Source organism: Microbispora triticiradicis (genome assembly GCF_005864065.1).
GTDB lineage: Bacteria > Actinomycetota > Actinomycetes > Streptosporangiales > Streptosporangiaceae > Microbispora > Microbispora triticiradicis.
Map to the genome: position 1 here is coordinate 1 of NZ_VANP01000018.1, position 57,671 is coordinate 57,671.

Below are 57,671 nucleotides of genomic sequence, written 5' to 3' on the forward strand. Positions count from 1 at the left end.
CTCCGGACAGGAAGCCCCCGTCCTCGCCCTGGCCGAACGGCTGGCCGAGCAGGGGCGGAAGACGCGCCGGTTGCGGGTCTCCCACGCCTTCCACTCCCACCTGATGGAGCCGATGCTCGCCGACTTCCACACCGTGGCGGAGTCCCTGACCTACGAGCGGCCCTCGATCCCGATCGTGTCCACCGTCACCGGCTCGCCGGCCGACACCGAGTTCGGCACCGCCGAGTACTGGGTGGACCAGGTGCGGGGCGCGGTGCGGTTCGCCGACGCCGTCAGCACCCTGGCTGCCCAGGGGGTGACCCGGTTCGTGGAGTTGGGCCCGGACGCGGTGCTGACCGCGATGGCCCAGCAGACCCTCGACGAGGCCGACACCACCGTCTTCACCGCCACCATGCGGGGCGGACGGCCCGAGCCCGGCACGGTCGTCGCCGCGCTCGGTCAGCTGCACACCGCCGGCGTCCCGGTCGACTGGCAGGCCTTCTACGCCGAGACCGGCGCCACCCGCGTTGACCTGCCCACCTACGCCTTCCAGCGCGAGTTCTACTGGCTCGAACACGAGCAGGAGGGCGTGGACGCGGCGGCCATGGGCCTGGAGCGCGTCGAGCACCCGCTGCTCGGCGCCGCGATCCCGGCCCCCGACTCGGACGGGATGTCGTTCACCGGCCGGCTGTCGGTCCGTACGCATCCCTGGCTGGCCGACCACCAGGTGCTGGACAACGTGCTCTTCCCCGGCACGGGCTTCGTGGAGCTGGCGGTCGCGGCGGGAGGCCAGGTCGGCTGCGCCGTCCTGGAGGAGCTCACCCTCGCGGCGCCGCTGCTGCTGCCCGAGGGTGATCCCGGCTCACGTGATCGCGGGATGCAGGTGCAGGTCGTGGTCGGCGCCGCCGACGACACCGACCGCCGTACGGTCGCGGTCTACTCCCGCAGGGAGAACGCCCCGGCGGACGAGCCCTGGACGCTGCACGCCGAAGGCACCCTCACCGCTTCCGCGCCCACCGCGTCCACGGGCCACCTGCAGTGGCCCCCGGCCGACGCCACCCCGGTGGATGTGAGCGACGCGTACGACATCCTGCACGAACGCGGTTACGGCTACGGCCCGACGTTCCAGGGCCTGAAGACGGCGTGGCGGCGCGGCGCGGAGATCTTCACCGAGGTGGAGCTTCCGGCTCAGGCGAGGGAGGACGCCGCCGCGTTCGGCGTGCACCCGGCGCTGCTGGACGCCGCGCTGCACGGGCTGGGTCTCGTGCCTCCGGACGGCGCGGCCGATCGGGAGCAGGCGCTGCTGCCCTTCGCCTGGCGCGGGGTCGCGCTGCACGCGGCCGGAGCCGACGCGCTGCGCGTGCGGCTGACCTGGCTGAGCGACACCTCGCTGTCCATGGAGATCACCGACCGGTACGGCGTGCCCGTGGCGTCGGTCGAGTCCCTGACCCTGCGCGCGACCTCGACCGAGCAGCTTCGGGCGGCGGAACCGGGCCCGGGCGACTCGCTCTTCCAGCTGTCCTGGACGCCGATCGCCGGCGCCCCGGCGGCGCTGCCCGTGTCGTGGGCGGCCTGGGCCGATCTGGCCGACGACGCCGTGCCTCCGGAGGTGGTCGTGCTGGACGCCGGCCACGGCCGCGACGCGGCGGCGGTGCGGGCCGCGACGCACCGGGCGCTCGCCGTACTTCAGGCCTGGGCGGCCGACTCCCGGTTCGCCGGTTCCACGCTGGCCGTGACCACGCGGGGCGCCGTACCGCTGCCGGGAGAGGACTCCGTCGATCTCGCGGGCGCCGCGGTCTGGGGACTGGTGCGGTCCGCGCAGTCGGAGAACCTGGGCCGGATCCTGCTGCTGGACACCGACGACTCGGTGGACCTCGCGACGGTTCTGGCGACGGACGAGCCGCAGGTCGTCGTGCGCGACGGCGCGATGCACGCGGCGAGGCTCGCCCGGTTGCCGGCCGCCGCCGAGGACGACACGCCCGCCGGGTCCTTCGGGCCGGACGACACCGTCCTGGTCACCGGCGCGACCGGCACACTGGGGCGGCTCGTCTCCCGGCACCTGGTCACCCGGTACGGCGTGCCGCGGCTGCTGCTGACCAGCCGCCGAGGGCTCGCCGCCCCGGGGGCCGCCGAGCTACGCGACGAACTGGCCGCGCTGGGCGCCGACGTGACGGTCGCCGCCTGCGACACCGCTGACCGCGCCGCGCTCGCCGAGCTCCTGTCGGCGGTGGACGTCACCGGCGTCGTGCACATCGCCGGTGTGCTCGACGACGGCGTGATCTCCTCGCTCACCCCCGAGCGCGTGGACCACGTGCTGCGCGCCAAGGTCGACGCCGCGCTGAACCTGCACGAACTCACCGCGGGCCGGAACCTGTCGGCGTTCGTGCTGTTCTCCTCGGCCGCCGGCGTGTTCGGCAACCCCGGTCAGGGCAGCTACGCCGCCGCGAACGCCTTCCTGGACGCGCTGGCGCTCAACCGCCGGGCCGCCGGTCTGACCGCGCAGTCACAGGCCTGGGGCCTGTGGGACGACGAGGGCGGCATCGGCGGGGGGCTGACCGACGCCGACCGGCAGCGGCTCAGCCGTACCGGTGTGGAACCGCTGACGGAGGAGCAGGGCCTCGCGCTGTTCGACCTGGCCTGCGCCGGGGACGCGGCCACGGTGGTGCCGATCCGGCTCGACCTGGCCGCGGTCGCGGCCGGCAACGAGCCGCCGGCCCTGCTGCGCGGCCTCGTACGCCGACCGGCCCGGCGCGGCACGGGGAACGCGTCGGCCGCCGCCGCCCTGCGGAGCAGCCTGGCCGGTCTGTCCGAGACCGAACGCCAGGCGGCGCTGCTGGACATCGTGCGCACCCAGGCCGCTCTGGTGCTGGGGCACAGCGGCTCGCAGGCCATCGAGCCGGACCGCGCGTTCGGCGAGCTGGGCTTCGACTCGCTGTCGGCCGTCGAGTTCCGCAACGGACTGAACACGGTCACCGGGCTGCGCCTGCCGGCGACGCTGGTCTTCGACTACCCGAACGCGCTCGTGCTCGCCGCCCACCTCGACCGAGAGCTGGCGACCGATGCGGACGGTCAGAACGGCTCGGCGGACACAGAGGAACGGGTCCGCCGGATCCTGAGTGCGATTCCCCTGAGCAGGCTGCGCGACGCGGGCCTGCTGGACACCCTGCTGGAACTCGGCGGAGCCCGCGCCGAGTCCGCCGAATCGGCCGCCGATTCGGCACCCGCGGCGTCCATTGACGAAATGGACGCCGAGAGTCTGATCAATATGGCGTTCCAGGGCCTGGAATTCGACGATATGACGCAGGAATTGTGAGGTTGGCGATGAGTGACTCCGACGTCAAGCTGGTCGAGGCGCTACGGGCCTCGCTGAAGGAGACGGAACGGCTCCGCGGCGAGCACCGCAAAATCATCGCCGCCCAGCATGAGCCGATCGCCATCATCGGAATGGCGTGCCGGTATCCGGGTGGGGTGTCCTCGCCGGAGGATTTGTGGCGGCTGGTGTCCGATGGTGTGGACGCGATTTCGGATTGGCCGGCTGATCGTGGCTGGGATGTTGAGGGGTTGTTCGATCCGAGTGGGGAGCGGCCGAACACCAGTTATGTGAAGTCGGGTGGGTTCCTGCACGAGGCGGCGGAGTTCGACGCCGGGTTCTTCGGGATCTCGCCGAACGAGGCTCTGGTGATGGATCCGCAGCAGCGGTTGCTGCTGGAGACCTCCTGGGAGGCGATGGAGCGGGCCGGGATCGACCCTGGCTCGCTGCGGGGCTCGGCGACCGGGGTGTTCGCCGGGATGATGTACCACGACTACGCCGCCAATGCGAACACCGGGTCGATCGCCTCGGGCCGGGTGTCGTACGTCTTCGGGTTCGAGGGCCCGTCGGTCACGGTCGACACCGCCTGCTCCTCCTCCCTGGTAGCCCTGCACCTGGCCGGGCAGGCGCTCCGGTCCGGTGAGTGCTCGCTGGCGCTGGTCGGTGGTGTGGCGGTGATGGCCACGCCGGAGGCGATCATCGAGTTCTCCCGCCAGCGCGGACTGTCGCCCGATGGGCGGTGCCGGTCGTTCGCGGCCGGTGCCAACGGTACGGCGTGGGCTGAGGGCTGTGGTGTGCTGCTGGTGGAGCGGTTGTCGGACGCCCGGCGGCTCGGGCACCGGGTGCTCGCGGTGGTGCGGGGTACGGCGGTGAACCAGGACGGCGCGTCCAACGGTCTGACGGCGCCGAACGGTCCGTCGCAGGAGCGGGTGATCCGCCAGGCGCTGGCCAACGCGCGGTTGTCGGTGCAGGACGTCGACGTGGTCGAGGGTCACGGCACCGGTACCACTCTCGGCGACCCGATCGAGGCGCAGGCGGTGCTGGCCACCTACGGCCAGGACCGCCCGGAGGACCGGCCCCTGTGGCTCGGATCCTTCAAGTCCAACATCGGTCACGCCCAGGCGGCGGCCGGTGTCGGCGGCATCATCAAGATGGTGCAGGCGATCCGGCACGGGGTGCTGCCCAAGACCCTGCACGTGGACGAGCCGTCCCCGCACATCGAGTGGTCGGCCGGCCAGGTCCAGCTGCTGACCGAGGCGATGCCGTGGCCGGAGGTGGACCGTCCGCGTCGTGCGGGTGTGTCGTCGTTCGGGATCAGCGGCACCAACGCCCACGTCATCATCGAGCAGGCCCCCGCCGACCTCACCCCCACCGAGGCCCCCGCTCCCGCCGGCGTGGTCCCGGGTGAGGGGGAGGACCAGACCGGTGCCCCGGTGGCGTGGGTGCTGTCGGGCAAGACGCCGGACGCGCTGGCCGGGCAGGCGGCCCGGGTGCTGTCCTTCGTGCAGGAGCACCCCGGCCTGAACGTGGCCGACATCGGCTACTCGCTGGCGACGACGCGGACCTCCTTCGAGCGGCGGGCGGTGGTGACCGGTGGCGACCGCGCCACCCTGCTGGCGAGGCTCGCCGCGGTGGCCGAGACCCGCACCGCACCCGGGGTGGTGCAGGGCATCGCCCGCTCCGGTGGCAAGGTCGGCATGCTGTTCACCGGTCAGGGCGCCCAGCGGCTCGGCATGGGCCGCGAACTGCACGCGACGTTCCCGGTGTTCGCGCAGGCCTTCGACGCCGTGGTGGACGAGCTGGACGCGCATCTGGACCGGCCGCTGCGTGAGGTGATCTGGGGCGAGGACCCCGGCCTCGCCGACCAGACCGCGTACGCGCAGGCCGGGCTCTTCGCCGTCGAGGTGGCGCTGTTCCGCCTCCTGGAGTCGTGGGGGGTGCGGCCGGACTACCTGGCCGGTCACTCCGTCGGCGAGCTGGCCGCCGCGCACGTCGCCGGGATGCTGTCGCTCGCCGACGCGTGCCGCCTGGTCGCGGCGCGGGGCCGGTTGATGCAGGCCCTTCCGGCCGGTGGGGCGATGGTCGCCATCCAGGCCACCGAGGACGAGGTGACCCCCCTCCTGACCGACGGGGTGGACATCGCCGCCGTCAACGGCCCGAGCGCGCTGGTGATTTCCGGGCAGGAAGGCCCTGTGCTGGCCCTGGCCGCCCAGTTCGCCGGCCGGGGACGCAAGACCCGCCCGCTGCGGGTCTCCCACGCCTTCCACTCCCACATGATGGACCCGATGCTGGCCGACTTCGCCGAGGTGGCCGGCACGGTGTCGTTCGACGCGCCGCGGATCCCGATCGTGTCCACCGTCACGGGCGGTCTCGCCGCCGAGGAGCTGGGCACCGCGCGGTACTGGGTGGACCAGGTGCGGGGTGCGGTGCGGTTCGCCGACGCGGTGACCACCCTGGCCGGCCAGGGCGTGACCCGGTTCGTCGAGCTGGGCCCGGACGCGGTGCTGACCGCGATGGCCCAGCAGACCCTCGACGAGGCCGACACCGCCGTCTTCACCGCCACCATGCGGGCAGAGCGTCCCGAGCCCGGCACGGTCGTCGCCGCGCTCGGTCAGCTGCACACCGCCGGCGTCCCGGTCGACTGGCAGGCCTTCTACGCCGAGACCGGCGCCACCCGCGTCGACCTGCCCACCTACGCCTTCCAGCGCGAGCGCTACTGGCTCGACACCTACGACTACCTGTCGGAGTCCTGGGCGGCCGACTACGTCGGCAACCTGTCCTCCGCCGGGCTGGAGGCCGTCGAGCACCCCCTGCTGGGCGCCGTCATCCCCCTGCCCGACTCCGGGGGCCTGGTCCTCACCGGCAGGCTGTCCGTCCACACCCACCCCTGGCTGGCCGACCACCAGGTGTACGGGAACATCCTGCTGCCGGGCACCGGCTTCGTGGAGATGGCCGTCCACGCCGGGGACAAGGCCGGGTGCCCGATCCTGGAGGAGCTCACTCTCCAGGCGCCGCTGGTGCTGCCGGAGGGCGCGTACCGTGACGGCCTGGCGGTGCAGGTCGTCGTCGGGGCCGCGGACGACGCCGGCCGCCGGCCGCTGCTGGTGCGGTCCCGCCCCGACCACGACGCGGAGAACTGGACCGTACACGCCCAGGGCGTGCTGGCCGAGGGACCGGACGTCCGCGGGGAGTCGCTCGAACAGTGGCCGCCGCCGGGCGCGACGCCGATCGACGTGCAGGGCGCGTACGAGGAGCTTCTCGCCGCGGGCTACGGCTACGGCCCGACCTTCCAGGGCCTGCGGGCGGCCTGGCGGCGCGGCGAGGACCTGTTCGCCGAAGTCGCCCTGCCCGACCAGGCGCACCAGGACGCCGCCCTCTTCGGGCTCCACCCCGCGCTGCTCGACGCGTCGATGCACGCGATCCTGGTGGACGGCGACGGGCGGGGCGAGGGCGAGACGGTCCTCCCGTTCGTCTGGGGCGGCGTGTCGCTGCACGCCACCGGCGCGCCCGCGGCGCGGGTGCGCCTGGCGCCGTCCGCCACCCGGGGCCTGGCGCTGAACGTCGCCGACGCGACCGGCAGGCCCGTGCTCACGGTCGCGTCGCTGGTGTCCCGGCCGGTGTCGGTCGACCAGCTCAGCGCGACGCGGGACGTCGCCGACGAGGCGCTGTTCGGCATCGAGTGGAGCCCTCTGGCGGCGGCATCGGACGACACGAACTGGGTGGTTCTGGGCTCCGGCCCGTTCCCCGAAGGCGTACCGGTCGTCGAGAGTCTCCGGGCGCTGGCGGACGCGGCCGTCGTGCCCGGCGCCGTCGTCTGGCAGGCGCCGGACGCGCCCGCCGCGGACGTTCCGTCCGGCGTCCGGTCCGTGACCACCGCCGTGCTGGAGATCGTGCAGGAGTGGCTGGCCGAGGACCGGTTCGCCGATTCGAGGCTGGTCGTGGTCACCCGGGGCGCGGTCGCGACCGGAGAGGCCGACGACGTGGCGCTGACCCAGGCGCCCGTGTGGGGCCTGGTGCGGGCCGCGATCGCGGAGAACCCCGGCCGCTTCGCCCTGCTGGACGTCGACGACCACCCCGGCTCGCCTGACGCGGTCGCCGCGGTGGTGGCGTCGGCCGAGCCGGAGGCCGCGATCCGGGCCGGTGAGGTCCTCGTCCCCAGGTTCGTGCGGCCCACGCCGCCGGCCGAGGCGGCCGCGCCGGCGCTGGACCCCGACGGGACCGCGCTCATCACCGGCGGCACCGGCGGGCTCGGCGGCCTGCTCGCCCGCCACCTGGTCACCGCGTACGGCGTCCGCTCGCTGGTGCTCACCAGCCGGCGAGGCCCGGACGCGCCGGGCGCGGCGGAACTGCGTGACGAGCTCACCGCGCTCGGCGCCGAAGTGACCATCGCCGCGTGCGACGCCGCCGACCGCGACGCGCTGGCCGGGGTGCTGGCGGCCATCCCGGCGGAGCGTCCGCTGACCGCCGTCGTGCACGCCGCCGGCGTCGCCGACAACGGCCTCGTCGGCGCGCTCACCCCGGAGCGGCTGGCCGCCGTGCTCGCGCCGAAGGCCGACGCCGCGTGGCACCTGCACGAGCTGACCAAGGACCTGGACCTGGCCGCGTTCGTGCTGCTCTCCTCCGCGGGCGGCATGGTCCTGGCCGCCGGTCAGGGCAACTACGCCGCCGCGAACGTCTTCCTCGACGCGCTGGCCACCCACCGGCACGCCCACGGCCTGCCCGCTACGTCCATGGCGTACGGCCTGTGGGGCGTGGACGCGGGTCTCGGCGCGCTGCTGAGCGACGCCGACCTCACCCGCATGCGGCGCATGGGTTATCCCGCGCTCACCGCGGAGGACGGCCTGGCCCTCTTCGACGCGGCCCTCGCCGCGCCCGGCGCCGTACGCGTGCCGCTGCGCATCGACCCGGTTGCCCTGCGCGCCAAGCCGGAGCAGCTTCCGCACCTGCTGCGCGGTCTCGTACGGGTGCCGATCCGGCAGGCGGCCCGTTCGGGCGGCGGCGAGGCGCTGCGGCAGCGACTGGCCGGGCTGGGCGAGGCCGAGCGTTCGGCCGCGCTGCTCGACCTGGTGAGGTCCACCGTCGCGGCGGTGCTCGGCCACGCGTCGGCCGACGCGATCGAGCCGGACCGCGCGTTCCAGGAGCTCGGCTTCGACTCGCTGTCCGCGGTCGAACTGCGCAACGTGCTGGGCGAGGCCACCGGGCTGCGGTTGCCCGCGACCCTCGTCTTCGACTACCCCAGCGCGCTCGCGGTGGCCGAGCACATCGGCGAGACGCTCAGCGGCACGCGGGAGGAGACCGGCGTCGCCGTGCAGGCGCCGCTCGACGACGAGCCGATCGCGATCATCGGGATGGCCTGCCGGTACCCGGGCGGGGTGGCCTCGCCCGAGGACCTGTGGCGGCTGGTCACCGACGGCGTGGACGCGGTGGGCGAGTTCCCCGCCGACCGCGGCTGGGACGTCGAGGGCATCTACGACCCGGAGCCGGGCGTCCCCGGCAAGACGTACGCCCGCAACGGCGGGTTCCTGTACGACGCGGCGGAGTTCGACCCGGGCTTCTTCGGCATCAGCCCGAACGAAGCGGTGATGATGGATCCGCAGCAGCGGCTGCTGCTGGAGACCTCCTGGGAGGCGTTCGAGCGGGCCGGGATCGACCCGGGAGCGCTGCGGGGCAGCAAGACCGGGGTCTTCGCCGGGGTGATGTACCACGACTACGGGCAGGGCGTCGGCGTCGCCAGCAGCAGCGGCGGCAGCCTCGTCTCCGGCCGGGTGGCCTACACCCTCGGCCTGGAGGGACCGGCCCTCACCGTGGACACCGCCTGCTCGTCGTCGCTGGTGGCGCTGCACCTGGCCGGGCAGGCGCTCAAGTCGGGCGAGTGCTCCCTGGCGCTGGCCGGCGGGGTCACCGTGATGTCCGAACCGGCCATGTTCATCGAGTTCTCCCGCCAGCGGGGGCTGTCGCCGGACGGGCGGTGCCGGTCGTTCGCGGCCGGCGCCAACGGCGCCGCCTGGGCGGAAGGCGCCGGCCTGCTGCTCATGGAGCGGCTGTCGGACGCGCGGCGGCTCGGCCACCGGGTCCTCGCCGTGATCCGGGGCTCCGCGGTGAACCAGGACGGCGCGTCCAACGGGTTCACGGCGCCGAACGGCCCCTCCCAGCAGCGGGTGATCCGCCAGGCGCTGGCCAACGCCAGGCTGTCGGTGCGGGACGTGGACGTGGTCGAGGGCCACGGCACCGGGACGACGCTGGGTGACCCGATCGAGGCGCAGGCGGTGCTTGCGACCTATGGTCAGGACCGGCCGGAGGAGCGGCCGCTGTGGCTGGGGTCGCTGAAGTCCAACATCGGCCACGCCCAGGCCGCCGCCGGTGTCGGCGGGGTCATCAAGATGGTGCAGGCGATCCGGCACGCGGAGTTGCCCAAGACGCTGCACGTGGACGAGCCGTCCCCGCACGTGGAGTGGTCGGCCGGTCAGGTCCGGCTGCTGACCGAGGCCATGCCGTGGCCGGAGGTGGACCGCCCCCGCCGCGCGGCGGTGTCGTCGTTCGGGATCAGCGGCACCAACGCCCACGTCATCATCGAGCAGGCCCCCGCCGACCTGGCAGGACCGGAAGAGTTCTCCCTCGTCCCGTCCGCCGGCGCCGCCCTGCTGCAGGCCGAGGCCGGCAGCGCCTCCCCGGCGATCGCCGTGGAGGCCGATGCCCCGGTCTCGGGCGTCCCTGCTGAGATCGGGCAACCCACTGGCGCTGCCGCCGACGCGCAGCCGGGCGAGGGCGAGGTCCAGGCCGGTGCTCTGGTGGCTCCGGTGGCGTGGGTGGTGTCGGGGAAGACGGCGGATGCGCTGGCCGGTCAGGCGGCGCGGGTGCTTGCCTTCGTGCGGGACCGTCCCTCCCTCAGCGTGGCGGATGTCGGGTTGTCGCTGGCGACGACGCGGGCGTCGTTCGAGCGGCGGGCGGTGGTCACCGGTGGTGATCGGGCCGGGCTGCTGGCGGGGCTGGCCGCACTGGCGGAGGGCCGCACCGCGCCTCAGGTGGTGCAGGGTGTCGCCCGTTCCGGTGGGAAGGTCGGTGTGCTGTTCACCGGTCAGGGCGCCCAGCGCCTGGGCATGGGCTGGGAACTCCACGCGGCGTTCCCGGTGTTCGCGCAGGCCTTCGACGCGGTTGTCGCTGAGCTGGACGGGCATCTGGATCGGCCGTTGCGTGAGGTGATCTGGGGCGCCGACGCCGATCTGGTGGACCAGACGGCGTATGCGCAGGCGGGGTTGTTCGCGGTGGAGGTGGCGCTGTTCCGCCTGGTCTCCTCGTGGGGGGTGCGGCCGGACTACCTGGCCGGGCACTCGGTCGGTGAGCTGGCCGCCGCGCATGTGGCGGGGATGCTGTCGCTCGCCGACGCGTGCCGCCTGGTCGCGGCGCGGGGCCGGTTGATGCAGGCACTGCCGGCCGGTGGGGCGATGGTCGCCATCCAGGCCACCGAGGAGGAGGTGACCCCCCTCCTGACCGAGGGGGTGGACATCGCGGCCGTCAACGGCCCCCGCGCGGTGGTGATCTCCGGGCAGGAGGGTCCGGTTCTGGCCCTGGCCGAACGGCTGGCCGAGCAGGGGCGGAAGACGCGCCGGTTGCGGGTCTCCCACGCCTTCCACTCCCACCTGATGGAGCCGATGCTCGCCGACTTCGCCGAAGTGGCCGAGTCCCTGACCTACGCTCCGGCGTCGATCCCGATCGTGTCCACCGTCACCGGCGGTCTCGCCGACGACGGGTTCGGCACCGCGCAGTACTGGGTGGACCAGGTGCGGGGTGCGGTGCGGTTCGCCGACGCGGTGACCACCCTGGCCGCCCAGGGGGTGACCCGGTTCGTGGAGTTGGGCCCGGACGCGGTGCTGACCGCGATGGCCCAGCAGACCCTCGACGAGGCCGACACCGCCGTCTTCACCGCCACCATGCGGGCAGAGCGTCCCGAGCCCGGCACGGTCGTCGCCGCGCTCGGTCAGCTGCACACCGCCGGCGTCCCGGTCGACTGGCAGGCCTTCTACGCCGAGACCGGCGCCACCCGCGTCGACCTGCCCACCTACGCCTTCCAGCGTCAGCACTACTGGGTGCCGCCGAACCGCGACGGCGTGAACGCGGAGTCGGCGGGGCTCGCGACGGTCGAGCACCCGCTGCTCGGCGCCGCGATCCCCGCCCCCGACTCGGACGCGGTGGTCTTCACCGGCCGGCTGTCGGTTCGCACGCATCCCTGGCTGGCCGATCACCAGGTGTTCGGCAGTGTGCTGTTGCCGGGGACCGGTCTGGTGGAGCTGGCGCTGCACGCGGCCGAGCACACCGGGTGCACGCACGTGGAGGAGCTGACGCTGGCCGCGCCGCTGGTGCTGCCGGGCGGAGCCGCCGGGTCCGGTGAGGGCGCGGTGCAGGTGCAGGTCGTGGTCGGCGCCGCCGACGAGGACGGCCGCCGTACGGTGGCGATCTACTCACGAGGCGCACAAGCCCCGGCCGACCTGCCCTGGACACTGCACGCCGAAGGCACCCTGTCCACCAACCCGGCAGATACGAACCCGGCCGGTGCGGACCTGAGCCAGTGGCCTCCGGCCGAGGCCGGCGCGGTGGACCTCACCGACGCCTACCAGATCCTCCACGAACGCGGCTACGGCTACGGCCCGGCCTTCCAAGGACTACGCGCGGCCTGGCGACGCGGCGAGGAACTGTTCGCCGAAGTCGCCCTCCCCGACCACGAACACCAGGACGCCGCACTCTTCGGACTCCACCCCGCACTGCTCGACGCCGCCATGCACGGGCTGAGCTTCGCCGTACCCGACGAGGCGGACGACGCGGAACGCACGCTGCTGCCGTTCGCCTGGCACGGGGTCGCGCTGCACGCGGTGGGCGCGCGGGCCCTGCGGGTGCGGCTGACCTGGCTCAGCGAGAACACGCTGGCGCTGGACATCGCCGATCCGGCCGGTACGCCGGTCGCCTCGGTCGAGCGCCTGGCGCTGCGGGCGATCTCGCCCGAGCAACTGGCCGCGAGCCGCCCGGGCGGACTGGAGACGCTGCTGCGCCCGGAATGGACCGAGCTGCCCGGCACGCAGGCCGAACCGGCCACCCACGCCTGGGTGGCGCTCGGTGGCGACGGTCTCGGCCTGGGCATCCCTGTCGTGGACGACGTCGCCGCGCTGGCCGGCCTGCCGGAGGCGCCGGAGGTGGCGATCTTCCGCTGCCCCGCCCAGGACACCGGCGACGTCCTGGCCGACGTCCGCGGCGCGGCGAACGCCGTGCTGGCCGTGGTGCGGGACTGGCTCGCCGACGAGCGGCTCGTCGACTCCCGGCTGGTCGTGGTGACCTCCGACGCCGCCCCCGCCTCACCTGCCGCGCTGACCGTCGACCCGCGACCGGCACCGGTCTGGGGCGTGCTGCGGGCCGCGCAGGCGGAGAACCCGGGCCGGTTCACCATCCTCGACCTGGACGGCAGTGAGACTCCCGCGGTGGTGGCGCAGGCGGTCGCGTCGCGGGAGCCCGAGGTGATCGTGCGGAACGGCGTGGCCGGCGTGCCCCGGCTGGTGCCCGTCCCGCGGGCGGCCGAAGCGCCGGAGTCGCCGTGGCGTCCGGACCGCACCGTGCTCGTCACGGGAGGCACGGGCGGGCTCGGCAGCCTCGTCGCGCGGCATCTCGTGGTCCGGCACGGCGTACGGCACCTGCTGCTCACCAGCCGCAGCGGCCTGGCCGCCGCGGGCGCCCCCGAGCTGGTGGCCGAGCTGTCCGGGCACGGCGCGACGGTCACCGTCGCGGCCTGCGACGTCTCCGACCGCGACCAGCTGGCCGGGCTGCTCGCGGCCGTGCCCGCCGAGCACCCGCTCGGCGGCGTGGTGCACGTGGCCGGGATCGGCGACAACGGCCTGGTCGCCACGATGACGCCGGAGCGGCTGGACGGCGTGCTGCGGCCCAAGGCCGACGCCGCCTGGCACCTGCACGAGCTGACCCGCGACCTGGACCTGACGGCGTTCGCGCTGTTCTCCTCGGCCGGTGGCCAGGTTCTCGCCGCCGGTCAGGCCAGCTACGCGGCGGCCAACGTGTTCCTGGACGCCCTCGCGGTCCACCGGCACGCGAGCGGCCTGCCGGCCACCGCGATGGCGTTCGGCCTCTGGGACGTGGACACGGGGCTGAGCCAGTGGCTCAGCGACACCGACCTGCACCGGCTGCGCCGCCAGGGTCTGCCGCCGCTGACCGCCGAGGAGGGCCTGGCGCTGTTCGACGCGGCGCTGGCGTCGCCGTACCCGGCGCTCACGCCGCTGAGCCTCGACCGCGCCGCGCTCCGCTCCCGTCCCGGCGAGCCGCCGGCGCTGCTGCGCGGCCTCGCCGGTACGGGGCGGCGCCGGGCGAGCGTCGGCCAGGCCGACCCGGGCGCGTTCCGCGACCGGCTGGCCGGTCTCGGCGAGCCGGAGCGGAAGGCCGCGCTGGAGGAACTGGTGCGGGGCGTCGCCGCCGTGCTGCTCGGTCACGCCGGGGCGGCCGACGTCGACCTCGACAAGGACTTCCTGGAGTCCGGGTTCGACTCGCTGTCGGCCATGGAACTGCGCAACGGCCTCAACGCGGCCACCGGCCTGCGGCTGCCGCCGATGGTGGTGTTCGACAGCAAGACGCCGCGGGAGCTGGCGGCGTACCTGCACGACGAGATGGCGGTCACGCCGGCCGGCGCCCCCGCGGCGGGGGCGGCCGCCACGCCGACGGCGGGGGAGCGGGCGCCCGACACGCTGAGCGCCCTGTTCCGCGCCGCGATCAACGACAACCAGGTGGCGGGGGCGTTCGACCTGCTGCGCGCGGTGTCAAACCTGCGGCCGAAGTTCACCACCCCGGCGGACCTCGGCGGGCCGATCCCGGCGGTGCAACTCGCCGACGGCCCGGCGCGGCCGCGGCTGATCTGCCTGTCGACGCCGATGGTCACCGGCGGCGTGCACCAGCACGCCCGGCTCGTACGGCACCTCACCCCGCGGCACGTCTCGGCCATCCCGACGCCGGGATTCGCGGCCGGTGACAGCCTGCCCGCGACGCCGGAGGCGGGCGTGCTCGCGCTGGCCGAGGCGGTCATCGCGGCGGCGGAGGGCGAGCCGTTCGTGCTGCTCGGCTACTCCTCCGGCGGCACCCTCGCCCACGCGGCCGCCGCGTGCCTGGAGGAGCGGTACGGGATCTCGCCCAGTGGCCTGGTCCTTCTCGACACCTTCAAGCTGCACGAGGGCGCCGGGCAGGCGATCCCGATGCAGCAGCTCGCGGCCGGCCTGTTCGAAGTCGAGGAGATGTTCGGCGGCTTCGACAGCGCCCGGCTCTCCGGCATGGGCTGCTGGTTCGACATGCTGCCCGACCTCGACATCGGCACGGTGTCCGCGCCGGTGCTGTTCGCGCAGTGCACCGAGTCGTTCCTCGGCACCGAGCCCGCGGACGGGTGGCAGGCCACGTCGTGGGACGCGGCGCACACCGTGCGGCAGGTGCAGGCGAACCACTTCACCATGATCGACGAGCGCGCGCACGTCACGGCGCGGGTCGTCGACGAATGGCTGCAGTCCATTTCCAGCTGATTCGAGTCCTGATCGATTTCGAGTTCTAGCCGATTTCCAGATTTCGGGTTCCGGCTGGTCCAAGCTCTGGCTGATTCGAGGAATAACCATGGCTCTCGCGCCGAACGCGAAGGGCACCGTGCCCTTCGGTGAATACCGGACGTGGTACCGGGTGACCGGCGATCTGCGGGCGGGCGTGCCGCCGCTGGTGGTCGCGCACGGCGGCCCCGGCAGCACCCACGACTACCTGCGCAACATCGCGGAACTCGCCGGGCACGGCCGGCCGGTCGTCCACTACGACCAGCTGGGAAACGGCGGCTCGACCCGCCTGCCCGGCCGGGGCGCCGATTTCTGGACCCCCCAGCTGTTCCTGGACGAACTGGAGAATCTGCTGGGCGCGCTCGGCATCGCCGGCGACTACACGCTGCTCGGCCATTCCTGGGGCGGCGTGCTGGCCGCGCGGCACGCGGCGACGCGGCCCGCCGGCCTGCGCGGCCTGATCATCGCGAACTCCCCGGCGTCGTACCCCCTGTGGCTGGGCGAACTGGCCGTGCTGCGCCGCGCGCTCCCCCCGGAGGTCGCGGAGACGCTCACCCGGCACGAGGAGGCCGGCACCACCGACAGCGCGGAGTACGTGCGGGCCGTCAAGGTCTTCAACGACCGGCACGTCTGCCGTCTCGACCCGCTGCCCAGGGACTTCATCGCCTCCCTGATGGAGATCCACAACGACCCCGCCGTCTACTACACGATGAACGGGCCGAGTGAGTTCCACGTCAACGGCACGCTGCGCGACTACTCCGTGGTCGACTGCTGCCCCGACATCGCCGTGCCCACGCTGCTCATCTCCGGCAGGCACGACGAGGTGACTCCGGCCGCCGTCCAGCCGTTCGCCGATCTCATTCCCGACGTCCGCTGGCAGATTTTCGAGGATTCCAGCCACCTGCCGCATCTGGAGGAGCCGGAGCGTTTCCTGCGGGTCGTCCGGGAGTTCCTGGAGAACATCCCGGACCGCGGTGCGACGCCCGTGCGGGTGGGCGATTTCTAAGGGCCTGCACGAGTATTTAGGGGTATACCGGGTGACCGAATTCAATTTATCGTCAATTGCTCGCAACAAGCAGACTCAGAAGATCGGAGGAACTTCGGCATGACGCTGCTTGCTGGCAGTTCCTTGGAGGTCGGGCGATTCCGCGCCTACGGCCCTCGTCATATTGATGAGATCGGTGACCGGTACGGGCTGTCCGAGGACGCCCGCGAGGCGATCCGGCTGATCTCGCTCGTGCTGCCGTTCCGGGTCAACGACTACGTCCTGTCCCAGTTGATCGACTGGTCCCGCGTCCCCGACGACCCGATCTACCGGCTGGTGTTCCCGCAGCACGGGATGCTGTCGGACGAGCAGGAGCGGATCCTGTCCGTGCTGAGCGCCACCGGCGACCGGAGCCGCCTCCAGGAGGCCGTCCGGACCATCCGCGCGGACCTCAACCCGCATCCGTCCGGGCAGAAAGAGCTGAACGTGCCCACCCTGGGCGACGAGCCGGTCCCCGGCCTTCAGCACAAGTACCGCGAGACGGTCCTCTACTTCCCAAGCCAGGGCCAGACCTGCCACGCGTACTGCACCTACTGCTTCCGCTGGGCGCAGTTCGTCGGCGACGCCGATCTCCGCTTCGCCGCGCCGAACCCCGACCAGCTGATCACCTACCTCGGCCGGCACCCCGACGTCTCGGACGTGCTGATCACCGGCGGTGATCCGATGATCATGACGACGGAGCGGCTGCGCGGCCACATCGAGCCGCTGCTGGCCGTGGACACCGTGCGTACGATCCGTATCGGCAGCAAGTCGCCGGCCTACTGGCCCTACCGGTACACCACCGATCCCGACGCCGACGACCTGCTGCGGCTGTTCGAGCGGGTGGTGGCCTCCGGCCGGACGCTCGCGCTGATGGCGCACTACAGCCACCCCCGCGAGCTGGAGACCGACGAGGCGCGCGCCGCGCTGGCCAGGGTTCGCAGCACCGGCGCCGTGGTGTACTGCCAGGCCCCGCTCATCAAGTACGTCAACGACGACGTGGACACCTGGGCCCGGCTGTGGCGGCTGCAGTTCGCCGCCGGGGCGGTGCCGTACTACCAGTTCGTCGAGCGGGACACCGGGCCGCACGCCTACTTCCGGGTGCCGCTCGCCCGCTCGGTGGAGATCTTCCACGGGGCGTTCCGCACCCTGCCCGGCCTCGCGCGGACGGTGCGCGGACCGGTCATGTCCGCGACCCCCGGCAAGGTGATCGTGGACGGGGTCGAGGAGACCCCGCAGGGCCGCTACTTCCGGCTGCGGTTCATGCAGGCCCGCCAGCCGTCGCTGGTCGGCCGTCCGTTCCGGGCCCACTACTCGCCGACGGCCGCCTGGCTCACCGAGCTCGAACTCGACCCGGACACCCCCGACGACATCATGACCGCCATCGACGGCGGGGCGGCCCGGATCGGGCGGTGGACGAGGGAGGCGGCCCATGTCCAGTCGTGACGTCTCCCCGAACCTCGCGCTCGACCAGCTCGTCGCCCGGCGCAGAGCCGAGGGCGCCGCCATCGTGCACCTGGGCTTCGGCGAGTCCCGGCTGCCGGTCTTCCGGCCGCTGGTCTCCCGCCTGCTGGAGGGCGCGTCGCGCAACGCGTACGGACCGGTGGCCGGCTCCGCCGACGCCCGCGCGGCGGTGGCCGGCTACTTCACCCGCCGCCGCATGCCGACCGACGCCGACCAGACGGTGCTCGCGCCGGGCAGCAAACCACTGCTGATGGCGCTGCAACTGGTGCTCCCCGGGGACGTCCTGCTGGCCAGGCCGTCCTGGGTCACCTACGCGCCGCAGGCGCGGCTGGCCGGCAAGCAGGTGTTCGGGGTGCCGATCCCGGACGAGTGCGGCGGCGTGCCGGAGCCGGAGGCGCTGCGCGAGACCATCCGGTCCGCGCGCGCGTCGGGGCACAACCCCCGCATCCTGATCCTCACCACGCCGGACAACCCGACCGGCACGGTCGCCTCGCCGGCCCTCGTCCGGGAGTTGTGCGAGATCGCGGAGAGCGAGGACCTGCTGATCCTCTCCGACGAGATCTACCGCGACATCGTGCACGACCCCTGGCGCCCGGTGCTGAGCCCGGCGGAGGTCGTGCCGGACCGGACGATCGTGCTGACCGGCCTGAGCAAGAGCATCGCGCTCGGCGGCTGGCGGATCGGCGCCGCCCGGTTCCCGTCCGGCCCGTGGGGCGAGCGGATCCGCGACGAGGTGCTCGCGGTCGCCAGCGAGATCTGGTCGACCCTGGCCGGCCCGATGCAGGCCGTGGCGGAGTACGTGTTCGCGGAACCGCCCGAGGTGGTGCGCCGCATCGCCGCGGACACCCGCCTGCACGGCATCGTGGCGAACGCCGTCCACGAGATCATGGTCGGCGCGGGCGCGCTGTGCCGACCGCCGACCGGCGGTTTCTACGTCTACCCCGACTTCGAACCGCTGCGAGAGAGGCTCGACTGGCACGGCGTCACCGACTCGGCGTCCCTCCAGCGGGTGCTGCTCGACGACTTCGGGGTGGCGGTGCTCGGCGGCCACCACCTCGGCGACGACCCCGGCGCGCTGCGCTTCCGCGCGGCGACCAGCATGCTCTACGGCCAGACCGCCGAACAGCGCGAGGCCGCGCTCTACGCCGAACGGCCCCTTTCCCTGCCGCATATCCGCGACGAACTCGACCTGCTCGAGGAGAAATTGTCGGTGTTCGTATCGTCTGGGGTTACTAAGGGTGCCGCCGTGTTCCCCGCCGGTGTACGTTGAAATTCGAATCAGCCGCTAATCGATTGTGAGGAATGCCATGCCTGTCGACGGCAAGTGGGCGGTCGAAATGCAGAGCCCCATGGGCAAGCAGACCCTTTTCTTCGACCTGAAGTCGAACGGGGAGGAACTGGTCGGCGCGCTTACCGGAACCGACGAGCCCAACCCCGAGCTGCTGGAGGGCAAGGTCACCGGCAACGCCGTCACCTGGAAGCTCAAGGTGACCAAGCCCATGCCGATCAAGCTGAAGTTCACCGCCACGATCAACGACAGCGTCCTGCACGGTCAGGTCAAGCCGGGCATGTTCCCCGGTTTCCCGATCACGGGCCGCCGCCTCTGAGCATGGACAGCGCCATCGTTTTTCCCGGCATGGGGCCGTGCGACTTCGCGACCGTGGCCAGGTTCATGCTGGTCAACCCGGTCGCGAGGCGGCTGGTGGCGGTCGCCGGCGACGTGCTGGGATATGACCTCTTCGAGCGCTACCGCGAGACGAGCGGCGACTACTCCGAATACGCGCAGGTCGCCTTCTTCGTCAACTGCGTGGCGCTCGCGACGTGGGCGCGGGAGGAGTTCGGCGTCGAGCCGGGCCTGTGCGCCGGAGCGAGTTTCGGCGGCAAGGCCGCCGCCGTCCACTCCGGCGCGCTCGGCTTCGCCGACGGAGTGCGGCTCACCGCCGAACTGGTGCGGTACGAGACCGAGTACTTCGCGGCCGAGCACCCCGACGTGGTGACGCAGTCGTTCGTCCGGGTGCCCGGGGAGCGGCTGGCCGAACTGCTCGCCGAGATGGACGAACGCGGCGAGTGGTACGAGATCTCCTGCCATGTCGACGACGACTTCCACATGCTGTCCGTGCACCGTGACGTGCTCGACGGCCTGCGGAGCCGGCTGCGGGCGCACGGCGGGCTCCCGCTGTATGTCATGGACCCGCCCCTGCACTGCCGCGCCTTCGGCGGCCTGCGGGACAGGGTGGAGGCCGAACTGTTCCCCACGCTCACGTTCACGGACCCGGCGATTCCGGTCGTCGCGGACCAGGACGGCTCGCCGCGGGACACCGCGGCCGGCGTCCGGGACATCCTGCTGGACGGGATCGTCCGCCCGGTCCGCTGGCCGGCCGTCGTCGGGACACTGCGGGAGCGGGGCGTCAGGAAGCTGTACGTCTCCGGACCCGACCAGCTCTGGGGCCGGGTGGGCGTCACCACCCGCAACTTCGAGGTCGTCGCGCTCGACCCGCGCTGGGCCACGCGCCCGCGCCGGCGGGACCGCGCCGCCCAGGAGCACCGCACGGCCCAGCTGCACCGCGCCGCCCAGGAGCGCGGCGCCGCGCAAGAGAACCTCGCCCGAGCCGGGGCGAGCCTTTCCTAGAAGACCACCCCGTGGAGAGAGTCATCATGTGGGACGAGCGATTCGAGACCATACTCCGCAAACACCTGCCGTTCCTGCCGGACGGGGCCCAGCTCACGGAGGGCAGCGACCTGCGTGACCTCGGCCTCGACTCGCTGAGCATGGTCGACCTGCTCGCGTCGCTGGAGAGCACCTACCAGGTCCGCTTCCGCGACGACATGCTCAGCCTCGGCAACTTCGCCACTCCGGGCGCGCTCTGGGCGACGCTCAGCAGCGTGACATGACCGGCGTGACCGACGACCACGCGCTGTACGCCCGGTTCCTGCGCGGGCTCGCGCTGGCACCCGATCGCCCGGCCGTCAGGGACGGCGATCGGGTGCTCACCTACGCGGAGCTCCACGAGCACGCGCTCCGCCTGGCGGGTGCGCTGCTCGACGTCGTGGGCGCGCGGCCGAAGGCGGTCGGCGTGCTGGCCGGCAAGTCCGTGGAGAGCTACGCCGGCATCCTCGCCGGTCTCTACTCCGGTGCGGCGGTCGCGCCGCTGCACCCGGACTTCCCGGTCGAGCGGACCCGGCGCATGCTGACCGCCGCGGACGTCTCCGTGGTGCTCGGCGACGCCCACGGGCGGCGGATGCTCGACGAGATCGCCGCGTCGGGCACGGACATCCCGGTGATCGGCCTCGACCGGCCGGCCGCCGGGACGGCGCTCGACGCCCCCCTTCCGGTGGCGCCGACCGACATCGCGTACCTGCTGTTCACCTCCGGATCGACGGGCCGGCCGAAGGGTGTGCCGATCACGCACGCCAGCACCGCCCACTACTTCCGGCTGATGGACGAGCGCTACGACTTCGGTCCGGACGACGTGTTCTCGCAGACGTTCGACCTGAACTTCGACTGCGCGATGTTCGACATGTTCTGCGCGTGGGGCGCGGGCGCGAGCGTGCACCCGGTGCCGGCCACCGCGTACCTCGACCTGCCGGCCTTCCTGGCGGAACGGCGGATGACCGTCTGGTTCTCCACGCCGAGCGGCATCGTCCTGGTCCGCAAGCGAGGCGGCCTCACGCCCGGCTCGATGCCGACGCTCCGCTGGAGCCTGTTCGCGGGCGAGGCGCTGCGCGGGGACGACGCCGCGGACTGGCAGGCCGCCGCCCCCGGGTCGACTCTGGAGAACATCTACGGTCCCACCGAGCTGACCATCACCGTCACCGGGCACCGCTGGTCGCCGGAGACCTCGCCGGGGCTGTGCGTCAACGGCCTGGCGCCGATCGGCACGGTGCACGAGGGCCACGACTGGCTGCTGCGCACCGCGGACGGCGAGCACAGCGACACCGAGGGCGAGCTGTGCATCACCGGCCCGCAGCTGACCTCCGGTTATCTGGACCCGGACGACAACGAGGGCCGGTTCCTGCACCACGACGGCCGCGGCTGGTACCGCACCGGAGACCGCGTGCGGGTCCTGCCGAACGGCGAACTGGTCTATCTGGGACGGCTGGACTCGCAGGTGCAGGTCCAGGGCTGGCGGGTGGAGCTCGCCGAGATCGAGCACGCCCTGCGCTCCTGCCCCGGCGTCCAGGACGCCGTCGCGGTGACCCGTACGGTCGAGGGCACCACCGAGCTGGTGACCTTCTACACCGGCGTGCCCACCCAGCAGGCCGAACTGGCCGGCCGGCTGCGCCGGGTGCTGCCGTCCGGTCTGCTGCCGCGGGAGTACCGGCACGTCGAGGACTTCCCGCTGAACTCCAACCGGAAGGTCGACCGGGCCCGGCTCGCCCGGGAGGCCGCCGGGATCGACTGAAGCGCCACTCGTCCGAAGCACCCTCCCGAGGGCACGGCCCTCCCCGGTGGTCCCACCCCCCACCCCCAGCCACCGGGGAGGGCCGTGGCATGCCCGCACCCATGTGTCCGTGCTCGTACCTCCGCGCCGCCTGGCCGGCCGTGAAGGTTCCGTACGGCGAACCCGTACGACGAAAAGGCGACCGGTCCTCGCGTCAGGCGCCTGACGCGAGGACCGGTCGCGGCTCGTGGCCCGGGCGGCTCACCCGTGCTGGGCGGCCAGCGCCAGGCGGTCCACCTTCCCGTTGGGCGTGAGGGGCAGCTCGCGCAGCTGCACGATGCGCTGCGGAGCCATGTAGTCGGGCAGCGTGGCCAGGCAGAACGCCTCCAGGTCGCGGTGTTCCAGCGCGGGCGCGCCGGGCTCCAGCACGACGAAGGCCGCGAGCACCGGATCTCCCTCCGGCCGCGGCAGCATCGTCGCCGCGGCCCCGGCGATGCCGGGGAACTCGAGGATCCGCCGCTCCACCTCGCCGAGCTCGACCCGGTTGCCCCGGATCTTCACCTGCGAGTCGGCCCGGCCGCAGAAGTACAGCTCGCCGGACTCGCCGAGATAGGCGAGGTCGCCCGTACGGAACACCGGCTGGCCGGAGCGCGGGTTGAGGGGGTCGGGCACGAGCGCCCTCGCGGTCGCCTCGGGGTCGTCCCAGTAGCCGCTGAACAGGGCGGCGCTGCGCAGGTAGAGCTCGCCGACGACGCCGGGCGTGTTGATCGGGTTGCCCGACTCGCCGATCAGCATCAGGTCGGCGCCCTGGTGCGCGCGGCCGATGGAGAGGCGCTTCTGGTCGGGCGGGAGGGGGTTGGGCACGTCGGTCAGGGAGGCGGCGATCGACTCCGTGCTGCCGAAGCAGTTCACGATCCGTACGCCGGGCAGCAGCTCCTGGATCCGCCGCAGCTCGGGAAGCGGGAAGTTCTCCCCGGAGTAGAGGATGCCGGTGATCCGGTTGAGCTCCGCCAGGGCGCCGGCCTCGTGCCGCAGCACCGGCCGCCAGATCGACGGCACCCCGTTGACCTGCGTGACCTGCGCGTCGCGCAGGAACCCGACGAACCGCCTGGGCCAGCGGAGCAGGTCGCGCGGCACCGGCACGACGGCGGCGCCGCTGCCGAGGGCGAGCGCGATGTCGAGCAGCGAGAAGTCGAACTGGAACGGCGACGTGGACGCCACCCGCCCGCCGGGGCCGACGATCTCGTGGGCCAGCATGCCGCGGAAGAAGGCGAGCGCCGCCCGGTGGCTCATCACCACCCCCTTCGGCCGGCCGGTGCTGCCCGACGTGAAGATCATGTACGCCGGGTCCGACGGGATCGGCGTGCGCCACTCGGCCCGGCGGCCCCGGGGGGCGGTGTCGATCCACACCCCGTCGGGGCCGAACACCCCGGTCCCGACCTCCGGCGGCACCTCGACCTCCGGCCGTCCGGCGGCGCGCAGGTAGAGCGCGGGCTCGGCCGACTGGACGATGGACAGCCGCCGCGCCTGCGGGGTCTCGCTGCTCACCGGGATGTAGGTGACGCCCCGCGCCGAACAGGCCAGGAACATCGCGATTCCGGCCGCGGTGGTGTCCGACTCCAGCACGACCCGGTCGCCGACGTCGAGGCCGGCCGCGTCGAGTCCGGCGGCGTACTCCTCCACCCGGCGCAGCAGGCCCTCGTACGTGATGACGTCGAATTCGCCGTCGCCGCGCGACTGTATGACGGCTGGACTGTCCGGCGTCCATTCCGCCCATTGCAATAAGAATTCGTGCAGCAGATCGTTACCCAGACGGATCCGGTGCAGAGACATATGGCCATGGATCACTATTTTTTGATAACACTCCACCGCGACTTCCGGCAACGGCGGGCGGCGCCGCCGCGGGCGAAGTCAGGGGGCGATAGGGGTTATTGGGCGGGTGATTCCCTGTCTTAGGGTTTGCGTAGATCGTGGGTGAGATGTGTCTGCCTTTTCAGGCACCTATATTTCGGCAGAGGTACGCCATGTCTGAGTCTGGGTTCGACGGGTCGTGGGCAGCGCGCATACCGGACGGAGGAGCGGCGCTGGCCGCCCGCCTGACCGGTCTGCCGCTCGCCGAGCAAAACCGCGTGCTGCTCGATCTGGTGTGCACGCAGACGGCCGCCGTGCTGCGGAAGTTCCGGCCGGACGACCCGGCCGAGGTCTCGCCCCGCCGGGCGTTCCGGGATCTCGGTCTCGACTCGATCGCCCTGGTCGAACTGCAGAGCCTGCTCAACGCCGTGACCGGGCTCGCGCTGGGGGTGAGCGCCGCCTTCGACCACCCGACACCGGCGTCCCTCGCCGCCTTCCTCCGTACGGAACTGCTCGGGGACACCGGCCCTGAGACCGGCCCGGAGCCGGTCGCCGGCGAGAGGCAGGCCGTCGACGAGCCGATCGCCATCGTCGGCATCGGCTGCCGCCTGCCCGGCGGGGTCGACTCGCCCGAAGGACTGTGGCGCCTGGTCGACGACGGCCGGCACGTTCTCACCGACTTCCCCGACGACCGCGGCTGGGACCTGGAGCGATTGTTCGACCCCGACCCGGACCAGCCCGGCACCACCTATCTGCGGCGCGGCGGCTTCCTGCCGGAGGCGACGCTCTTCGACGCGGACTTCTTCGGCATCAGCCCGCGCGAGGCGCAGACAATGGACCCGCAGCAGCGGCTCGTGCTGGAGACCGCCTGGGAGGCGATCGAGCGCGCCGGCATCGACCCGGCCTCGCTCGCGGGCAGCCGGTCCGGCGTCTACATCGGGGTCGAGCCCCAGGAGTACGGCCCCCGCATCGCCGACGCGCCCGACGGGCTCGACGGCTACCTGATCACCGGCAACGCGACCAGCGTGGTGGCCGGCCGGGTGGCGTACACGCTCGGGCTGCTCGGACCGGCGCTCGCGATCGACACCGCCTGCTCGGGCTCGCTCGTCGCGGTGCACGTCGCGGCGCAGGCCCTGCGCAACGGCGAGTGCGGTCTCGCGCTGGTGGGCGGAGTGGCCGTGCTGAGCAGCCCCGGGGTGTTCACGGCGTTCAGCAGGCTGCGCGGTCTCGCGCCGGACGGGATCTGCAAGCCGTTCGCCGAGGCCGCCGACGGCACCGGCTTCTCCGAGGGCGCGGCGGTGCTGGTCCTGGAGCGGCTGTCGGACGCGCGCCGCAACGGCCACACCGTGCACGCGGTCCTGCGCGGGTCGGCGATCAACCAGGACGGCGCGTCCAACGGCCTGACCGCGCCGAGCGGCCGCGCCCAGCGCCTGGTGATCCGGCAGGCGCTCGCCGACGCGGGGCTCGCGGCGTCCGACGTGGACGTGGTCGAGGCGCACGGCACCGGCACCACGCTCGGTGACCCCATCGAGGCGCAGGCGATCATCGACACGTACGGCCAGGGCCGCGAGCCGGACGACCCGCTGTGGCTGGGCTCGGTGAAGTCGAACATCGGCCACACCCAGGCGGCGGCCGGCGTCGTCGGCCTGATCAAGATGGTGCTGGCCATGCGGCACGGGGTGCTGCCGAAGACCCTGCACGTCGACCAGCCGTCGTCGGCCGTGAACTGGTCGGCGGGCCGGGTGTCGCTGCTGACCGAGCCCGTGCCCTGGCAGGAGAACGGACGGCCGCGACGGGCGGGCATATCGGCGTTCGGCGTCAGCGGCACCAACGCCCACGTGATCATCGAGGAGCCGCCGTCGGACGCCGCCGCCGCCTCCACGCCGCCGGCGGACGACGCTTCCGGTGCCGGCACGCGGCCGGTGGACGCCGCCGCGGCGGCCTCGGCACCGGCCGCGGACACGGCGTCGGCGCCTGAAGCGACGGCGCCCGACGAGACGGTGCCGGACCTGACGGCGGCGCCGTGCCTGGTTCCGGTGTCGGCCCGGGGAGACGACGCGCTGCGGGCCCAGGCGGCCCGGCTGCACGACCTGCTCGCGGCCGACGACACCGTGACGCCCGCGGACGCCGGATACTCCCTGGTGACCACCCGTACGGCGTTCCCGGACCGGGCGGTCGTCCTGGCTACCGGCCGGGACGAGTGCCTGCGCGGGCTGCGCGCCCTGTCCCAGGGCGAGAGCGGCCCGGACGTGGTCAGGGGGAGCGTCACCGGCGGCGCGCTGGCGTACCTGTTCACCGGGCAGGGCAGCCAGCGCCTGGACATGGGCCGCGAACTGTGCGGGACGTACCCCGTCTTCGCCGCCGCCCTCGACGACGCCGCCGGATATCTGGACCTCCAGCTCGACCGCCCGCTCCTGGACGTGCTGTTCGCCGAGCCCGGCACCCCCGAGGCCGATCTCCTCCACCAGACGGCGTACGCGCAGCCGGCCTTGTTCGCTCTGCAGGTCGCCGCCTACCGGCTGCTGGAGTCGTGGGGGGTGCGGCCGGACTACGTCGCCGGGCACTCGATCGGGGAGCTGGCCGCCGCGCACGTGGCCGGGGTGCTGTCGCTCGAGGACGCGGCCACGCTGGTCGCCGCGCGCGGCCGTCTGATGCAGGCCCTCCCGGCCGACGGCGCGATGGTCGCCATCCAGGCCGCCGAGGACGAGGTGACGCCGCTGCTCACCGGCCGCGCCGGAATCGCGGCGGTCAACGGCCCCCGGTCGGTCGTCGTGTCGGGCGACGAGGCGGAGGTGCTGGCCGTCGCGGCCCGGTTCGAGGCCGACGGCCGCAAGACCAGGCGGCTGCGGGTGAGCCACGCCTTCCACTCGCCGCTGATGGAGCCGATGCTCGCCGAGTTCGGGCGGGTGGCCGGGATCCTGACGTACTCGCCGCCGAGCGTGCCGGTCGTCTCCACGGTGACCGGCGAACTCGCCACCGCCGAGGAGCTGTGCTCGCCGGACTACTGGGTGCGGCACGTCCGTGAGGCCGTGCGGTTCCGCGACGGCGTCGCCGCGCTGCACGCCAGAGGCGTGGACACGTTCGTGGAGATCGGGCCGGACGGCGTGCTCAGCGCGATGGCCCAGGACTGCCTCGCCGACGTTTCCGGCGACCTCGCCTTCGTGCCCGTGCTGCGGCGGGACCGCGGCGAGGTGCGTCAGCTGCTGACCGCGGTCGCCGTCGCCCACACGCGCGGCGCCGCGCTGGAGGGATCGGCGTACGGCCCGGGGGCCCGCCGCGTCGACCTGCCCACGTACGCCTTTCAGGGCAGGCGTTTCTGGATGTCTCCGCAGGAGCCGAACGACGCGCTGGGCCTCGGCCAGGCGCCCGCGGACCACCCGCTCCTCGGCGCCGTGCTGCGCGCCGCCGGAGAGGACCGCGTCGTGCTGACCGGCCGCCTCTCCCTGCGGACGCATCCGTGGCTGGCCGACCACGTGATCTCGGGCCGGGTCCTGCTCCCGGGCACCGCCCTGCTCGAACTGGCCGTGTACGCCGGTGACCAGGCCGGCTGCCCGCAGGTCGAGGACCTGACCCTGCACGCCCCGCTGGTCGTGCCCGACCGGGGCGGAGTGTCGGTCCAGGTCGTTGTGGCCGAACCCGACGACGCCGGTCGGCGGGTGGTCGACGTCTTCTCCCGTCCGGATGGTGATGGGGACGGGGTGTGGGTGCGGCACGCGTCGGGTGTGGTGGGTCCGGTCGTGGGGGTGGCGGGGTTCGATCTGGCGGAGTGGCCGCCTCGGGGTGCCGAGGTGGTGGATGTGTCGTCGTGGTATCCGGAGTTGGCCGGTCGGGGGTATGGGTACGGGCCGGCGTTCCGGGGGTTGCGGAAGGTGTGGCGGGGTTCGGGGGAGGTGTTCGCGGAGGTCGCGTTGCCTGAGGGGGTGCAGGCGGGTGGGTTCGCGGTGCATCCGGCGTTGCTGGACGCGGTGTTGCAGGCGACCGACGTGGCCACCGATCCCGCGAGTGGTTCTGAGGGGGTGGATGCGGGGGCGGTGCGGTTGCCGTTCGCGTTCGGCGGGGTGAGTGTGTTCGCGGCGGGGGCGTCGCTGGTGCGGGTGCGGATCACTCCGGTGGCGGACGTGGCGGGGGATGCGGTGGCGTTGGAGATCGCCGACGCTTCTGGTGCGCCGGTGGCGTCGGTGGAGTCGTATGTGTGCCGGGCGATGTCGGCGCAGTCGGTCGGGGAGCGGGTCTACCGGATCGACTGGGTCCCCGCCCCGGTCACCGCTTCGGTCACTGCCCCGGCCCAGTCGGCCGCGGGGAAGCAGGAGTTCACCCGCCTGGACGTCACGGGTGCCGCCGAGGACGCGGGGGCGGAGGGCCTTTCGGGTGTGCCGTCGGCCGGTGTGCTCTCGGGGATGCGGTCGGTGGTGGCCGGGGTGTTGGAGCGGGTGCAGGAGTGGGTGACGGTTCCGGAGCCTGGTGGGCCGTTGGTGGTGGTCACGCGGGGTGCGGTGGGGCTGCCGGGTGAGGATGTGGATGTGTCGGTGGCGCCGGTGTGGGGGCTGGTGCGGTCGGCGATGGCCGAGTGGCCGGGCCGGTTCGTGCTGGCCGACATCGACGGGACCGCGGAGTCGGAGGCGGTGCTGGCCGCGGCGGTGGCCGCCGGTGAGCCCGAACTGCTGATCCGCGCGGGCCAGGTGCGAGTCCCGCGCCTGGCGGTAGTGACCCCCGGTTCCGAGCAGGCGGCTTCTGGCTCGGTGCCGGTGGGTTTCGGTGCTGGGGCGGTGGTGGTGACCGGGGGTGTCGGTGGGGTCGGGGCGCGGGTGGCGCGGCATCTGGTGACGGCCCATGGGGTGCGGTCGCTGGTGCTGGCCGGGCGTCGCGGTCCGGACACGCCCGGAGCCGATCTGCTGGCGGCGGAGCTGACCGAGTTGGGCGCTCAGGTGCGGGTGGTGGCCTGTGACGTGGCCGATCGGGAGGCGGTGGCGCGGCTGCTGGAGGAGGTGCCGGATCTGACGGCGGTGGTCCACGCGGCCGGGGTGCTGGACGACGGGCTGATCGAGTCGCTGACCCCGGACCGCCTGGACACCGTCTTCGCGCCCAAGGCCGACGCGGCCTGGCACCTGCACGAACTGACCCGCGACCGGAACCTCAGCGCCTTCGTCCTGTTCTCCTCCACGGCGACCCTGTTCGACGCGCCCGGTCAGGGCAACTACGCCGCGGCCAACGCCTTCCTCGACGCCCTGGCCGCCCACCGGCACGCTCACGGCCTGCCCGCCACCTCGCTGGCCTGGGGCCTGTGGGCCGGCGCCGGAATGGGCGCCGGACTGGACGAGGCCGCACTGGCGCGCATCGCGCGCTCGGGGCTGGTGCCGCTGTCGTCCGAGGAGAACCTCGCGCTGCTGGACGCCGGAATACGCAGCGGACTGCCCGCTGTGGTCCCGGTCCGGGTGGACCACCGGGTGGTCCGCGAACGCGCCGACGGGATCCCGACGCTGCTGCGCGGCCTGGTGCGCCCGGCGACGAAGCGCGCCGGCGCCCGCAACGCCCCCGCCGGCGGTGCCGGCGGCCTCGCCGAGCGGGTGGCCGGCCTGTCCGGCGCCGCGCGTGTCGACGCCCTGGTCGAGGTGGTCCGCGCCGAGGCAGCCGCCGTTCTCGGGCACGAGAGCGGCGCCGCCGTCGCGCCCGCGCGCGCGTTCAACGAACTCGGCTTCGACTCGCTCGCGGCGGTGGAACTGCGCAACCGGCTCAACGCGATCAGCGGCCTGAAGCTGAGCGCGACCCTGGTCTTCGACTACCCCACGCCCCTCGCGCTCGCCACCCACCTGGCCGAGACGATCGACGCGAAGCCGGTGCGGGCCCGTCAGGAGACCACCCTCGCCATCGCTCCCACCGAGGACATCGCGATCGTCGGCATGGCCTGCCGTTACCCCGGCGGTGTACGGTCGCCCGAGGACCTGTGGCGGCTGGTCGCCGACGGCGTCGACGCGATCGGCGAGTTCCCCACCGACCGGGGCTGGCCGCACGACGTGTACGACCCCGAGCTGAGCCGCCCCGCCACCAGCTACACCCGCGAAGGCGGTTTCCTGTACGACGCGGCGGACTTCGACGCCGACTTCTTCGGCATCAGCCCGCGCGAGGCACAGGCCATGGACCCGCAGCAGCGGCTGCTGCTGGAGGTCTCCTGGGAGGCGTTCGAGCGGGCGGGCATCGACCCGAGGTCCGTGCGCGGCAGCCGTACCGGCGTCTACGCGGGAGTCATGTACCACGACTGGGGCCTGCGGCTCGGCCCGCTGCCCGAGGAGATCGCCGCCTACCACGGCAACGGCAGCCTGGCCGGTGTCGCGTCCGGGCGGGTCGCGTACGTCTTCGGGCTGGAGGGCCCGGCGATGACCGTGGACACCGCCTGCTCGTCGTCGCTGGTCACCATCCACCTGGCCGCCGCCGGGCTGCGCGGGGGAGAGTGCGACCTGGCCCTCGCGGGCGGCGTCACCGTCATGTCCACCCCCGACACCTTCGTGGACATGAGCCGTCAGCGCGGATTGGCCGCCGACGGCCGGTGCAAGTCGTTCGGCGCCGGCGCGGACGGCGTCGGCTGGAGCGAGGGCATCGGTCTGCTGGTGCTGGAGCGGTTGTCGGACGCGCGGCGGCGTGGGCATCGGGTGCTGGGGGTGATCCGTGGTTCTGCGGTGAACCAGGATGGTGCGTCGAATGGGTTGACGGCGCCGAACGGTCCGTCGCAGCAGCGGGTGATCGGGCAGGCGCTGGCGGCGGCCGGGCTGAGTCCGGCTGACGTGGACGTGGTCGAGGGCCATGGCACGGGGACGACGCTGGGTGACCCGATCGAGGCGCAGGCGATCATCGCGACGTATGGGCAGGGCCGGGAGCGGCCGTTGTGGCTGGGGTCGGTGAAGTCGAACATCGGCCACACCCAGGCGGCGGCCGGCGTGGCCGGTGTGATCAAGATGGTGATGGCCATGCGCCATGGCGAGCTGCCCAGGTCGCTGCACGCCGCGGAGCCCTCACCCCAGGTGGACTGGGACGCCGGTCAGGTGCGGCTGCTGACCGAGCCGGTGGCCTGGCCCGAGGAGGGCAGGCCGCGCCGGGCTGCGGTGTCGTCGTTCGGGATCAGCGGCACCAACGCCCACGTGATCGTCGAGTCGGCGCCGGGCGAACCCGTACGGGAACCACGGCCCGCCCCCGCGACCGTGCCGCTGGTCGTGTCGGGCCGCACCCCGCAGGCGCTGCGCGCCCAGGCCGGACGGCTGCTGCCGTACCTGGAGACACTGCCGGACGCGGAGATCGGCGAGCTCGGCCGCGCCCTCGCCACCACACGCGCCGCGCTCGAATGCCGGGCCGTCGTGACCGGCACGGACCGGGCCGAGCTCGCGGCCGGCCTCGCCGCGCTGGCGGACGGCTCCACGCCCGCCGGAGCTGCCCGCGAGGGCAGGGTGGCGTTCCTGTTCACCGGGCAGGGCAGCCAGCGCCTCGGCATGGGCCGCGAGCTGTACGGCGCCTTCCCGGTCTTCGCCGAGGCGTTCGACGCCGTGCTCGCCGAGCTGGACCGCCATCTGGACCGGCCGCTGCGCGAGGTGCTGTGGGGCGAGGACGCCGATCTGGTCAACCAGACCGGCTACGCCCAGGCCGCGCTGTTCGCGCTGGAGGTCTCCCTCTACCGGCTGCTGGAGTCGTGGGGGACGCGGCCTGACTACGTCGCCGGGCACTCAATCGGCGAGCTGGCCGCCGCGCACGTGGCCGGGGTGCTGTCCCTGGCGGACGCGGCCCGCCTGGTCGCCGCGCGGGGCAGCCTGATGCAGGCCCTGCCGGCCGGAGGGGCGATGGTCGCCGTACGCGCGGCCGAGGAGCGGGTGCGCCCGCTGCTCGGCGACGGTGTGGACATCGCGGCGGTCAACGGGCCGGAGTCGGTCGTCATCTCCGGTGACGAGGCGGCCGTGTCGCGGGCCGCCGCCGCTCTCGCGGCCGACGGCCACCGGACGACCCCCCTGCGGGTGAGCCACGCCTTCCACTCGGCGCTGATGGAGCCGATGCTCGCCGGCTTCCGCGGGGTCGCGGAGGAGCTGTCGTTCGCGGCCCCGGCCATCCCCGTGGTGTCCACGCTCACGGGCACACTGGCCACGGCCGAGGAGCTGGGCTCGCCGGAGCACTGGGTGCGGCACGTGCGGGAGCCGGTCCGGTTCGCCGCCGCCGTGGGCGACCTCGCCGCCCGGAACGTCACCACCTTCGTCGAGCTCGGGCCGGACGCGGTGCTCGCCGCGATGGGGCAGGCCTGCGTCGCGGAGGACGCGGCCGCGTTCGTCGCCGTCGCCCGCAAGGGCCGCGACGAGGTGCGCGAACTCGTCGCCGGCCTCGGCCGCGCGTACGCGCACGGAGTGGCGGTCGACTGGGCCGCGTACTTCGGCGGCGACGCCCCGGCCGGGCTGGACCTGCCCACGTACGCCTTCCAGCGCAGGCGGTTCTGGCTCGACGGGTACACGTACGGCGCGGGTGACGTCGGCGCCGCCGGGCTGGACCACGTCACGCACCCGATCCTGTCGGCCGCCGTGGAGTCGCCGGAGTCCGGCGAAGCGGTGCTGACCGGCCGTGTCTCGCCGCGGACGCATCCGTGGCTGGCCGACCACGTGATCTCGGGCCGGGTCCTGTTCCCCGGCACCGGGTTCATCGAGCTGGCGACGCAGGCGGGCGACTGGGCGGGCTGCCCCAGCCTCGACGAGCTCGTCCTCGAAGCGCCGCTCGTGCTGCCCGCCGAGGGCGGGGTCGCCCTGCGGGTGGTCCTCGGCCCCGCCGGCGACGGCCTGACGCGCTCGGTGCAGATCTTCTCCCGTCCGGATGGTGATGGGGACGGGGTGTGGGTGCGGCACGCGTCGGGTGTGGTGGGTCCGGTCGTGGGGGTGGCGGGGTTCGATCTGGCGGAGTGGCCGCCTCGGGGTGCCGAGGTGGTGGATGTGTCGTCGTGGTATCCGGAGTTGGCCGGTCGGGGGTATGGGTACGGGCCGGCGTTCCGGGGGTTGCGGAAGGTGTGGCGGGGTTCGGGGGAGGTGTTCGCGGAGGTCGCGTTGCCTGAGGGGGTGCAGGCGGGTGGGTTCGCGGTGCATCCGGCGTTGCTGGACGCGGTGTTGCAGGCGACCGACGTGGCCACCGATCCGGCGTCCGACGCGGCGAGCGGGAACGCGGATGCGGGGGCGGTGCGGTTGCCGTTCGCGTTCGGCGGGGTGAGTGTGTTCGCGGCGGGGGCGTCGCTGGTGCGGGTGCGGATCACGCCGGTGGCGGACGTGGCGGGGGATGCGGTGGCGTTGGAGATCGCCGATGCCTTTGGTGCGCCGGTGGCGTCGGTGGAGTCGTATGTGTGCCGGGCGATGTCGGCGCAGTCGGTGGGGGAGCGGGTCTACCGGGTCGACTGGGTCCCCGCTCCGGTCACCGCTTCGGTCACTGCCCCGGCCCAGTCGGCCGCCGGGAGGCAGGAGTTCACCCGCCTGGACGTCACCGGCACCCCGGAGACGCTTCCGGGGATGCGGTCGGTGGTGGCCGGGGTGCTGGAGCGGGTGCAGGAGCAGGTAGCCGTTCCGGAGCCTGGTGGGCCGCTGGTGGTGGTCACGCGGGGTGCGGTGGGGCTGCCGGGTGAGGATGTGGATGTGTCGGTGGCGCCGGTGTGGGGGCTGGTGCGGTCGGCGATGGCCGAGTGGCCGGGCCGGTTCGTGCTGGCCGACATCGACGGGACCGAGGAGTCGGAGGCGGTGCTGGCCGCGGCGGTGGCCGCCGGTGAGCCCGAACTGCTGATCCGGGCGGGCCAGGTGCGAGTCCCGCGCCTGGCGGTGGTGACTCCCGGCTCCGAGCAGGCGACCTCGGGCAGCGCTCAGGTGCTTTCAGGCTCCGCGCCGGCGACCTCCGATGCCGACCAGGCGGCTTCCGGCTCCGTGCCAGTGGGCCTCGGCTCGGCCTCGGTGGCCTCCGGTTCCGACCAGGCGGCTTCCGGCTCGGGCTCGACGGCTTCCGGCTCCGCGTCGGTGGGTTTCGGTGCTGGGGCGGTGGTGGTGACCGGGGGTGTCGGTGGGGTCGGGGCGCGGGTGGCGCGGCATCTGGTGACGGCGCACGGGGTGCGGTCGCTGGTGCTGGCCGGGCGTCGCGGTCCGGACACGCCCGGAGCCGATCTGCTGGCGGCGGAGCTGACCGAGTTGGGCGCTCAGGTGCGGGTGGTGGCCTGTGACGTGGCCGATCGGGAGGCGGTGGCGCGGCTGCTGGAGGAGGTGCCGGATCTGACGGCGGTGGTCCACGCGGCCGGGGTGCTGGACGACGGGCTGATCGAGTCGCTGACCCCGGACCGGCTGGACACCGTCTTCGCGCCCAAGGCCGACGCGGCCTGGCACCTGCACGAGTTGACCCGCGACCGGAACCTCAGCGCCTTCGTCCTGTTCTCCAGCACCGCGAGCACGCTGGCCGGTGCGGGCCAGGGCAACTACGCCGCGGCCAACGCCTTCCTCGACGGCCTGGCCGCCCACCGGCACGCGCACGGACTGCCCGCCCTCTCGTTGCCGTGGCACCTGTGGACCGGCGCCGGAATGGCGGAGGGGCTCAGCGAGAGCGACGTCGCCCGCATCGAACGGCAGGGCATCACGCCGCTGTCGGCCGACGAGAGCCTCGCGCTGCTGGACGTCGCGCTGCGCGGCACGGATCCGGTGCAACTGCCGATCAAGCTGGACCGGGCCGCCCTGCGCGCCCGCACCGACGAACTGCCCGCACCGCTGCGCGCCTTCGCCGCCCGCGCAAAGGCGCAGGCGGTCACGAAGCCGGCGGCCGGCAACGCCCTCGCCGAGCGCCTGGCCGGCCGACCGGCAGCCGACCGCGACCGGATCCTGCTCGATCTCGTACGCGTGGACGTGGCGGCGGTGCTCGGTCACGCCGGGTCCGGCGAGATCGACCCGGACCGCCCGTTCACCGATCTCGGTTTCGACTCGCTGGCCGCGATGGAGTTCCGCAACCGGCTGGGCGCGTCGAGCGGCCTCACGCTGCCCGCGACGCTGGTCTTCGACCACCCGACCGCCCGCGCGGTCGCCGTACACCTCGCCGACCGCCTGGCCGGCCTGATGGGCGACAGCGTGGCGGACCGGGCCGGTGGAGCCACCGCGGACGTCCCGGCCACCCGCGCCGCGGAGCCGGTCGCGGACGAGCCGATCGCGATCGTGGGAATGGCCTGCCGTTACCCCGGCGGCGTACGGTCGCCCGAGGACCTGTGGCGGCTGGTCGCCGACGGCGTCGACGCGATCGGCGAGTTCCCCGCCGACCGCGGCTGGGACGACGGCGTCTACGACCCGGAACCGGGTGTGCCCGGCAAGACCTACACCCGCCGGGGCGGGTTCCTGTACGACGCCGCCGAGTTCGACCCCGAGTTCTTCGGCATCATGCCGCGCGAGGCGCTGGCCATGGACCCGCAGCAGCGGCTGCTGCTGCAGACGGCCTGGGAGGCGTTCGAGCGGGCGGGCATCGACCCGAGGGCCGCGCGCGGCAGCCGCACCGGCGTCTACGCCGGTGTGATGTACCACGAGTACGCCAGCAGGCTGCGCGAGGTCCCCGAGGAACTGGCCGGATACCTCGGCAACGGCAGCGCCGCCAGCGTCGCCTCCGGGCGCGTCGCGTACGCCTTCGGCCTGGAGGGCCCGGCCATCACCGTGGACACGGCGTGCTCGTCGTCGCTGGTGGCGGTGCACATGGCCCACCAGGCGCTGCAACGCGGCGAGATCGACCTGGCGCTGGCCGGAGGTGTCACGGTCATGCCGACCCCGGAGGTGTTCGTCGACTTCAGCCGCCAGCGGGGGCTGGCCGCCGACGGCCGGTGCAAGTCGTACGCCGGAGGGGCCGACGGCACCGCGTGGGGCGAGGGCGCCGGTCTGCTGGTGCTGGAGCGGTTGTCGGACGCGCGGCGGCGTGGGCATCGGGTGCTGGGGGTGATCCGTGGTTCGGCGGTGAACCAGGATGGTGCGTCGAATGGGTTGACGGCGCCGAACGGTCCGTCGCAGCAGCGGGTGATCGGTCAGGCGCTGGCGGCGGCCGGGCTGAGTCCGGCTGACGTGGACGTGGTCGAGGGCCATGGCACGGGGACGACGCTGGGTGACCCGATCGAGGCGCAGGCGATCATCGCGACGTATGGGCAGGGCCGGGAGCGGCCGTTGTGGCTGGGGTCGGTGAAGTCGAACATCGGCCACACCCAGGCGGCGGCCGGCGTGGCCGGTGTGATCAAGATGGTGATGGCGATGCGGGCGGGGACGGCGCCGCGCACCCTGCACGTGGACCAGCCGTCGCCACAGGTGGACTGGGACTCCGGCCAGGTGCGGCTGCTGACCGAGCCGGTGGCCTGGCCCGAGGAGGGCAGGCCGCGCCGGGCGGCGGTGTCGTCGTTCGGGCTCAGCGGCACCAACGCGCACCTGATCCTGGAGCAGGCGCCGGCCGAGGAGTCCTCGGCTGAGGAGACGCCGTCGTCCGGTCCCGCCGGCCTGCCGATCGTGCCTCTGGTGGTCTCCGGCCGGACAGCGCGGGCGCTGCGCGCCCAGGCGGGCCAGCTCCTGAATCATCTGGAGCTCCAGCCGGAGCTGGACCTTCGCGACGTCGGCTTCTCACTGGCCACCGGCCGGGCCGCGCACGCCCACCGCGCGGTGGTGCTCGCCGACGGGCGCGCCGCGGCGGAGCGCGGCCTGGCCGCGCTGGCCGCCGCCGACACCGTCGACCCCGGCGTGGCCGATCTCGTCACCGGAGTGACCGGCACCGGCGGGCAGACCGCGTTCCTGTTCACCGGGCAGGGCAGCCAGCGTCCCGGCATGGGCCGCGAGCTGTACGAGGCGTTCCCGGTCTTCGCGGAGGCGTTCGACGCCGTGCTCGCCGAGCTGGACCGGCACCTCAACCGGCACCTGGACCGGCAGCCCGATCACCACGGTGACCGGCCGCTGCGCGAGGTGCTGTGGGGCGAGGACGGCGATCTGGTCAACCAGACGGTGTACGCCCAGAGCGGCCTGTTCGCGCTGGAGGTGGCGCTCTACCGGCTGCTCGAATCCTGGGGGGTGCGGCCCGACTACCTCGCCGGGCACTCGATCGGCGAGCTCGCCGCGGCCCACGTCGCCGGGGTGCTCTCCCTACCCGACGCCGCCGCGCTGGTGGCGGCCCGCGGCGCGCTGATGCAGGCGCTGCCGCCCGGCGGCGCGATGGTCGCGGTCGCGGCCACCGAGGACGAGGTGACACCACTGCTGACCGGCCGGGCCGGCATCGCGGCGGTCAACGCGCCCGACTCGGTCGTGCTCTCCGGCGACGAGGCCGAGGTGCTCGCCGTCGCGGCCGAGCTGGCGGCGGCGGGACGCAAGACCACCCGGCTGCGGGTCTCGCACGCCTTCCACTCGCCGCTCATGGAGCCGATGCTGGACGGCCTGCGCGCGGTCGCCGCGTCGCTCACGTACACGGCCCCAGCGATTCCGGTCGTCTCGACGGTCACCGGCGAGGTCGTCGGCGCGGAGCTGTGCACCCCGGACTACTGGGTCGACCAGGTCCGGCGCCCGGTCCGCTTCGCCGCGGCCGTCTCGGCCCTGGCGGCGGCGGGCGTCACCCGCTTCACCGAACTCGGCCCGGACGGCGTGCTCACCGCCCTGGCCCAGCGGAGCGCGCCGGACACCGCGCTGTTCACGGCCACCGCCCGGCGCGACCGGCCCGAGCCGGCCGCCGTCCTGACCGCGCTCGCCCGCCTGCACTCCGGCGGCGTCCCCGTCGACTGGCGGGCGTTCTTCGCCGGAACCGGCGCACGGCAGGTGGACCTGCCGACCTATCCCTTCGAGAACAGCCGGTTCTGGCTCGACGCGCCGCAGGTCGCCGCCGACGCGACCGGGCTCGGCCAGCAGGCGTCCACGCATCCGCTGCTGTCGGCCGTCGTGGCCATGCCCGACGACCGGGTGGTGCTGACCGGGCGGCTGTCCACGGCCACCCAGCCCTGGCTGGCCGACCACCGGGTGCGGGGCCGGATCCTGCTGCCCGGCAGCGGCCTGGTCGAGCTCGCCCTACGCGCCGGTCAGGAGGTGGGCTGCGGCACCGTCGCCGAGCTGATCATGGAGGCGCCGCTCGTCGTGCCCGGCCGCGGCGCACTGGCGCTGCAGGTCACCGTGGAACCGCCGGACTCCGCCGGGGCGCGGGCGATCCACATCCACACCCGGCCGGAGGACGGCGGCGGGTGGACGCGGCACGCGGCCGGCACGCTCATGGCCGAGGACGATCCCGCCCTCGCCGAGGCCGCCGCCGATCTCACCCAGTGGCCGCCGCCCGGCGCCGCCGAGACGGCGATCACCGGCGGCTACGACCTGCTGGCCGCCCGCGGTTACGAGTACGGCCCGGCGTTCCAGGGGCTGCGGGCGGCCTGGCGCGACGGCGACGACGTCTACGCCGAGGTCGCCCTGCCCGAGCGGGCCGCGGCCGACGCGCGGAGGTTCGGCCTGCACCCGGCGCTGCTCGACGCGACCTTCCACGCCGACCTGCTGGACGAGCAGGGCCTGCGGGAAGGCCGCACGGTCATCCCGTTCGCCTGGACCGGCACGACCCTGCACACGGGTGGCGCCACCGCGCTGCGGGTGCACATCCGCAGGCTGCGCGGCGACGAACTGTCCACCATGACACTGGCCGACGACAGGGGCCGTACGGTCGCCACGGTGCGGCGGCTCGCCGCGCGGGAGGTGACCGGGACGGCCGGCGGCGACCCCCGGGGCGGGTCGGTCCTGCGGCTCGAATGGCGCGACCTGCCGCTGGAGGGGGCGACGGCCGGGACCGCACCGGTGCTGGCCGGGGCCGACCACTTCGGTCTCGCGCGGCGCGCCGGTGGCGCGCACGACGGCCTCGCCGCCCTGGTGTCGGCGATCGACGCCGGAGCCCCCGTGCCCGACCTGGTGATCCACCAGTGCCTCGCCGAGCCCGCCGAGGTCCCCGTGCGGACGCGGGCGGCCGTCCACGAGGTGCTGGACGTGCTGCGCTCCTGGCTGGCCGACGAGCGCCTCGCCGCCTCCCGGCTGGTGATCCTCACCAGGCACGCCGTCGGCGACGCGGACGGGACCGAGGGGCTGGCCCACGCGCCGGTCTGGGGCCTGGTCCGCGCGGCCCAGCAGGAGAACCCGGGCCGGTTCGTGCTCGTCGACACCGACGGCACCCCGGCGTCGACGGCCGTGCTGCTGCCCGCGATCCGGTCCGGGGAGGCGGAGATCATGCTGCGGCAGGGCGTCGCCCGCGTTCCCCGGCTGGCCCCGGCGACCGCGGACCGCGAGACGCCGCCGTGGGACCCGGACGGCACCGTGCTCGTCACCGGCGGCGCCGGCGGCCTCGGCGCACACCTCGCCCGGCACCTCGTCACCGCGCACGGCGTGCGGCACCTGCTGCTGACCAGCCGCCGCGGCCGGGACACCGAGGAGGCGCGGCGCCTGGAGCGCGAGCTGACCGGCCTCGGCGCGGAGGTGACGATCGCGGCGTGCGACGTGGCCGACCGGGCCGCGCTGGCCGGCGTGCTCGCCGCGATCCCGCCGGACCGGCCGCTCCGCGCGGTGGTCCACGCGGCCGGCGTGATGGACAACGCGCTGATCGGGTCGCTGACGCCCGCGCAGGTCGAGGCGGTGCTGCGGCCCAAGGTCGACGGCGCCTGGCACCTGCACGAGCTCACCGCCGATGCCGATCTGACCGCCTTCGTGCTGTTCTCCTCGTTCGCCGGACTGCTGATCGGCGCCGGGCAGGGCAACTACGCCGCGGCCAACCGCTTCCTCGACGCCCTCGCCGCCCATCGGGCGGCCTCCGGACGGCCCGCGACGTCACTGGCCTTCCCGCTCTGGGCGACGCGGACCGGGCTCGGCGGCGAGGCCGTCGACGGGGAGTCGGAGGAGCGCCGGATGGCCGCGCTCGGCATGCCCGCCCTGTCGACCGAGGACGGGTTGGCGCTGATCGACGCCGCGCTGACCCGGCCGGACGCGGTGCTGGTGCCGCTCCGGCTCGACCGGGCCGCGCTCGCCGCCGCGGAGTCCGTCCCGCCCATGCTGGCCGGTTTCGTCCCCGCGAAGGCGCGGTCGGAGGCGGCGCGGCCGGCGGAGCGGACCCTCGCCGAGCGGCTGGCGGACGCCGGACCGGCCGACCGGGACCGGATCCTGCTCGACCTGGTGCGGGCGGAGGTGGCGGCCGTGCGGCACGCCGACCCGGACGCGATCGACGTCGCCAGGGGCTTCACCGAGCTGGGCCTGGACTCGCTGGCCGCGATCGAACTGCGCAACCGGCTGTCGGCGGCCACCGGGCTGCGGCTGCCGGCGACGCTGATGTTCGACTATCCGAACCCACGGGAGCTGTCCGGCTACCTGCGGGAGGAGCTGCTGCCCGGCCTGCCCGACGAGGCGTCTCCGGAGGAGGGGCAGGCGGAGCCGAGCCTGCCGACGATGCAGGAAATCAACGATATGACGGTCAGCGACCTTGTGCGCGCGGCGTTGTCCGGGTCGAACTGAGCAGGAGGGGTACATGGACGTCCCGGTTGAGGAGATTGTCGCGGCGCTGCGGAAATCTCTGCTGGACAACGAGGCGTTGCGGCAGCGCAACGCGGAACTCGCGGCGGCGGCGACCGAGCCGATCGCGATCATCGGTATGGCGTGCCGGTATCCGGGCGGGGTCACCACGCCCGAGGAGCTGTTCCAGCTCGCCGTGGACGGCAGGGACGGGGTGTCCGCCTTCCCGGCCGACCGGGGCTGGGACCTGGAGGGCCTGTACGACCCGGAGCCCGGCAAACCCGGCCACAGCATCGCCCGGGAGGGCGGGTTCCTCTACGACGCGGCGGACTTCGACGCCGACTTCTTCGGCATCTCGCCGCGCGAGGCGCTGACGCTGGACCCGCAGCAACGGCTCCTGCTGGAGGTGAGCTGGGAGGCCTTCGAACGGGCCGGCATCGACCCGGCCTCGCTGAACGGCAGCACCACCGGCGTGTTCGGCGGCGTTATGTACCACGACTACGGGTTCGGCACCAGCGGCGGCAGCGACGTCACCGGCCGGGTGGCGTTCACCCTCGGCCTGCAGGGCCCGGCGGTCACGATCGACACGGCCTGCTCGTCGTCGCTGGTCGCCGTCCACCTGGCCGCCCAGGCGCTGCGTACGGGGGAGTGCTCGCTCGCGCTGGCCGGCGGCGTGACCGTGATGGCCAACCCGGACATGTTCGTCTTCTTCAACACCCAGCGCGGCCTGGCCAGGGACGGCCGGTGCAAGTCGTTCTCCGCCGACGCGGACGGCACGGGCTGCTCCGAGGGCGCCGGCGTGGTGCTGCTGGAGACCCTCTCGAACGCGCGCCGCAACGGGCATCCGGTGCTCGCCGTGCTGCGCGGGTCGGCGATCAACTCCGACGGCGCGTCCAGCGGGATGACCACCCCGAACGGGCCGTCCCAGCAGCGGGTGATCCGCCAGGCGCTGCGCAACGCCGGGCTCTCCCCGGCCGACGTGGACGTGGTCGAGGCCCACGGCACCGGCACCACCCTCGGCGACCCGATCGAGGCGCAGGCCCTGCTCGCCACCTACGGCAGGCAGCGACCCGAGGACGGCTCACCCCTGCTGATCGGCTCGATCAAGTCGAACCTCGGTCACACCCAGGCCGCGGCGGGCGTCGCCGGGGTCATCAAGATGGTGCAGGCGCTGCGCAACGGGGTGCTCCCGAAGATCCTCCACCTCGACGAGCCGACCCCGCACGTGGACTGGTCGGCCGGCCGGGCGGAGCCGCTGCGGGAGGTGCGGCAGTGGCCGGCCGGCGAGCGGCCGCGCTACGCGGGGGTGTCGTCGTTCGGGATGAGCGGGACCAACGCGCACGTCATCATCGGCGAGGCCCCGGAGGAGCCGCCCGCGCCCGCCCGCCTGCCCCTGCCGGTCGTCCCCCTGCTCGTGTCCGCCCGTACGGAGGAGAGCCTGCGCGCGCAGGCCGGTTCGCTGCGGACCCGCCTGGTCGCCGGGCCGGCCGCCGTGTCGGCGCCGGACCTGCTCGACATCGCCGCCACCCTGGCCACCGGCCGGGCCGTCCACGAACACCGCGCCGTCGTGATCGCCGCGGACCGGGACGAGGCGGTGGCCGGGCTGTCCGCGCTCGCCGACGGCGGCGCCCGGCCGAACCTGTGGCGCGGCGAGGCCGCCGCGCACCGCACCGCCTTCCTGTTCGCCGGGCAGGGGACGCAGCGGCTCGGCATGGGCCGGGAGCTCCACGGCACGTTCGGGGTCTTCGCGTCGGCGTTCGACGAGGCGGTCGCCGCGCTGGAGGGCTGGCTGGCCCGCCCGCTGCGGGAGGTCGTCTGGGGCGGCGACGCGGAGGCGCTGGCCCGGACCGGGTCCGCCCAGCCGGCGCTGTTCGCGCTGGAGGTCGCGCTCTACCGGCTGCTGGAGTCGTTCGGCGTGACGCCGGACTACCTCGCCGGCCACTCGATCGGCGAACTGGCCGCGGCCCACGTCGCCGGTGTGCTGTCCCTGTCCGACGCGGCGCGGCTCGTCGCGGCGCGCGGGACGCTCATGCAGGCGCTCCCCCCGGGCGGCGCGATGATCGCCGTCGCGGCGGCCGAGGAGGAGGTGCTGCCCCTGCTCACCGGCCGGGTCGGCGTCGCCGCCGTCAACGGCCCGGGCTCCGTCGTCGTCTCCGGCGACGCGGAAGAGGCGGAGGCGATCGCCGCCCACTTCGCCGCCCTCGGCCGCAAGACCAGCAGGCTCCGCGTGTCGCACGCGTTCCACTCGCCGCTGATGGAGCCGATGCTCGCCGAGTACGCGGCGGTCGCGGCCGAGATCGCGTACGCCGAGCCGCGCGTCCCCGTCGTGTCCACGGTGACCGGCGAACCGGCGCCCGCCGGCACCTGGTCGGCGGACTACTGGGTGCGGCACGCGCGGGACGCGGTCCGCTTCGCCGACGCCGTCCGCTTCCTGGCCGGCGCCGGAGCCGACCGGTTCGTCGAGATCGGCCCGGACGGCGCGCTCGCCGGCCTGGCGGGGGAGATGCTCGAACCCGGCCGGGCCGAGACCGTCGCCCTGCTCGCCCGCACCGTGCCGGAGACCCGGGCACTGCTCACCGCCCTCGGCCGTCTGCACACCGGCGGCGTGCCCGTCTCCTGGCCCGCGTTGTTCGAGGGCCGCGGCGCGCGCGTGGCGGACCTGCCGACCACCGCCTTCACCCGCCGCCGCTACTGGTCCGACGAGGAGTGCGGCACGACCGCGAACGCGACGGGCCTCGGGCAGCGGGCCGTCGACCATCCGCTGCTCACCGCGGTGGTCGCCGTGCCGGACACCGGCGGGCTGCTGCTGACCGGGCGGCTGTCCGCGCAGGCCCAGCCGTGGGTGCCCGACCACGCCATCTCCGGCACCGTGCTGTTCCCCGGGACCGGCCTCGTCGAGCTCGCGATCGCCGCGGGCGACCACGTCGGCTGCCCCACCCTGGACGAGTTCACCCTGCACGCGCCGCTGGTGCTCGGTGATGCGCCGGTCGAGGTGCAGGTGAGTCTCGGCGCGGCGGACGACACCGGCCGCCGGGCGGTGACCGTCTACTCCAGGACCGCGGGCGGGCCGCTCGACGCTCCCTGGACCCGGCACGCGCAGGGCGTGCTCTCGGCGGCGGTCGCGCCGGCGCCCGAGCCGGAGCTCGCCGAGTGGCCGCCGCCCGGCGCGGCTCCGGTGGACCTGGACCGCGCGTACGAGCGTCTCGCCGACCGGGGGTACGACTACGGCCCGGCGTTCCAGGGCCTGCGGGCCGCCTGGCGAAACGGCGACGACTGGTTCGCCGAGGTCGTGCTGCCCGAGCACGTGGCACCGGGCCGGTTCGGCATCCACCCGGCGCTGCTCGACGCCGCGATGCACGCCGACCTGCTGGACGAGGACAGCGCGGGGCAGACCCTCCTGCCGTACGCGTGGACGGGGGTGTCGCTGCACGCGACGGGAGCCTCCGCGCTGCGGGTGCGGATCCGCCGCCAGGGCCGCGAGGAGGTCACCGGGGTCCTGGTGGCCGACTGGTCCGGGCGGCCGGTGCTGTCGGTGGACGCGCTGGTCTCGCGCGCCGTGGACGCCGGCGCGCTGCGCACGCCGACCGGCGCGGAGCTGCTGCGGGTGGAGTGGACGAGGCCGGACGTCCCGCCGCCGGGCGCGGACGCGGTCCCCGTCGTGGACGACCTGTCCGAGCTGGGCGCGAGCGTGCCCGAGGTGGTGGCCTTCCGGTGCTTCGGCGACGGCGGCGACACCGCGGACGTGCCCGCCGCCGTACGGGCCGCCTGCGGGCGGGCTCTCGGCGCGGTCCAGGCGTGGCTGGCCGACCGGCGGTACGCCGACTCCCGGCTGGTCCTGCTGACCCGGAACGGCGTCCGCGTCCACGACGAGGCGATCGACGTCGGCCAGGCGCCCGTGTGGGGCCTGGCGCGGGCCGCGGCGGCGGAGAACCACGGCCGGTTCGCCGTGGTCGACGTCGACGCGGAGGCCGGCGAGCGGGTGATCGCAGCCGCCGCGGCGTCCGGCGAGCCCGAGGTCGCGGTGCGGGGCGGGGAGATCCTGGTGCCCAGGCTCGCCCGCGTGCCCGCCGCCGCTCTCGCGGCCGAGGACAGGACCCCGTGGCCGGCCACGGGGACGGTGCTGATCACCGGCGGCACGGGCGGGCTCGGCGCCGTGATCGCCCGGCACCTGGTCACCGAGCACGGCGTGCGGAGCCTGCTGCTCGCCGGCAGGCGCGGCCCCGCCGCGCCCGGCGCGGCGGAACTGGCCGAGGAACTGCGCGCGCTCGGCGCGGAGGTGTCCGTGGCCGCCTGCGACGTGTCGGACCGGGACGCCGTCGCGGCGCTGCTCGCCGAGGTTCCGCACGAGCGCCCGCTGACCGGCGTCGTGCACGCGGCGGGCGTCGCGGAGAACGCCCTGATCAACACGATCACCCCGGCCGACGTCGACCTGTCGCTGCGGGCCAAGGCCGACGGGGCGTGGCACCTGCACGAGCTGACCGCCGGGCTGGACCTGTCGGCGTTCGTCCTCGTCTCCTCGGCCGGTGGCCAGGTGCTCGCCGCCGGACAGGCCGGCTACGCCGCCGCGAACGTCTTCCTCGACGCGCTGGCCGTCCACCGTACGGCGGCGGGCCTGCCCACGACGTCCATGGCGTTCGGGCTGTGGGACGTCGACACCGGCCTGAGCACGGGGCTCGGCGAGGCCGACCGGCAGCGGATGCGGCGGCAGGGACTGCCGCCGCTGTCACCCTCCGACGGGCTGGCGCTGTTCGACGCCGCGCTGGGCGCCGGCACCCCGGCGCTGGTGCCGTTGCGGGTGGACCAGACCGCGCTTGACGCCCGCACCGACGAGGTGCCCGCGCTGCTGCGCGGCCTGCGCAGCCGGAGGCTCCGGCGGGTGGCCGCCGAGGCGGACGGCCGACCGGCCGCCTCGGACCTCGCCGCGAGCCTGGCCGAGCTGGCCCCGGCCGACCGCGAGCGGGTGGTGCTCGACCTGGTGCGCACCCACGCCGCGGCCGTGCTCGGCCACGACAGGAACACGGCGATCGGCCCGGACCGCGGCTTCCTCGACCTCGGCTTCGACTCGCTGAGCGCGCTGGAGCTGCGGAACCGGCTCAACACGGCGACCGGGCACCGGCTGCCCCCCACGCTGATCTTCGACTACCCGACGGCCGCGGCGGTCGCCCGCCACCTGGTGGACCTCTTCGCCGCCAAGCTCCCGGCGCCGGAGGTCGATCTCGGCTCGGCCACCGCCGACGAACTGTTCGCGATCCTCGACAACGAGCTTGAGACGCTGTAACCCATGGTCATGGCCCTGCTGGGCGCCCGCTCACCGAGCGGGCGCCCTTTGGCGGCCACGGATTTTTACGTATGATTAAGACAACTGTATTAGACGGCGTAAGGATTTCGATTATGGGACACCGCGAGGACCTGCTGGAGGGCGCCAAGCGCTGCCTGCGCGAGAAGGGGTACGCCCGTACCACGACCCGTGACATCGTGGCGGTCTCCAATACGAACCTCGCCTCGATCGGGTACCACTTCGGGTCGAAGGAGAACCTGCTCAACGAGGCGCTGATCGATGCCCTGGGGGAGTGGGGCAAGGAGCTGGAGGGCGCGCTCGCCGCGGCCATGAGCCAGGCCGGCGGCGCGCTGGAGCGGTTCGAGTCGATCTGGAGCCGCCTCGTCGAGTTGTTCGCCAACGACCGGGCCCTGTGCGCGGCGAACATCGAGGTGTTCGCGCAGATCGAGCATGTTCCGACCGTGCGCCAGGTGCTCGCCGACGGGCTGGAGCAGGGCAGGGAGGGCCTCGGCCGGCTGTTCGGCACGGTGAGCGAGGACACCGACCAGGAGACCGCCCGCGCCGTCGGGTCGTTCTACCAGGCCCTGGTCACCGGGGTCATGGTCCAGTGGCTGATCGACCCCGGCCGGGCGCCGTCCGGGCACGACCTCACCGCGGCGCTCCGTCAGATCGCCGCCGGCCTGATGTGGAACGGCGGCACCCGGGAGCCCGAACCCGAGCACGTCTGAGCGCCCGGCTACGTTCTCCCGAGCACATTCGACGGCCGGCAACGACAAAGGCCCGGAAGGTATCGCCTTCCGGGCCTTTGCCGTGCGACGTGGTCAGTCGTCCTCGTCGTCGGTGTTCTCCAGCATCTCCGCCTGCTCCGCGCTGATCACCACGTGGGAGACGTCGACGGTGGCCGGCTGGTGACGCGAGAGCGCGTCCTTGATCGGCACCTCGAGACGCGCGGCCTTGGCCGCGTCGAGCTCCTCGCGGCGCTCGGCGAACTCGGGCATGACCTCCCGGGCGAACAGCTCCAGCGACTCGCAGATGTGCTCGTGCTTGTTGGCGCCGATCTGCACCTGGAAGATGATCTGGTCGACGCCGACCGCCTCGTACGACCGGACCAGCTCGCGCAGCTGGTCGGGCGTGCCGATGGCCTTGCGGAGGTTGTCGATGCGGGCGAGCAGGTCGGGGTCCATCTCGGCCCGGGTCTCCGGGGGCAGGTGCCGGCTGAAGCCGAAGGCGTCCCGGTTCTCCGCGAAGTCCTTGGCGATGTCGGTGGCGCCCGGCCGGTGCGCGCCGTGCATCCAGTAGTGCAGGAACGAGTACGCGAAGAAGTGGGCGCCGTGCACGCCGCGGTCCAGCGCCGTCTCCTCGTCCTCGTGGCACATGAACGGCATGACCAGCGCGAAGTTGGGGTTGACGGCGTAGCCGGCCGGCACGCACTCCTCGGAGGCGATGAGGTCGTAGTAGGTCTCGACGCGCTCCTTCGCCTCCTCGGGGGAGACGAACGCGAACGACAGCGCGCCCATCCCGTTGCGCGCCGCGTACTCCACCGTCTCGGGGGAGCTGCACGCGACCCACAGCGGCGGGTGGGGCTTCTGCTTGGGCTTGGGCACCACGTTGCGCGGCGGGACGTTGATCCACTGGCCCTGGTGGCCGGTGAACGGCACCTCGGTGAGCATGCGGGTGATCACGTCGATCGCCTCCCGCCACTGCTCGCGCTTCTTGTCCCGCTCGACGTCGAAGGCGCCCACCTCGAGCTGGGTGCTGCCCTGGCCGCTGCCGAAGTCGACCCGGCCGCCGGAGATGAGGTCGAGGGTCGCCAGGCGCTCGGCCACGCGTACGGGGTGGTTCACGTTCGGGGGAATCGAGACGATCCCGTGCGCGAGCCGGATGTTCTTCGTCCTGGCCGCGGCGGCGGCCAGGAAGACCTCGGGGGCGGCCGAGTGGGAGTACTCCTCCATGAAGTGGTGCTCGGTCTCCCACACGTAGTCGTAGCCGAGGCGGTCCGCGAGCTCGATCTGCTCAAGGGACTCCTTGAGCACCCGCTCCTCGCTGTCCTCGGTCCACGGCTTCGGCACCTGGTGGTGGTAGAACAACCCAAAGCGCATGACTTACCACACGCCCCTCTTGAGCAGGGCACCGGCGTCGATCTTGAACTGGTTGCCGGTGACGTAGCGGGACTCGTCCGACGCGAGGTAGACGACCGCGTGCGAGACGTCGGACGGGTCCAGGCACGGGATGGGCATGCCGTGGATCATGGCGAAGGAGGCGTTGCCCTCCTCTCGGGTCGGGTGCTCCAGGTCCGGCCGGAACAGCCGCCACACGGACTCGTTCTGGATCATGTCGGTGTCGACGTTGGTCGGGTGGATGGCGTTGACCCGCCGGCCCGAGGGCGCGAGCTGGAGCGCCAGCGTGTTCACGTACTGGATCAGCGTGGACTTGGCCAGGCTGTATCCGAGGCCGCCGGGGCCCATCGGGCCCGGGTCCCCGCGGTCGGGGATCAGGCCCACCATGGAGCCGACCACGATGACCGACGCGGTCTCGCTCAGGTGCGGCAACGTGGCGTGAATCGTGTTGATCACGCCGACCAGGTTGATGTCGACGGTGTCGGTGAACGCGGTCAGCGGCCGGTCCGGCCCGAGGACGCTGATCCCGGCGTTGGGGATCACGACGTCCAGCCTGCCCAGCTCCGCCACACCGTCGTCGATCGCGTTCTGCAGTTCGGCGCGGTCGCGGACGTCCACCTGCCGGCTGAAGATCCGGCGGCCGGTCTGCTCGACCAGGCGGACGGTCTCCTTCAGGTCTTCGACAGTGGCCATCGGATACTGGGCGACCTCAATGTCCGTGCAGGCGTCCAGCGCGATGATGTCGGCGCCTTCCTCCGCCAGCCGGACGGCGTGGCTGCGTCCCTGCCCACGCGCCGCACCGGTGATCGCAACGACCTTGCCTTCCACGCGGCCCATACGGCCCTCCTGTGGTATGTGCGTCAAGGAATCTCCCGAACAGGATGTCGTGCCGGGCATGTCCGTCGCGTCCCGCAAGCACCCCTGTCATCGTCGCCAGGCCTCGCCGCGCGGTAGGGGTGCGCCGGGCGCCGGACCCCTACTACACCCCTGACCTGTGCCTTTTGCCTTCAGATCGTCGTGACGGCGTGGTTGTCTTGCGGTGCGGAACCCGTGTTCACCTCCCTGTCACCCCCCCGGGTGACGAGACGGAGCGACGACATGATCGTGATTCCCGCCGCCCTGTCCGAGAGCCCTGGGTGTCCGGTCCACCGGCCGATCGCGGCGCCGGACCCGGTGCGCTCGGCGTCGAGGTCGCCGCCCGCCGGCGGTGCGCCTCACGCGGCTCGCGGTCGTGCCGCCGCTCCTGCCTGCTCGCTCCTCGGCATCACAGGCGCTCGGGCGCCTCGGCAACTCGGTCTATACAAGGGTCTAATACGGACGTATGATTAAATCATGACTACTAAACAACTCGCCGGACGCAAGGAATGGCTGGCGCTCGTCGCACTCGCGGTGCCGCCCCTGCTGGTCGCCATCGACATCACAGTGCTCTACTTCGCCGTCCCGTCCATCGCGGCAGACCTCAAGCCCACCAGCACGCAGCAGCTGTGGATCATCGACATCTACGGGTTCGTGCTGGCCGGCATGCTCTTGACCATGGGTAACCTCGGCGACCTGTTCGGCCGCCGGCGTACCCTGATGATCGGTTGCACCATCTTCGGGCTCGCGTCCCTCGGCTCGGCGTTCGCCACGAGTCCCGAGATGCTGATCGTGTGCCGCGCGGTGCAGGGCCTGGGCGGAGCGGCGCTGATGCCGTCCTCGCTCGCGTTGCTGCCGGTCATCTTCACCGACGACAAGCAGCGCCGCACCGCAATCACGGTGTTCTCGCTGGCCATCTCGGCCGGCGCGGGCTTCGGCCCGGTGCTGAGCGGCGTGCTGCTGAACAACTTCTGGTGGGGCTCGATCTTCCTGATCAACGCTCCGATCATCGCGATCCTGCTGATCGCGATGCCGTTCCTCGTCCCCGCCTTCCGGCTGCCGCGCGAGCAGGTCGGCCAGTTCGACTGGCTCAGCGCCCTGCTGTCGCTGGTGGCGGTGCTCAGCGTGATCTGGGGTGTCAAGGAGCTCGCGATCAACGGCGTGGAGGGGATCCCGCTCGGCGCGGTCGTCGGCGGCCTCGTGCTCGCGGTGATCTTCGTGGTGCGGCAGCGTCACCTGACCCACCCCATGATCGACCCGAAGCTGTTCAGGACCCGCGGCTTCCTGCCGGTGCTGACGGTCAGCGCCACCGGGTTCTTCCTGGTCATCGGGTTCTCGGTGTTCACCACGCAGTTCCTGATGGAGGTCATCGGCCTGCGGCCGCTGCCGGCCGCGCTGTGGTCGATGGCGTCCCCGGTGATCTCGGGCAGCCTCGTGCCGGTCGCCATGGGCATGGTCGACAAGGTCAAGCCCGCCTACCTGATGGCGTCCGGGTTCCTGCTCGCCGCGATCGGCTTCGGGATCATGACCCAGGTCACCGCCGACAGCGGCATCTTCCTGGTCGTGAGCGGCATCGTGGGCATCGGCGTCGGCACCGCGCTGCTGTTCGCTCTGCTGACCGACATGGCGGTCGCGATCTCTCCGCCCCGGCAGGTCGGCGCGGTCTCCGCGCTCACCAAGACGCTGCAGGAGTTCGGCGGCGCGCTCGGCCTGGCGATCTTCGGCACCATCGGCGCCGCGATCTACCGGAACTACCTGGGCACCCGGATCGACGGCGTGCCGGCCGAGGCCGTGCGCGCCGCCCGGCAGACCATGGGCGGCGCGGTCGCCGTGACCCAGTCGCTGGCGCCCGACGCCGCGAGGGCGCTGCTCGCGGTCGCCCGTGAGGCGTTCGCCAAGGCGACCAGCCTCACCGCGATCCTCGGCATCGTGATCGCGCTCGTGTCGGCCGTGCTGCTGGTCACCCGGCTGAGCCACGTCACGTACACGAAGGAAGGAGAGGAGGTGCTCCCCGGGCCGGTCACTCCCGAGGTCCCCACCACGATTTGACCGGCACGACGCGGCGGCCGGCGAGCCCCACCCGAACCCCACCCTCGCCGTCCGGCCCGCGCACAGGGGTCCGGCTTTCACCGGCACCGCCGGAAAGCCGGACCCCTCTTCTCTCTCGGCGTCTTCGATCCCGGCGTTCCATCTCGGCCCGCGGCGACGTCCAGTGCATCCCCACACGACACACGAGCATGTGAGGAGTTCACATGAGCAGTCGGCAATCCCCGACGCCGCATGCGGTGTCGCTGTCCGGAATTCGCAAGGTCTACGGCACGGGCGACAACAGCGTGGTCGCGCTCGAATCCGTTACGGTGAACTTCGAACGGCGCACGCTCACCGCGGTGATGGGCCCGTCGGGTTCCGGCAAGACGACCCTGCTGCACTGCGCGGCGGGGCTCGACGAGCCCACCGAGGGATCGGTGAAGCTCGACGGCCAGGAGATCACCGGTCTCAGCGAGACCGCGCTGACCCTGCTGCGGCGGGACAAGGTCGGATTCATCTTCCAGGCGTTCAACCTGATGCCCGCGCTGACCGCCGAGCAGAACGTGGTCCTGCCGCTGCGGCTGGCCGGGCGCAAGATCGACAAGGCCAAGGCGAGGGACGTCCTGACCCAGGTGGGCCTGGGCGACCGGGCCGGCCACCGGCCGAGCGAGCTGTCCGGCGGACAGCAGCAGCGGGTGGCCATCGCCAGGGCGCTCGTGGCCAGCCCGGCCGTGATCTTCGCCGACGAGCCCACCGGCTCGCTGGATTCCAAGACCGCCCGCGAGATCCTCGAACTGCTCCGTGAGTCGGTGCGCCTCTACGACCAGACCGTGGTGATGGTCACCCACGACCCCGTCGCGGCGTCCTACGCCGACCGCGTGGTGTTCCTCGTCGACGGGTCGGTGGTGACCGAGATGGCCAACCCCACGGCCGAGTCGGTCGCCGAGCAGCTCACCCGGCTGGGCGAGTGGGCGAAGCAGCGGTCGGTCGCGCGCGCGGAGGGCGGTCGCTGATGTTCCAGCTTGCCCGGAGAACCCTCCGCTATCGGTGGGGGGGATATGTCGCGACCTTCATCGGAATGTTCTTCTGCAGCATGATGCTGGTCGCCGCGGGCGGGATGATGGAGACCGGGCTGCGGCAGACCGTCCTGCCCCAGCGCCTCGCGGGGGCGGACGTGGTGGTCGCGGGCGACCCGCGCTACATCCTGGCCGACAACCCGGTCGGCGCGCTCAACGAACGCGTGCAGGTCGACCGCGACCTGGTGACCAAGCTCGCCGCGATCCCCGGCGTGAAAGCGGCCATCCCCGACGTCGCCTTCGACACCTTCGTGCTCCGCGACGGCAGCCCCGTCGACACGGAGGCCCACGGGCGTGACTGGGGATCCGCGGTGCTCAGCCCCTACTCCATCGGCGCGGGCGCCGCTCCGCAGCGTGCGGGGGAGGTCGCGCTCGACACCGACACCGCGCGCCGGATCGGGGCGTCCGCCGGAGACAAGATCAAGATCGGCGCCCACGGCGCCGTCGGCGAGTTCACCGTCACGGGCATCGTCGCCCCGGCGCAGCCGACGACCGAGCGCTCAATCTTCTTCACCGGCCCGGACGTCCAGCGGCTCGCGCGGGACCCCGCCCGGGTCGACACGATCTCCCTCGTCGCCCAGCCCGGCACCGACGCCGCCGCGCTCAGCGCGAAGGCCACGGCGGCCGTGGGCGGCCCCGGCATCGCGGTCCTCACCGGGAACGACCGCGGCAACGCCGAGTTCCCCGCCTCCCTCGAAGTCCACGACCTGATCCTGATCGCCGGCATCTTCGTCGCGCTGTCGCTGGTCGCCGGGCTGCTCGCGGTCGCCTCCACGCTCTCGCTGGTCGCCAGCAACCGGGAGCGGGAGATCGCGGTGCTGCGCGCGATCGGCGCCACGCCCTGGCAGACCCGCAGGATGATCCTCGCCGAGGCGCTGGTGGTGTCGCTGCTGGCGACCACGCTCTCCGTGCTGCCGGGATGGTTCGTCGGCGAGTTCCTGTACCGGATGGTGGTCAGGATCGGCGTGGCCCCCGAAGAACTGTCCTACGAGCGCGGATGGGTGCTCCCGGTCATCGCGTACGTGCTGGCCGTGGCGACCTCGCTCGGCGCCGGCCTGATCGCCGGGAAGCGGGCCCTGCGCGCCCGGCCCACCGCCGCGATGGCCGGCACCGACACGGCGGTCAAGCGGACCGGCTGGGTCCGGCGGATCATCGGCCTGGTGCTCTTCGCCTACAGCGGCGGGCTGGTCTTCGTCGCGCTTAACTTGGTCACCGGACCCTTCATCGCGGGCCCGGCCAACTGGGCGGCCATCCTGTTCGCACTCGGCGTGATGCTCCTCGGCCGGGACATCACCCGGGTCCTGGTCGCGGTGCTCACCCCGCCGCTGCGGCGGCTGTCGTCGGTGTCGGGCTACCTCGCCGCGCTGAACGCCAGGGCGCGGGTGCCGCAACTGGCCGCGGTCATCACCCCGATCATGCTCATGACCTCGGTCGCCACCGCCACCACCTATGTCATCACGACGGAGGCGGCATCGATCAACATCTACACCGAGAGCCTGGCCGGCAACGTCATCATCAAGGCGCCGCCGGGCGGGTTCGGCCCGGAGGCCCTGCCCAAGATCCGCGAGGTGGCCGGGGTCGCGGCGGCGTCGGAGTTCACCGCGAGCGCCGGGTTCGTCGACGACCCGCCGGACCCGCGGGCCGGCGCGGACCTCGGCGGCTGGCAGTTCAAGGGCTTCACCGCCGACGCCGCCGAGAAGGTGGGCGCGGCCACGATGACCGCGGGCTCGCTCACCGAGCTGAAGGGCGACACCGTCGTCATCAACGACGTCTACTCGAAGGAGCTGAAGAGGGGCGTCGGCGACACGATCACGCTGCGCCTCGGCGACAACTCCAGGGTGAACGTCAAGATCGTGGGGCTGATGTCGGAGAAGGTGAGCTTCGAGTCGATCATTCTGCCGATCGACCTGCTGTCCAAGCACACCACCACCGGCCTGCCGCTGTACATCCTCGCCGCGCCCCAGCCCGGGACGTCGGTCGCGCAGCTGTCGGCCGCGCTGAGCGGCGTCGTCGCCACCTTCCCCGGGGCGCAGATCGTCGACAGGTACACCCTGCGCGGGTCGTTCGAGCACCACCTCGGCGCGGAGGAGCTGGTCAACTACCTCTTCCTCGCGCTGCTGATGGGCTTCATCGCGATCTCCGTGATCAACACGCTGTTCCTGGCGACCGGCCACCGCAGGCGCGAGTTCGGCCTGCAGCGGCTCATCGGCGCCACCCGGAGGCAGGTGCTGCGGATGACGGCGGTGGAGGGCGCCCTGACGGCGCTGATCGGCATCGGCCTCGGCGCCATCATCGCGCCGCTCGCGTTCGTGACGTTCGCCCTCGGGCGTACGGGCAAGTTCATGCCGGCGGGGTCGCCGCTGATATTCCTGCTGATAGCAGGGGCGGCGGCGGTCCTGACCCTGGGAGGCACCCTGGTCGCGGTGCTGCGGACGCTGCGGAACCGGCCGCTGGAGGCCGCCCTGCCCACCTGACCGCCGGAGAGAAGTCATTCGCGCATAATCCTGAATTCAGCCAGACCTAATTCAATGGGTACGGCATCGCGGGTGCCCCGCGACGCCGTACCCATGCTGTTTTCCGGATAAGGGGACGCGCGCCGGTGTTTAGGGGCGAATCTCCGGTGGCGCCGCCGCTCCCGCACGGTTTCAATGAATGACGCGGCATACCCTCGGCCCGTCCTCCTGGCGGCGGGGGAGACGCCGCCCGGCGTGCGACGACGAAGGGGAGCTGAGTGAGATGTCAGAACTGAACGGAAGCGACGGCTGGGTCCGGAGGTTCCACCCGGCGCCGCGCGCCGCCGCCCGCCTGATCTGCTTCCCGCACGCGGGCGGGGCCTCGACGTACTTCTTCCCGGTGTCCAGGACGCTCTCGCCGGGCATCGAGGTGCTGGCCATCCAGTATCCCGGCCGGCAGGACCGGCGAACCGAGCCGCTGATCGACGACCTGCACGTGCTGGCCGACGTGCTGGCTCCCGTGGTGAGGCCCTGGTGCGACGGCCCGCCCGTCTACCTGTACGGCCACAGCATGGGCGCGACGCTGGCCTTCGAGGTCGGCGTGCGGCTGACGCAGGAGGGAGCGGCCCCCCGCGCACTGGTGGTGTCGGGGCGCCGGGCGCCTTCGACCTTCCGCGACGAGCGGGTGCACCTGCTGAGCGACGACGACTTCATCCGCGACCTCGACCGGCTTTCGGGCACCGACCCGCGGCTCTTCCAGGACCCGCAGGTGGTGGAGATGATCCTCCCGGCGCTGCGCAACGACTACCGGGCGGCGGAGACCTATCGCTACCGGCCGGGGCCCCGGCTCGACTGCCCGGTGGTGGCGCTGATCGGGGACGAGGACGCCCAGGTCACGGTCGAGGAGGCGCGCGTCTGGAGCGAGCACACCACCGGCCGGTTCGACCTCGGCGTCTACCGGGGCGGGCACTTCTTCATCAACGACCACGCCGCCGACGTCATGCGAGTGATCCGAGAGGTCGCCGCCGGTCGCACGCCGGCTCTGCCCGGCCAGGCCATCGCGCTGCGGGGGTGACCGGGCGCCGTTCACCGCGCCGTACCACACCGCGCCGTACCACACCGCGCCGCCCGGCCGGGGCCGGGCGGGCCAGGTGAATGCCCACCTTTACCTGCCGAATTGCGGAAAACGCTAACTGATGGCCCGCCGGGTGGTTCGGCGGCTTGTACCACTTGACACTTTCCTCCACGCGCGCCTCTTGACTCCACGGGGATTTTCGCAGGCTGTCCTATGGTCAGACGGGGCGACAAGGCGCAAGAATGACCCGGGGTATGCAATGGGGGGAAAGTTGAAATTTCAGATAAGGCGCCTTACCGTCGCCATGTCCGTCGTCATGCTCTCGGTCGCGGCCTGCGTTTCATCTCCCAGCGGCGGCGCGTCCGCTTCCTGCGCCCTGTCCGTCGGGTCCCTCTACGAACCGCAGAACCTGGACAACGCCGGCGGCGGGGGACAGGGCGCGGCGGAGGCGCTGGCCGGCAACGTCTACGAGGCGCTTTTCCGCCTCACCGAGGCGGGCGCCGTCGAGAAGTCGCTGGCCTCCGAATACACCGTCAGCCCGGACGGCCTCACCTACACCTTCGCGCTGCGTCAGGGCGTCCGCTTCCACTCCGGAACCCCGATGACCTCCGCCGACGTCCGGCACAGCCTGCGGCGCATCCTCGCCGGGACGTCCACGTCCTCGCGCAAGAACTCCCTCGACATGATCAAGAGCGTCGACGCGCCGGACGACCACACCGTCGTGGTCCGGCTCTCCAGCAGGTCGATCTCGCTCATCTACAACCTCAGCCAGGTGTGGATCGTCAACCACACGCTGGCCGATCCGAAGACCGCGGAGGACGGCACCGGTCCCTACCGCCTCGCGTCCTGGAAGCGCGGCGCGACGCTGACCATGGAGCGATTCGGCGGCTACTGGGGGGCGTCGCCCAAATGCGGGCAGGTGACGTTCCGCTACTACACCGAGGCGGCGGCGCTCAACAACGCGCTGCTGTCCGGCGCGGTCGACGTCGTCACCAGCGTGCAGAGCCCGGACGCGCTGGCGCCGTTCTCCGACACCTCGGCGTTCCGGATCACCGAGGGCACGTCCACCACCAAGCTCCTGCTCGCCTTCAACTGCCGGCGCGCGCCCTTCGACAAGCCGCTGGTCCGCAGGGCCGTCAGCGCCGCGATCGACGACGCGAAACTGCTGCGGTCGATCTGGGGCGACCGCGGCATGGTGATCGGCTCGATGGTGCCGCCCGCCGATCCCTGGTACGAGGACCTGAGCGGGAAGAACGCCTACGACGTGGAGGCGGCGAAGCGGATGCTCGCCGAGGCGGGCTATCCCGGCGGCTTCCCGATGACGCTCGACACCCCGCAGTACGACCCGCACCCGACCATCGCCGAGTTCGTGAAGTCGGAACTGGCCAAGGTCGGCATCACGGTGACGATCAACATCATCAGCGCGGACGAGTGGTACTCCCGCATCTTCCAGCACCACGACTTCGCCGCGACCCTCCAGGAACACGTCAACGACCGCGACATCCGCTACTACGGCGACCCCGGCTTCTACTGGGGTTACGACAACCCCGAGGTCTCCGACCTGATCAGGAGGTCGGAGTCCGCGAAGACCACGCGGGAGCAGACCGAACTGCTCCGGCGGGCCAACCACGAGATCGTCGAGGACGCCGCCAGCGACTGGCTCTACCTCAATCCGCAGATCGTCGTCGCGTCCGCCCGCGTGACCGGATACGCCGCCAACGCGGTCCAGGCGCAGTTCCCCGTCTACGGGATCGACAAGCGCTGACCGATGGCCGCGTATCTCGTCCGCAGGGCGATCCTGCTGGCACTGTCCCTGGCCGTCTCCAGCGTGGCGCTGTTCGTGCTGCTCCGGGTGCTTCCCGGCGACCCGGCCAACGCGCTGCTCGACATGGGCGCCACCCCGGCACAGGCCGCCGCCGCCCGGCACGAGCTCGGCACCGACCTGCCGCCGGCCCAGCAGTTCGGGGGGTGGCTCCGGGACCTGGCGCGGCTGGACCTCGGCCGGTCGCTGGTCAGCTCCCTGCCCGTGGCGTCCGAGATCGCCGGGCGGCTGCACGTCACCGTGCCTCTCACAGTGCTGGCCTTCCTGCTGGCCGTGCTGATCGCGGTGCCCACGGGATTCCTCGTCGCGCTGCGCAGGGGCACCTGGTACGGCACACTGCTGGCGGGGGTGAGTCAACTGGGTCTCGCCGTGCCGGTCTTCTGGGTGGGCATGCTGCTCGTCACCGTGTTCGCGCTGCGGCTGCGGTGGCTGCCGGCCGGCGGTTTCCCGGCCGAGGACTGGGCGGCCCCGGCCGCCGCGCTCACCTCGCTCCTGCTGCCCGTGGTCACCATCGCGCTGGTCATGTCGGCCTCGCTGACACGCTACGTCCACTCCGCCGCGCTGGACGTGCTCGACAGCGACTACCTGCGGACCGCCAGGGCGCTCGGCGCCCCGCTCCGTGCCGCGCTCCTGCGGCACGGGCTGCGCAACGCCGCCGCGCCCGTGGTGCCGATCCTCGCCATCGAACTGGCCAGTACGTTCCTGGGGGCGGTCGTCGTGGAGAACGTCTTCGCGCTGCCGGGACTCGGCAGCATGCTGGTGCGGGCGTTCGCCCAGCACGACTATCCCGTCATCCAGGGCGTCCTGACGCTGAGCACGGCCGCCGTGCTCACGATCGGCTTCGTGGCCGACACGGCCCAGCGCCTCATCGACCCGCGGCTGCGCCGTACCGCGACGGGAACGTCC

21 protein-coding genes (1 of these 21 running past the window's edge) are annotated in these 57,671 nt (G+C 73.2%); 18 read left to right on the forward strand and 3 right to left on the reverse strand.

Annotated elements, in window-relative coordinates; all coding sequences use genetic code 11:
- The 9 genes from FED44_RS31490 to FED44_RS31530 form a co-directional block, all read left to right on the forward strand.
- Positions 1–3,292: type I polyketide synthase (locus FED44_RS31490; RefSeq protein ID WP_138462955.1), on the forward strand; the 3,292-nt coding region annotated here is incomplete at its 5' end.
- Positions 3,293–3,300: 8 nt separating this feature from the next.
- On the forward strand, positions 3,301–14,838 hold the full coding sequence (locus tag FED44_RS38255) for a type I polyketide synthase (RefSeq protein ID WP_138462956.1): 11,538 nt from the start codon (positions 3,301–3,303) through the stop codon (positions 14,836–14,838).
- Between the two features lie 88 nt (positions 14,839–14,926).
- Entirely contained in the window at positions 14,927–15,862 is a 936-nt protein-coding gene (locus tag FED44_RS31500; RefSeq protein ID WP_111699612.1) for a proline iminopeptidase-family hydrolase, read from the forward strand.
- 99 nt (positions 15,863–15,961) lie between these two features.
- Complete coding sequence (locus tag FED44_RS31505; RefSeq protein ID WP_111699611.1) at positions 15,962–17,326, forward strand: KamA family radical SAM protein; 1,365 nt, start codon at positions 15,962–15,964, stop codon at positions 17,324–17,326.
- A complete protein-coding gene (locus FED44_RS31510) occupies positions 17,313–18,614 on the forward strand; it encodes a pyridoxal phosphate-dependent aminotransferase (protein ID WP_111699610.1) in 1,302 nt (433 codons plus the stop codon). Before FED44_RS31505 ends, FED44_RS31510 begins: the two co-directional genes overlap by 14 nt.
- Before the next feature lie 37 nt (positions 18,615–18,651).
- The gene (locus FED44_RS31515; protein ID WP_111699609.1) at positions 18,652–18,951 is read left to right on the forward strand and encodes a hypothetical protein; all 300 of its coding nucleotides are present in this window, start codon (positions 18,652–18,654) and stop codon (positions 18,949–18,951) included.
- Between the two features lie 2 nt (positions 18,952–18,953).
- Positions 18,954–19,973: an ACP S-malonyltransferase gene (locus FED44_RS31520; RefSeq protein WP_222867935.1), complete on the forward strand. Its 1,020-nt coding sequence runs from the start codon at positions 18,954–18,956 to the stop codon at positions 19,971–19,973.
- 11 nt (positions 19,974–19,984) lie between these two features.
- Positions 19,985–20,236 carry a phosphopantetheine-binding protein gene (locus tag FED44_RS31525; protein WP_220499459.1) on the forward strand — a complete coding sequence of 84 codons (252 nt, stop codon included), beginning with the start codon at positions 19,985–19,987 and terminating at the stop codon, positions 20,234–20,236.
- Complete coding sequence (locus FED44_RS31530; protein WP_138462957.1) at positions 20,233–21,747, forward strand: amino acid adenylation domain-containing protein; 1,515 nt, start codon at positions 20,233–20,235, stop codon at positions 21,745–21,747. Before FED44_RS31525 ends, FED44_RS31530 begins: the two co-directional genes overlap by 4 nt.
- Positions 21,748–21,987: 240 nt before the next feature.
- Here the strand turns inward: FED44_RS31530 and FED44_RS31535 are convergent, their stop codons facing one another.
- On the reverse strand, positions 21,988–23,508 hold the full coding sequence (locus FED44_RS31535) for an AMP-binding protein (protein ID WP_208759279.1): 1,521 nt from the start codon (positions 23,506–23,508) through the stop codon (positions 21,988–21,990).
- Positions 23,509–23,750: 242 nt separating this feature from the next.
- Here FED44_RS31535 and FED44_RS31540 point away from each other — a divergent pair, with 242 nt between their 5' ends.
- The 3 genes from FED44_RS31540 (at position 23,751) to FED44_RS31550 (ending at position 46,067) form a co-directional block, all read left to right on the forward strand.
- On the forward strand, positions 23,751–40,064 hold the full coding sequence (locus FED44_RS31540) for a type I polyketide synthase (RefSeq protein ID WP_138462958.1): 16,314 nt from the start codon (positions 23,751–23,753) through the stop codon (positions 40,062–40,064).
- Between the two features lie 13 nt (positions 40,065–40,077).
- Complete coding sequence (locus tag FED44_RS31545) at positions 40,078–45,339, forward strand: type I polyketide synthase (protein ID WP_138462959.1); 5,262 nt, start codon at positions 40,078–40,080, stop codon at positions 45,337–45,339.
- A gap of 113 nt (positions 45,340–45,452) precedes the next feature.
- Entirely contained in the window at positions 45,453–46,067 is a 615-nt protein-coding gene (locus FED44_RS31550) for a TetR/AcrR family transcriptional regulator (RefSeq protein WP_117409917.1), read from the forward strand.
- A gap of 93 nt (positions 46,068–46,160) precedes the next feature.
- Here the strand turns inward: FED44_RS31550 and FED44_RS31555 are convergent, their stop codons facing one another.
- Entirely contained in the window at positions 46,161–47,438 is a 1,278-nt protein-coding gene (locus FED44_RS31555) for an LLM class flavin-dependent oxidoreductase (protein ID WP_117409918.1), read from the reverse strand.
- Positions 47,439–47,441: 3 nt separating this feature from the next.
- A complete protein-coding gene (locus tag FED44_RS31560) occupies positions 47,442–48,293 on the reverse strand; it encodes a mycofactocin-coupled SDR family oxidoreductase (protein WP_117409919.1) in 852 nt (283 codons plus the stop codon).
- Between the two features lie 495 nt (positions 48,294–48,788).
- Here FED44_RS31560 and FED44_RS31565 point away from each other — a divergent pair, with 495 nt between their 5' ends.
- From FED44_RS31565 to FED44_RS31590, 6 genes are all read left to right on the forward strand, one after another.
- Positions 48,789–50,360, forward strand: a complete 1,572-nt coding sequence (locus FED44_RS31565) for an MFS transporter (protein ID WP_138462960.1) — start codon at positions 48,789–48,791, stop codon at positions 50,358–50,360.
- 203 nt (positions 50,361–50,563) lie between these two features.
- Entirely contained in the window at positions 50,564–51,352 is a 789-nt protein-coding gene (locus tag FED44_RS31570; RefSeq protein WP_138462961.1) for an ABC transporter ATP-binding protein, read from the forward strand.
- Positions 51,353–51,417: 65 nt separating this feature from the next.
- Positions 51,418–53,889, forward strand: a complete 2,472-nt coding sequence (locus FED44_RS31575) for an FtsX-like permease family protein (RefSeq protein ID WP_167521642.1) — start codon at positions 51,418–51,420, stop codon at positions 53,887–53,889.
- A gap of 262 nt (positions 53,890–54,151) precedes the next feature.
- Positions 54,152–54,943, forward strand: a complete 792-nt coding sequence (locus FED44_RS31580) for a thioesterase II family protein (protein ID WP_138462963.1) — start codon at positions 54,152–54,154, stop codon at positions 54,941–54,943.
- A gap of 304 nt (positions 54,944–55,247) precedes the next feature.
- Positions 55,248–56,708, forward strand: coding sequence for an ABC transporter substrate-binding protein (locus tag FED44_RS31585; protein WP_138462964.1), 1,461 nt, complete (start codon positions 55,248–55,250; stop codon positions 56,706–56,708).
- A 3-nt stretch (positions 56,709–56,711) separates the two neighbouring features.
- Positions 56,712–57,671 carry the 5' portion of an ABC transporter permease gene (locus FED44_RS31590; RefSeq protein WP_117409925.1) on the forward strand. It continues 6 nt past the right edge of the window, so only the first 960 of its 966 coding nucleotides appear in the window; it begins with the start codon at positions 56,712–56,714; its stop codon lies beyond the right edge, outside the window.

Coding starts and splice junctions, on each gene's coding strand:
- FED44_RS31515 (WP_111699609.1), top strand. CDS start 18,652: ATGCCTGTCGACGGCAAGTGGGCGGTCGAAATGCAGAGCCCCATGGGC.
- FED44_RS31550 (WP_117409917.1), top strand. CDS start 45,453: ATGGGACACCGCGAGGACCTGCTGGAGGGCGCCAAGCGCTGCCTGCGC.
- FED44_RS31560 (WP_117409919.1), bottom strand. CDS start 48,293: ATGGGCCGCGTGGAAGGCAAGGTCGTTGCGATCACCGGTGCGGCGCGT.
- FED44_RS31510 (WP_111699610.1), top strand. CDS start 17,313: ATGTCCAGTCGTGACGTCTCCCCGAACCTCGCGCTCGACCAGCTCGTC.
- FED44_RS31500 (WP_111699612.1), top strand. CDS start 14,927: ATGGCTCTCGCGCCGAACGCGAAGGGCACCGTGCCCTTCGGTGAATAC.
- FED44_RS38255 (WP_138462956.1), top strand. CDS start 3,301: ATGAGTGACTCCGACGTCAAGCTGGTCGAGGCGCTACGGGCCTCGCTG.
- FED44_RS31545 (WP_138462959.1), top strand. CDS start 40,078: ATGGACGTCCCGGTTGAGGAGATTGTCGCGGCGCTGCGGAAATCTCTG.
- FED44_RS31580 (WP_138462963.1), top strand. CDS start 54,152: ATGTCAGAACTGAACGGAAGCGACGGCTGGGTCCGGAGGTTCCACCCG.
- FED44_RS31585 (WP_138462964.1), top strand. CDS start 55,248: ATGTCCGTCGTCATGCTCTCGGTCGCGGCCTGCGTTTCATCTCCCAGC.
- FED44_RS31505 (WP_111699611.1), top strand. CDS start 15,962: ATGACGCTGCTTGCTGGCAGTTCCTTGGAGGTCGGGCGATTCCGCGCC.
- FED44_RS31570 (WP_138462961.1), top strand. CDS start 50,564: ATGAGCAGTCGGCAATCCCCGACGCCGCATGCGGTGTCGCTGTCCGGA.
- FED44_RS31540 (WP_138462958.1), top strand. CDS start 23,751: ATGTCTGAGTCTGGGTTCGACGGGTCGTGGGCAGCGCGCATACCGGAC.
- FED44_RS31530 (WP_138462957.1), top strand. CDS start 20,233: ATGACCGGCGTGACCGACGACCACGCGCTGTACGCCCGGTTCCTGCGC.
- FED44_RS31555 (WP_117409918.1), bottom strand. CDS start 47,438: ATGCGCTTTGGGTTGTTCTACCACCACCAGGTGCCGAAGCCGTGGACC.
- FED44_RS31520 (WP_222867935.1), top strand. CDS start 18,954: ATGGACAGCGCCATCGTTTTTCCCGGCATGGGGCCGTGCGACTTCGCG.
- FED44_RS31575 (WP_167521642.1), top strand. CDS start 51,418: ATGTTCTTCTGCAGCATGATGCTGGTCGCCGCGGGCGGGATGATGGAG.
- FED44_RS31565 (WP_138462960.1), top strand. CDS start 48,789: ATGACTACTAAACAACTCGCCGGACGCAAGGAATGGCTGGCGCTCGTC.